46 protein-coding genes and 2 riboswitches (2 of these 48 cut by a window edge) are annotated in these 57,671 nt (G+C 57.7%); of the genes, 28 read left to right on the forward strand and 18 right to left on the reverse strand.

What is annotated here, in order from left to right; all coding sequences use genetic code 11:
* The 12 genes from QRN55_RS14640 to QRN55_RS14695 form a co-directional block, all read left to right on the forward strand.
* A protein-coding gene (locus QRN55_RS14640; RefSeq protein WP_284777259.1) for a GNAT family N-acetyltransferase crosses the window boundary here: on the forward strand, window positions 1–168 show its end. 465 nt of this gene lie to the left of the window's left edge; only the last 168 of its 633 coding nucleotides appear in the window; its start codon lies off the left edge, out of view; the stop codon is at window positions 166–168.
* Window positions 165–743 (forward strand): GNAT family N-acetyltransferase, encoded by a 579-nt coding sequence (locus QRN55_RS14645; protein ID WP_284777260.1) that lies wholly within the window; start codon window positions 165–167, stop codon window positions 741–743. Before QRN55_RS14640 ends, QRN55_RS14645 begins: the two co-directional genes overlap by 4 nt.
* 181 nt (window positions 744–924) lie before the next feature.
* A complete protein-coding gene (obgE, locus tag QRN55_RS14650) occupies window positions 925–1,992 on the forward strand; it encodes a GTPase ObgE (RefSeq protein ID WP_112499044.1) in 1,068 nt (355 codons plus the stop codon).
* Window positions 1,989–3,158, forward strand: coding sequence for a glutamate 5-kinase (gene proB / locus QRN55_RS14655; protein WP_284777261.1), 1,170 nt, complete (start codon window positions 1,989–1,991; stop codon window positions 3,156–3,158). The genes obgE and proB overlap by 4 nt, the downstream gene beginning before the upstream one ends.
* Window positions 3,151–4,437 carry a glutamate-5-semialdehyde dehydrogenase gene (locus tag QRN55_RS14660; RefSeq protein WP_284777262.1) on the forward strand — a complete coding sequence of 429 codons (1,287 nt, stop codon included), beginning with the start codon at window positions 3,151–3,153 and terminating at the stop codon, window positions 4,435–4,437. Before proB ends, QRN55_RS14660 begins: the two co-directional genes overlap by 8 nt.
* 42 nt (window positions 4,438–4,479) lie before the next feature.
* Window positions 4,480–5,064, forward strand: a complete 585-nt coding sequence (locus QRN55_RS14665; RefSeq protein WP_111840533.1) for a nicotinate-nucleotide adenylyltransferase — start codon at window positions 4,480–4,482, stop codon at window positions 5,062–5,064.
* Window positions 5,065–5,156: 92 nt separating this feature from the next.
* Window positions 5,157–5,600: a ribosome silencing factor gene (gene rsfS, locus QRN55_RS14670; RefSeq protein ID WP_162694618.1), complete on the forward strand. Its 444-nt coding sequence runs from the start codon at window positions 5,157–5,159 to the stop codon at window positions 5,598–5,600.
* A gap of 103 nt (window positions 5,601–5,703) precedes the next feature.
* Window positions 5,704–6,186 carry a 23S rRNA (pseudouridine(1915)-N(3))-methyltransferase RlmH gene (gene rlmH / locus QRN55_RS14675; RefSeq protein WP_111840450.1) on the forward strand — a complete coding sequence of 161 codons (483 nt, stop codon included), beginning with the start codon at window positions 5,704–5,706 and terminating at the stop codon, window positions 6,184–6,186.
* A 57-nt stretch (window positions 6,187–6,243) separates the two neighbouring features.
* On the forward strand, window positions 6,244–7,692 hold the full coding sequence (locus QRN55_RS14680; protein WP_284777263.1) for a murein hydrolase activator EnvC family protein: 1,449 nt from the start codon (window positions 6,244–6,246) through the stop codon (window positions 7,690–7,692).
* Window positions 7,682–9,010, forward strand: coding sequence for a S41 family peptidase (locus QRN55_RS14685; RefSeq protein WP_111840451.1), 1,329 nt, complete (start codon window positions 7,682–7,684; stop codon window positions 9,008–9,010). Before QRN55_RS14680 ends, QRN55_RS14685 begins: the two co-directional genes overlap by 11 nt.
* A 66-nt stretch (window positions 9,011–9,076) precedes the next feature.
* Window positions 9,077–10,273: a divergent polysaccharide deacetylase family protein gene (locus tag QRN55_RS14690; RefSeq protein ID WP_284777264.1), complete on the forward strand. Its 1,197-nt coding sequence runs from the start codon at window positions 9,077–9,079 to the stop codon at window positions 10,271–10,273.
* Window positions 10,274–10,310: 37 nt separating this feature from the next.
* Window positions 10,311–10,817: an RNA pyrophosphohydrolase gene (locus QRN55_RS14695; RefSeq protein WP_284777265.1), complete on the forward strand. Its 507-nt coding sequence runs from the start codon at window positions 10,311–10,313 to the stop codon at window positions 10,815–10,817.
* Window positions 10,818–10,871: 54 nt separating this feature from the next.
* On the opposite strand, the gene bfr is transcribed toward QRN55_RS14695, so the two are convergent.
* From bfr to QRN55_RS14715, 4 genes are all read right to left on the reverse strand, one after another.
* A complete protein-coding gene (bfr, locus tag QRN55_RS14700) occupies window positions 10,872–11,363 on the reverse strand; it encodes a bacterioferritin (RefSeq protein WP_162694605.1) in 492 nt (163 codons plus the stop codon).
* Entirely contained in the window at window positions 11,329–11,640 is a 312-nt protein-coding gene (locus QRN55_RS14705) for a (2Fe-2S)-binding protein (RefSeq protein WP_062452950.1), read from the reverse strand. Before QRN55_RS14705 ends, bfr begins: the two co-directional genes overlap by 35 nt.
* A gap of 258 nt (window positions 11,641–11,898) precedes the next feature.
* Window positions 11,899–12,624, reverse strand: a complete 726-nt coding sequence (gene phbB, locus QRN55_RS14710; protein WP_233122127.1) for an acetoacetyl-CoA reductase — start codon at window positions 12,622–12,624, stop codon at window positions 11,899–11,901.
* 126 nt (window positions 12,625–12,750) lie between these two features.
* Window positions 12,751–13,932, reverse strand: coding sequence for an acetyl-CoA C-acetyltransferase (locus tag QRN55_RS14715; RefSeq protein WP_284777266.1), 1,182 nt, complete (start codon window positions 13,930–13,932; stop codon window positions 12,751–12,753).
* Between the two features lie 240 nt (window positions 13,933–14,172).
* Between QRN55_RS14715 and phaR the strand changes: the two genes are divergently transcribed.
* Window positions 14,173–14,748, forward strand: a complete 576-nt coding sequence (phaR, locus tag QRN55_RS14720; protein WP_233122129.1) for a polyhydroxyalkanoate synthesis repressor PhaR — start codon at window positions 14,173–14,175, stop codon at window positions 14,746–14,748.
* Here phaR and QRN55_RS14725 read toward each other — a convergent pair.
* Together QRN55_RS14725 and QRN55_RS14730 are read right to left on the reverse strand one after the other, a co-directional pair.
* On the reverse strand, window positions 14,739–16,124 hold the full coding sequence (locus QRN55_RS14725) for an MFS transporter (RefSeq protein WP_284777267.1): 1,386 nt from the start codon (window positions 16,122–16,124) through the stop codon (window positions 14,739–14,741). The genes phaR and QRN55_RS14725 overlap by 10 nt on opposite strands.
* Before the next feature lie 72 nt (window positions 16,125–16,196).
* A complete protein-coding gene (locus QRN55_RS14730; RefSeq protein WP_284777268.1) occupies window positions 16,197–20,960 on the reverse strand; it encodes an NAD-glutamate dehydrogenase in 4,764 nt (1,587 codons plus the stop codon).
* 544 nt (window positions 20,961–21,504) lie between these two features.
* Here QRN55_RS14730 and QRN55_RS14735 point away from each other — a divergent pair.
* Window positions 21,505–22,077: a CarD family transcriptional regulator gene (locus QRN55_RS14735; protein WP_111840459.1), complete on the forward strand. Its 573-nt coding sequence runs from the start codon at window positions 21,505–21,507 to the stop codon at window positions 22,075–22,077.
* Window positions 22,078–22,162: 85 nt separating this feature from the next.
* Here QRN55_RS14735 and QRN55_RS14740 read toward each other — a convergent pair whose 3' ends face one another.
* The 7 genes from QRN55_RS14740 to QRN55_RS14770 form a co-directional block, all read right to left on the reverse strand.
* Window positions 22,163–23,641, reverse strand: coding sequence for a M48 family metalloprotease (locus QRN55_RS14740; RefSeq protein ID WP_284777326.1), 1,479 nt, complete (start codon window positions 23,639–23,641; stop codon window positions 22,163–22,165).
* 321 nt (window positions 23,642–23,962) lie between these two features.
* Window positions 23,963–24,679, reverse strand: a complete 717-nt coding sequence (locus tag QRN55_RS14745) for a thiamine ABC transporter ATP-binding protein (RefSeq protein WP_284777269.1) — start codon at window positions 24,677–24,679, stop codon at window positions 23,963–23,965.
* Window positions 24,676–26,295 (reverse strand): thiamine/thiamine pyrophosphate ABC transporter permease ThiP, encoded by a 1,620-nt coding sequence (gene thiP / locus QRN55_RS14750; protein WP_284777327.1) that lies wholly within the window; start codon window positions 26,293–26,295, stop codon window positions 24,676–24,678. Before thiP ends, QRN55_RS14745 begins: the two co-directional genes overlap by 4 nt.
* An 18-nt stretch (window positions 26,296–26,313) precedes the next feature.
* Complete coding sequence (thiB, locus tag QRN55_RS14755; protein WP_284777270.1) at window positions 26,314–27,327, reverse strand: thiamine ABC transporter substrate binding subunit; 1,014 nt, start codon at window positions 27,325–27,327, stop codon at window positions 26,314–26,316.
* A 40-nt stretch (window positions 27,328–27,367) separates the two neighbouring features.
* Window positions 27,368–27,476, reverse strand: a riboswitch (TPP riboswitch).
* Window positions 27,477–27,522: 46 nt separating this feature from the next.
* Window positions 27,523–27,915 carry a VOC family protein gene (locus QRN55_RS14760; protein WP_112499033.1) on the reverse strand — a complete coding sequence of 131 codons (393 nt, stop codon included), beginning with the start codon at window positions 27,913–27,915 and terminating at the stop codon, window positions 27,523–27,525.
* A gap of 75 nt (window positions 27,916–27,990) precedes the next feature.
* Complete coding sequence (locus QRN55_RS14765) at window positions 27,991–29,811, reverse strand: ABC-F family ATP-binding cassette domain-containing protein (RefSeq protein WP_284777271.1); 1,821 nt, start codon at window positions 29,809–29,811, stop codon at window positions 27,991–27,993.
* A gap of 4 nt (window positions 29,812–29,815) precedes the next feature.
* Entirely contained in the window at window positions 29,816–30,466 is a 651-nt protein-coding gene (locus tag QRN55_RS14770; RefSeq protein ID WP_284777272.1) for a thiamine diphosphokinase, read from the reverse strand.
* 89 nt (window positions 30,467–30,555) lie between these two features.
* Window positions 30,556–30,632: riboswitch (SAM riboswitch) on the forward strand.
* Window positions 30,633–30,710: 78 nt separating this feature from the next.
* On the opposite strand from QRN55_RS14770, the gene metA reads away from it, so the two are divergent.
* Window positions 30,711–31,637, forward strand: coding sequence for a homoserine O-acetyltransferase MetA (metA, locus tag QRN55_RS14775; RefSeq protein WP_284777273.1), 927 nt, complete (start codon window positions 30,711–30,713; stop codon window positions 31,635–31,637).
* Window positions 31,638–31,707: 70 nt separating this feature from the next.
* Window positions 31,708–32,730: an aldose epimerase family protein gene (locus tag QRN55_RS14780; protein WP_284777274.1), complete on the forward strand. Its 1,023-nt coding sequence runs from the start codon at window positions 31,708–31,710 to the stop codon at window positions 32,728–32,730.
* 3 nt (window positions 32,731–32,733) lie between these two features.
* On the opposite strand, the gene mtgA is transcribed toward QRN55_RS14780, so the two are convergent.
* Window positions 32,734–33,471 carry a monofunctional biosynthetic peptidoglycan transglycosylase gene (gene mtgA / locus QRN55_RS14785; protein ID WP_233123512.1) on the reverse strand — a complete coding sequence of 246 codons (738 nt, stop codon included), beginning with the start codon at window positions 33,469–33,471 and terminating at the stop codon, window positions 32,734–32,736.
* 167 nt (window positions 33,472–33,638) lie between these two features.
* On the opposite strand from mtgA, the gene QRN55_RS14790 reads away from it, so the two are divergent.
* The 5 genes from QRN55_RS14790 (at window position 33,639) to QRN55_RS14810 (ending at window position 38,830) form a co-directional block, all read left to right on the forward strand.
* On the forward strand, window positions 33,639–34,538 hold the full coding sequence (locus tag QRN55_RS14790) for a polyprenyl synthetase family protein (RefSeq protein ID WP_284777275.1): 900 nt from the start codon (window positions 33,639–33,641) through the stop codon (window positions 34,536–34,538).
* Window positions 34,539–34,691: 153 nt separating this feature from the next.
* Window positions 34,692–35,513, forward strand: a complete 822-nt coding sequence (locus QRN55_RS14795; protein WP_284777276.1) for a DeoR/GlpR family DNA-binding transcription regulator — start codon at window positions 34,692–34,694, stop codon at window positions 35,511–35,513.
* On the forward strand, window positions 35,510–36,694 hold the full coding sequence (locus QRN55_RS14800; protein WP_284777277.1) for an MFS transporter: 1,185 nt from the start codon (window positions 35,510–35,512) through the stop codon (window positions 36,692–36,694). Before QRN55_RS14795 ends, QRN55_RS14800 begins: the two co-directional genes overlap by 4 nt.
* A gap of 155 nt (window positions 36,695–36,849) precedes the next feature.
* Entirely contained in the window at window positions 36,850–38,100 is a 1,251-nt protein-coding gene (gene ispG / locus QRN55_RS14805; RefSeq protein ID WP_173998798.1) for a flavodoxin-dependent (E)-4-hydroxy-3-methylbut-2-enyl-diphosphate synthase, read from the forward strand.
* 67 nt (window positions 38,101–38,167) lie between these two features.
* Window positions 38,168–38,830: a YiaD family glycine zipper/OmpA-like lipoprotein gene (locus QRN55_RS14810; RefSeq protein ID WP_284777278.1), complete on the forward strand. Its 663-nt coding sequence runs from the start codon at window positions 38,168–38,170 to the stop codon at window positions 38,828–38,830.
* 79 nt (window positions 38,831–38,909) lie between these two features.
* Here QRN55_RS14810 and pyc read toward each other — a convergent pair whose 3' ends face one another.
* Together pyc and QRN55_RS14820 are read right to left on the reverse strand one after the other, a co-directional pair.
* On the reverse strand, window positions 38,910–42,371 hold the full coding sequence (gene pyc / locus QRN55_RS14815; RefSeq protein ID WP_284777280.1) for a pyruvate carboxylase: 3,462 nt from the start codon (window positions 42,369–42,371) through the stop codon (window positions 38,910–38,912).
* Window positions 42,372–42,492: 121 nt separating this feature from the next.
* Complete coding sequence (locus tag QRN55_RS14820) at window positions 42,493–43,230, reverse strand: helix-turn-helix transcriptional regulator (protein ID WP_284777281.1); 738 nt, start codon at window positions 43,228–43,230, stop codon at window positions 42,493–42,495.
* A gap of 348 nt (window positions 43,231–43,578) precedes the next feature.
* On the opposite strand from QRN55_RS14820, the gene QRN55_RS14825 reads away from it, so the two are divergent.
* A complete protein-coding gene (locus QRN55_RS14825) occupies window positions 43,579–45,354 on the forward strand; it encodes a glucan ABC transporter ATP-binding protein/ permease (protein ID WP_111840475.1) in 1,776 nt (591 codons plus the stop codon).
* Between the two features lie 83 nt (window positions 45,355–45,437).
* Here the strand turns inward: QRN55_RS14825 and QRN55_RS14830 are convergent, their stop codons facing one another.
* Entirely contained in the window at window positions 45,438–46,139 is a 702-nt protein-coding gene (locus QRN55_RS14830) for a DUF1013 domain-containing protein (protein ID WP_162694607.1), read from the reverse strand.
* Between the two features lie 233 nt (window positions 46,140–46,372).
* Between QRN55_RS14830 and acs the strand changes: the two genes are divergently transcribed.
* From acs to QRN55_RS14855, 5 genes are all read left to right on the forward strand, one after another.
* Window positions 46,373–48,325 (forward strand): acetate--CoA ligase, encoded by a 1,953-nt coding sequence (gene acs / locus QRN55_RS14835; protein WP_284777282.1) that lies wholly within the window; start codon window positions 46,373–46,375, stop codon window positions 48,323–48,325.
* A gap of 171 nt (window positions 48,326–48,496) precedes the next feature.
* On the forward strand, window positions 48,497–49,384 hold the full coding sequence (locus QRN55_RS14840; RefSeq protein ID WP_284777283.1) for an NAD(P)-dependent oxidoreductase: 888 nt from the start codon (window positions 48,497–48,499) through the stop codon (window positions 49,382–49,384).
* Window positions 49,385–49,599: 215 nt separating this feature from the next.
* A complete protein-coding gene (locus QRN55_RS14845; protein ID WP_233122144.1) occupies window positions 49,600–51,033 on the forward strand; it encodes an aldehyde dehydrogenase family protein in 1,434 nt (477 codons plus the stop codon).
* 113 nt (window positions 51,034–51,146) lie between these two features.
* Window positions 51,147–52,124, forward strand: a complete 978-nt coding sequence (locus QRN55_RS14850) for a threonine ammonia-lyase (protein ID WP_284777284.1) — start codon at window positions 51,147–51,149, stop codon at window positions 52,122–52,124.
* Window positions 52,125–52,380: 256 nt separating this feature from the next.
* Window positions 52,381–52,524, forward strand: coding sequence for a hypothetical protein (locus tag QRN55_RS14855; RefSeq protein ID WP_233122146.1), 144 nt, complete (start codon window positions 52,381–52,383; stop codon window positions 52,522–52,524).
* 56 nt (window positions 52,525–52,580) lie between these two features.
* Here QRN55_RS14855 and QRN55_RS14860 read toward each other — a convergent pair whose 3' ends face one another.
* Window positions 52,581–53,717 carry a M20 aminoacylase family protein gene (locus QRN55_RS14860; protein WP_502871330.1) on the reverse strand — a complete coding sequence of 379 codons (1,137 nt, stop codon included), beginning with the start codon at window positions 53,715–53,717 and terminating at the stop codon, window positions 52,581–52,583.
* Window positions 53,718–54,321: 604 nt separating this feature from the next.
* On the opposite strand from QRN55_RS14860, the gene QRN55_RS14865 reads away from it, so the two are divergent.
* Window positions 54,322–57,671 carry the beginning of a glycoside hydrolase family 94 protein gene (locus QRN55_RS14865; protein ID WP_284777287.1) on the forward strand. It continues 5,143 nt past the right edge of the window, so only the first 3,350 of its 8,493 coding nucleotides appear in the window; its start codon is at window positions 54,322–54,324; its stop codon lies beyond the right edge, outside the window.

Here is a 57,671-nt window from a genome sequence, read left to right on the forward strand (position 1 = left end):
CGGGTCACAAACCTCGCATCGCGCCGCGTCATACAAAAGTGCGGCTTCCAGCTTCAGGGTTCCGGCATGGTCGGTTCGCTGGCGCTTGGCGGCATGGTTCCGGTCGAATGGTACAGGCTGGATCGCAAGACATGGGTATCGCTCAGAAGCTGGGGAGATATGCGATGAGCACGACTCAGTTGATGCGTTCTCCAGCGGCTGCGCAAAGCCCCTGCCCGACATTGAACACTACCCGTCTGGTGCTGCGTCCGCAGCGCCTTTCGGATGCGGGCAGCATTGCGGAATCGCTGAGCGATTTTCAGGTCACGCGCATGCTGGCGAGGGCTCCGGCGCCCTATTATAAGCAAGATGCGCTAGAGTGGTTGGTCCTTCGCACATCCGGCACCCTGCCGGATTGGGATTTTGCGATAACCTGCGGCGATGACACTCTGATCGGCGCGGTCTCGATCGAGAGGCTTCATGGCGAGTGGCGCCTTGGCTACTGGCTGGGTCGCGCCCATTGGGGCAAGGGCTACATGACCGAAGCTGTGACGGCGGTCGTTGAGCATTTCTTCGAGCGCAAGCCCGGCGAAGTGCTCTATTCCGGGATGTTTGCTGACAACCCGGCCTCGTTGCGCGTGCAAGACAAGATCGGTTTTCACATCATCGGATGCAAGGAAGTCTATGCTGTCGCCCGAGCAAGCATGGTCACGCATCTGGACACCGCACTGACCGCAGAAGCATTTCGCGCGGCCCGACCGTGAAGAAATCGAAACAAGGCCGGTTTCATCGCAAACCGGCCTTGCCCTATCGGCTCTCGCGCCACGATAATCTTTGACCTTGAGAGCCCGCGCCTATATTTGGATCGGCAGATCCTTTTTTTAAAAAAGCAAGACCGCAAGCCATTGCTGGAATTGCCACTAAGCTGACAGAACGGCCAAGACGATGAAATTTCTCGATGAAGCAAAAGTTTACATTCGCTCGGGCGATGGTGGCGCAGGCGCCGTATCCTTCCGGCGTGAAAAATTCATCGAGTTCGGCGGCCCTGATGGCGGTGACGGCGGACGCGGCGGTGACGTGTGGGTAGAAGTCGTCAATGGCCTCAACACGCTGATTGACTTCCGCTTCCAGCAGCACTTCAAGGCCACCATCGGCCAGCACGGCATGGGCAAGACTCGCACCGGCGCAAAGGGCGCTGACGTTGTCCTGCGCGTGCCCGTCGGTACGCAAATCTTCGAAGAAGACAATGAAACGCTGATCATGGACCTGACCAAGGAGGGCCAGCGTTTCCGTCTGGCTGCCGGTGGCAATGGCGGTTTCGGCAACGCCTATTTCAAATCTTCCACCAACCAGGCACCAACCCACGCCAATCCCGGTCTTGCGGGCGAGGAAAAGACAATCTGGCTTCGCCTGAAGCTGATTGCCGATGCCGGTCTGGTCGGTTTGCCCAACGCGGGTAAATCCACATTTCTGGCCACGGTCACGCGGGCGCGCCCGAAGATCGCCAACTATCCCTTCACCACGCTGCACCCCAATCTGGGCGTTGCCACCATCGATGGACGTGAATTCATTCTGGCTGACATTCCCGGCCTGATCGAAGGCGCGCATGAAGGTGTCGGCATCGGCGACCGGTTCCTCGGTCATGTCGAGCGCACCCGCGTTCTGCTGCACCTCGTTTCGGCGCAGGAAGAAAACGTTGGCAAAGCCTACAAGACGGTCAAAAAAGAGCTCGATGCCTATGGCGGCGGGCTGACGGAAAAGCCTGAGATCGTGGCACTTTCGCAGATCGACGTTTTGGACGAGAAAGAGCTGAAGAAAAAAGCGAAGGAACTGGAAAAGGCCTGTGGCCGTCCTCCGCTTCTTCTGTCCGCCGCAGCTCATATAGGTATGCTGGAAGCCCTTCGCGAGCTTCGCGACATCATCGTCTCCGACAGCCGTGGCGGCGACACCGCGATGCCGGATCGCTCCATGCCCGTTGAAGACGAGATCGAGGATGGAGACGACCGCCTATGACAGCGGCGCGAAAACCTCTCGGCAAACATCACCGCATCGTCATCAAGATCGGTTCTGCCCTGCTGGTTGACCGCAAAAGCGGCCTCAAGACCGATTGGCTGGATGCGATCTGCGAGGATATCGCGGAGCTGAAAAAGAATGGTGCGGACGTGCAGGTCGTATCGTCAGGCGCTATTGCGCTGGGGCGCACCGTTCTGGGCCTGCCTTCCGGCGCTTTGAAGCTGGAGGAAAGCCAGGCGGCGGCGGCGGTTGGCCAGATCGCCCTTGCACGCGCATGGTCGGAAAGCCTCTCCAAGCATGATATTGTCGCCGGACAAATTCTGCTGACGTTGTCCGACACGGAAGAGCGTCGCCGGTATCTCAACGCACGCGCGACCATCAACCAGTTGCTGAAGATCGGTGCTATTCCGATCATCAACGAAAACGACACGGTTGCGACGACGGAAATCCGTTATGGCGACAATGACCGTCTGGCAGCACGCGTGGCCACCATGACGGGCGCAGACCTTCTGATACTGCTGTCTGACATCGATGGGCTTTACACCGCTCCGCCGCATCTCGATCCCGACGCACAATTTCTGGAAACCATTGCAGAGATTACACCTGAGATCGAGGCCATGGCCGGTGGTGCAGCGTCGGAATTGTCGCGTGGTGGCATGCGCACCAAGATCGATGCGGGCAAGATTTCGACAGCAGCCGGTTGCGGAATGATCATCGCATCCGGCAAGACGCTCAATCCGCTGAAGGCCATTGAAAATGGCGCGCGCTCCTCGTGGTTTGCACCATCAGGCACGCCCGTCACCGCCCGCAAGACATGGATCGCCGGGCAGCTTCAGCCTGCCGGCGAACTGCATGTGGATGCAGGTGCCGAAAAGGCGCTTTACGCCGGAAAAAGTCTCTTGCCCGCCGGTGTGACGCTGGTGAAAGGCAATTTCGGACGTGGTGATGCGGTTGCCATCATGGGCGCACAGGGGCGCGAAATTGCCCGTGGTCTTGCCGGTTACGATGCCGAAGAGGCACGGCAGATCAACGGACACAAGTCGAACGAGATCGAGGCGATCCTCGGTTATGTCGGTCGCGCCGCGATGATCCATCGCGACGATCTCGTCATGACGGGCGTGTCCGTCAAAGTAAACAATACGAAGAAGGATGAGGTCGATGCCTGAACAGGCCGTGAAGCAGAGCCATGATTTGGAAACGCTGATGATGTCCATCGGCGCTCAGGCAAAGGCTGCTTCGCGACCGTTATCCATCGCCTCTGCCGACCAGAAAAACCGCGCCTTGCTGGCCATGGCCTCCGCCATCGAAGCGTCGCGTGACCGTATCATGGAAGCCAACGCCAAGGACGTGGCGGCAGCGACGGAAGCAGGCGTTGCGGCATCTTTCATCGACCGCCTTAAACTGGACGAGACGCGCATTGCCAGCATTGCAGAAGGCATCCGCTCCATCGCGGCGCTCGCCGATCCCGTGGGCGAAGTCATCGCCGCCTGGGATCGTCCCAATGGCCTGAAGATCGAACGTGTTCGCACCCCGCTTGGCGTCATCGGCGTGATCTATGAAAGCCGCCCGAACGTGACGGCGGATGCAGGTGCGCTGTGCCTGAAGGCGGGCAACGCCGTGATCCTGCGCGGCGGCTCCGATTCGCAATATTCATCGCGCGCTATCCATGCTTGCCTCGTTGAAGGTTTGAAAATTGCCGGACTTCCAGAGCATGCTATCCAGCTCGTGCCAGTCACAGATCGGGCAGCAGTCGGCAGCCTTCTGGGCGGTCTCGGCGGCACCGTCGATGTGATCGTACCGCGAGGGGGAAAGAGCCTTGTCGCTCGCGTGCAGTCCGAAGCCCGCGTTCCCGTCTTCGCGCATCTGGAAGGCATCTGCCACGTTTACGTCGACAAGTCGGCTGATCTTGATATGGCGAAAAACATCGTGCTGAACGCTAAGATGCGCCGCACCGGCATTTGCGGTTCGGCAGAAACACTGCTGGTCGATGCCGCTGCCGTATCGATGCATCTGGAACCATTGGTCAGCATTTTGCTAGATGCCGGATGCGAAGTGCGTGGCTCCGAGATCGTGCAGCAAGCCGTCGAAGGCGTGAAAGCGGCGACGGAAGAAGACTGGCGCACGGAATATCTCGACGCCATTATTTCGGTCAACGTCGTGGATGGTATCTCAGGTGCTATCAAACATATCGGTACATACTCTTCCAACCACACGGAAGCCGTGATTGCCGAAGATCCCGAGGTCGTTGCGCGCTTCTTCAATGAAATTGACTCGGCGATCCTTCTGCACAATGCCTCGACACAGTTTGCCGATGGCGGGGAATTCGGCATGGGCGCGGAAATCGGTATCGCAACCGGCAAGATGCATGCGCGCGGCCCGGTGGGTGTCGAGCAACTGACATCCTTCAAGTACCGAGTGCATGGCACCGGCCAGACGCGGGCCTGATCATTGGAAGACAATGCCGGTTTGGACAAGCGCTATCTGACCATGCCGCACACCGAGCGCGGCATGGTGATCGGCCTGTTCGGCGGGTCCTTCAATCCTCCCCATGCAGGCCACGCACTTGTTGCCGAAATCGCCCTGCGGCGGCTTGGGCTCGACCAGCTCTGGTGGATGGTCACGCCGGGTAATCCTTTGAAGAACAAGGCCGATCTCGCGCCGCTAAAGAACCGTATCGAAGCCTGTGAAACACTGATCAGCGATCCGCGCGTCAAGGTCACGGGGTTCGAGCAATCTCTCGGCGTCAGCTACACCGCCCATACGTTGGCCAAGATCAAGGCACGAAACCCGCATGTCCGTTTCATCTGGATCATGGGGGCAGATAATCTGCGCACATTCCACCGCTGGCAGAAGTGGCGCAAGATCGCTGAAACATTCCCCATCGCCGTAATCGACAGGCCCGGCGCCACCTTGGCCTACCTCTCATCCACCATGGCGCAGGCGTTCAGCCACGCCCGGATCGATGAAGACGACGCGGGCGTTTTATGGACGAAGACCGCACCCGCCTGGGTTTTCATCCACGGCCCTCGCTCCACGTTGAGTTCCACGGCCCTGCGCAACGACAATAGATGAAGTATGCAGCGTACAGTCCGGGGCCACATCTTGAAAAGTTAAGACTTTGATGCCAACTTTAGTTTGTGGCGTAAAGAATCGCTGCGCAGTATCTGGTTTGTCATTTTCGGAAGGGAAAACCACTGACAACAGTACACACCAAGGGAAGAGCTTTCAGCGTTCTCCCAAAAGGCCCGGAGAGTGGCGATTATGCCGCCCGCCGCGCCCTTGACACCGTTCTCGCCAGCGTCGAGGACTCCAAGGCAGAAGACATCGTTTCAATAAACATTGCCGGTAAGTCGGCGCTTGCGGATTACATGGTCGTAGTCTCCGGGCGGTCGAACAGGCATGTTTCCGCGATCTGCGAACACCTGATCTCCGACATGAAAGATGATGGTTTCGGCCATTCCCGTGTCGAAGGCCTTGAGGCCGGAGACTGGGTCGTGATCGACGCCGGCGATGTCATCATTCACGTGTTCCGTCCCGAGGTCAGAGCCTTCTACAACATCGAGAAGATGTGGGCTGCACCTGATATCGAGGAAGAAACGCTTCACTGATGCAGCTTCCAGGGCCGACACCAACTGTCGGCCACATGGAAATCTGTTGCCTGTCCTGATAGAAGCGCGCCTGACAAGGTTTGCGATAGGGATGGATGTGTGAATGCGGATTTCAATCTTTGCTGTGGGACGACTCAAATCCGGCCCTGAGAAAGACCTTGCATCGCGTTATCTCGACCGTTTTGCAAAAACCGGCCCGGCCATCGGGCTGGAATTCTCACGTGTCATCGAAGTGGCCGAAAGCAGGGCCTCGAACGCAGACACCCGCAAGCGCGAAGAAGCGGCGATGCTGGAAAAGCATCTGGCCGACGGTGCTGCTCTTATTCTGCTGGATGAGCGGGGCAAGGCATTGGACAGCCCAGGCTTTGCAGACCTTTTCGGAACGATGCGCGACAGCGGCAAGCGCGACCTCGTGATAGCCATAGGCGGAGCCGACGGGCTCGACCCATCCCTTTACGACAAGGCATCGGCGGTGCTGTGCCTTGGCAAACTCACCTGGCCGCATCAACTCGTGCGCATACTGATTGCCGAACAGATGTACCGTGCTGTCACGATTTTGTCGGGCCATCCGTATCATCGGGTATGACGGCCATCATCTCGACATGCTGAAAGTCCCTATTGGCGCAAATCGGCGAAGCAGCGTATGGTCGCCAATCCCGTCGATTGCGAAGACCCGGTTGCGATGATCCAGACATGCAGAAAATACAAATGGGCAGCTCTTTCGAGCCTGATCCTCACTGCATGCACGGTTGCTTTTCAGCCGTCCGTCACCTTGGCGCGCGACCCGGATGACCTCAGCGCTCCATCGGCCACACAGGAAAACCTGGCGCCAGACGAACTGGACGCGCTTGAAAAGCGCCGCGACCAGAACCGGCAGGATTTGCAGGAACTGGTCGACAGCATCGGCCTTTCCGAGGACAAAACCCGGCAATTGCAGGAAAGCATAGCGGCCCTTAATCAGGACACCGTCCGCATCAAGGATGAATTGATCGCGTCCGCACAGCGTCGAAAAGATCTGGAAGACAAGATCAATGATGGCGAGGACCGTCTGGCCAAGCTGAACATCCGTGAGGATGACGTCAAGGCGTCCCTGCGGGAACGGCGCGGCGTGCTGGCTGAAGTGCTGGCCGCGTTGCAACGCATGGGCCGCAACCCTCCCCCCGCTTTGCTCGTTTCGCCGGAAGATGCATTGGCATTCGTGCGCAGCGCCATTCTTCTCGGTGCCGTCGTTCCGGGCATCCGGTCGGAGACCGAGAAGCTCGTCTCCGCTCTCAAAGAGTTGACCGACGTGAGACAGGCCATAGCCGGTGAGAAGGAACAGTTGACCACCACGATGACCGCGAGCCTCGAAGAAGAAAAACGGCTCGATCTTTTGCGTCTGGAAAATGAAAAGCGCAATACCCAGACCGCAAGCGAACTGGAAGCAGAACGCAAGCGTTCTGAAGAACTTGCGAGCAAGGCGACCAGTCTGGAAGGGCTGGTGTCATCGCTTGAAAACGAGATATCCTCTGTGCGAGAAGCCAAGGAAAAAGAGCGTCTGGAACAGGAAAGACTGGCCGCTTTATCCCAGTCTGAACGCGATAAGGTGCAGGCCCAAACCGACGCCGGAATGCCCGATAAAAACCGCATTGCGCCCGCATATCCGTTTTCGACTCTGAAGGGTAAATTGGCTTTGCCAGTCTCTGGAGATGTGCTTCGACGGTTCGGCGATGCCGATGGTACGGGACATTTCTCAAAGGGAATGGTGGTGGCGACAGGCCCTGAAGCTCTGGTAACGGCGCCCGCGGACGGCTTCGTGGTCTTCGCCGGAGAGTTTCGCAGTTACGGCCGCATGATTATTCTCAATGCCGGTTACGGCTACCATTTGGTTCTGACGGGCATGGACAATGTGAGGACGAGGCAGGGCATGTTTGTGTTCTCTGGCGAACCCATCGCATCCATGGGCGCAAAAAGAGTGGCAAGTGCTGCTGCATTGGCGCTGGAAACTGACAGGCCGACGCTTTACATTGAATTCAGGAAAGACGGCGTACCGGTTGATTCTCAGCCATGGTGGACCGCAAAAAATACCGGAAGGGCGCGTAATGATTCGTAAGGCTTCACTTCTCCTCATCGGTGGACTTATGGGTGCCACAGCGATGAGCGTCATCTATTCGGCAAGCATGCCGGCACAGGCTGCCGGTCCTTCGACTTACAAGGAACTGTCGATTTTCGGTGACGTATTCGAGCGCGTTCGCGCCCAGTATGTGACGCCCCCGGACGATAAGAAGCTGGTCGAAAATGCCATCAATGGCATGTTGAGCTCGCTCGATCCGCATTCCAGCTTTCTGAACGCGCAGGACGCCAACGACATGCGCACCCAGACGAAGGGTGAATTCGGTGGTCTCGGCATCGAAGTCACCATGGAAAACGAGCTGGTCAAGGTCATCTCGCCAATGGATGACACCCCTGCTGCGAAAGCTGGCATTCTCGCCGGTGACTTCATTTCTGAAATCGACGGCCAGCCTGTCCGTGGCCTGAAGCTCGAAGAAGCCGTCGAAAAGATGCGCGGCGCGGTCAAGACACCGATCAAGCTGACGATCATCCGTCAGGGTGCCGACAAGCCGCTCGACATTAGCGTGATGCGCGAAATCATCGCCGTGCGCGCCGTCAAGTCGCGTGTCGAAGGCGGCGACGTCGGTTATCTGCGCGTCATTTCCTTTACGGAAAAGACTTATGACGATCTCGAAAAGGCAATCAAGAAGATCAAGGAAGACGTGCCCGCCGACAAGCTCAAGGGCTATGTCCTCGATCTGCGTCTTAACCCGGGTGGTCTGCTCGACCAGGCGATCAACGTCTCCGACGCCTTCTTGGAACGTGGCGAGGTTGTCTCGACCCGCGGTCGTAACCCGGAAGAAACCCGCCGCTTCAACGCAACGGCTGGTGATCTGACCGATGGCAAGCCGGTGATCGTTCTCGTCAACGGTGGTTCGGCATCCGCATCGGAAATCGTTGCCGGAGCGCTTCAGGATCTTCGTCGTGCGACGGTTCTCGGAACGCGGTCCTTCGGTAAAGGCTCTGTCCAGACGATCATCCCGCTCGGTGATACCGGTGCGCTACGTCTGACGACGGCGCTCTATTACACGCCATCGGGCAAGTCCATTCAGGGCACAGGCATTACACCTGACATCAAGGTCGACCAGCCTCTGCCGGAAGAGCTGCAGGGCCGTGTTCGTGCCGAGGGCGAATCGAGCCTGCGCGGCCATATTCAGGGCCAGAGCGAAACGGACGAAGGTTCAGGTTCTGCCGCCTATGTGCCGCCGGAAGCCAAGGATGATATCCAGCTCAACTACGCGCTGGACCTCTTCCACGGTACGAAGACAGACCCTTCCTTCCCGCCAAACCCAGACAAGGCTGTGGTCAACAAGCAGTAAGGACAGGAGGTATGGAGAACGCTCCATGCCGTTCGCCCCGCGATAACGTCAGCCACGGATAGTTCATTGCCTTCAGACCTGCGCAAACCGCTTATGGGTCGACAGAGAAAGAAAAGCGCCGGATCGTTCTGGCGCTTTTCTGCGCTCAGTGCTTTGGTCGTGATCGCGATTGGTGGAATTGGCGCTTTGTCGGTCTATAGCGCGCTATCTCCCGGCAATCTCCAAAGAGCCTCTACCGCGCCCGATGTTGCGATGGACAACGGTGATCCCAATACATCTGCGCAAACGCCGCCTGACAAGAGCTCTGTCGATCCGCTTGCGCCTCAAAGCGGGCGGTCTGGTGCGAATGTGCAGAGACAGACGATGCCTGACGGCAACGTGGTTTCGACGTTTTCTCCACGGCAGCGCGAGGGCGACGGCCCCGTTCTGATGACTGGCCAGACCTACGGGCAAGACCCCAGACTTGCTGCGCAGCCCAACGAAGATTTGCTGGAAGACACGGCCTTCGGAAGGTTGCCGAAAGTCAGCGCAGGCGGTCTACGACCGATGGAGCAATATGCAAGACCATGGTCCGGTTCCAGAGGAACGCGCATCGCGATCATCGTGGGTGGGTTGGGTCTCAGCCAGACGGGAACCCAGAAGGCGATCCGCGACCTGCCGCCTGAGGTAACCCTCGGCTTTGCTGCGAGCGGAAACAGCCTGCAACGCTGGATGCAGGAAGGTCGCCGCGAAGGCCATGAAATTTTGCTTCAGGTGCCGTTTGAGCCCTTCGGTTATCCCGGCACCAATCCGGGCCCTGATACGCTGCTCGTCGCCGGGCCAGCTAAGCTCAATCTGGAACGTCTGCACCGCGCCATGGGTAAGATCACCAATTACACCGGCATCATGAATTACCTCGGCGGGCGGTTCATGGCAGACGAAAAGGCTCTGGAACCCATTATCAAAGACATCGGCCAACGGGGCCTTCTGTTCATCGACGATGGTTCTTCCGCGCAGTCGAAAAGCGGACCTGTGACCAAGGCACTCTCCACCGCCGCAGGCTTTGCCGACCTGCAACTTGACGACCAGGTCAACGAAAATGCCATCCTGCGCAAGCTCGATGATCTGGAGCGCATCGCCCGACGCAACGGCACTGCCATTGGCGTTGCCTCCGCCTTTGACGAAAGCATTGGTGCCATTTCGAAATGGTCAGTCGAGGCCGCAGCCCGAGGGATCGAAATCGTCGGCGTTTCCGCGCTTGTCTCAGAGAAGACCGAACAGTAAGTCTCTGACACTCTCAATCTCAAAAAAGGCCGATACGATGATCAAAGCAGACGATCTTCCCTACCGTCCCTGTGCCGGTATCATGGTGCTCAACGCGCAAGGTTTGGTTTGGGCTGGACGACGTATTTCCCAAGGCAATTCGGAGTTCGACGGCTCGCCGCAACTGTGGCAGATGCCGCAGGGGGGCATTGATGAGGGCGAGAAGCCTCTGCTCGCTGCCATCAGAGAACTCTACGAGGAAACGGGTATGAAGACCGTTTCCCTCCTCGCAGAAGCCAGTGACTGGATCCATTACGACCTGCCACCGCAGCTGATCGGTGTTGGCCTCAGAGGAAAGTATCGTGGACAGGCGCAGCGGTGGTTTGCGTTCCGTTTCGAGGGCGATGAAAGCGAAATCCAGATCAATCCGCCACCGACAGGTCATGAGCCGGAATTCGATGCCTGGGCCTGGAAACCAATGGAAAGCCTGCCCAACCTGATCGTTCCCTTCAAACGCGGGGTCTATGAGCAGGTGGTCGCCGAATTCCGGCATCTCGCAGACTGATGATACAAAAAAGGCGGCACGAATGCCGCCTTTTTCATTTTAACGATGACAGTCTTATTCGGATTCTGCAGCGTCGGCAGAGTCAGCGTTGAGCTGACCATACTTGCTCTCACCAATCTTGTTCAGGAGGTCAAGCTGTGTTTCGAGGAAGTCGATATGGCCTTCTTCATCGATGAGCAGCGTTTCGAAAAGCTTCATCGAGACATAATCACCCGCATCGTGACAGATATCGCGTGACTTCTTGTAGGCCGTGCGGGCGTCGTATTCGCCAGCAAGATCGGCTTCCAGCACTTCCTTTACGTTCTGACCGATGCGCAGCGGCGCGACGGTCTGAAGGTTGGGATGGCCTTCGAGGAAAATGATACGATCGATGATCTTGTCGGCGTGCTGCATCTCTTCGATGGATTCGGCACGCTCTTTCTTGGCGAGCTTTGTATAGCCCCAATCGTTCAGCAGCCGGTAGTGCAGCCAGTACTGGTTGACCGCGCCGAGCTCGAGGAACAAAGCCTCGTTAAGCTGCTCGATGACTCTTGTGTCGCCTTTCAATGTCCGCTCTCCTGTTGTCTTCATGCAATTGTCTCAGGCGGGACATAAAATCAAAAACATCGGCTTCCGTCGAGTGGCGACGTGCATGATATTCTTCTGTGGTCTTGATAATCAGCTCGACGACAGTGGGAAAGCAGCCGCAGCAACGGCCGCGCTTGGCCATAGCGTGATACACTTTGGCGGGCACGATCAACTGCCAACAGTCCTCATCGAGCATCTCGTTGATGACGTCACGAATATCGTTATCGGTGATGTAATTGCAGCTGCAAACGAGCATGGATCATTGCCTGTGTGACGCAACACTTTGTTTTCACTCTTAAACCAAAACAGGACACTGAGTGTCAAGTAAAACCTCTAATATTAAGAAATACGATATATTAGACTCGTTCTAAACATTACAAAAATCCTCTTATTTTCATTTATTTAGCTATCATTGATCTGCAAAAAATCACGATCAATTTATATGAAGTGAGCGCCTACCAGCCTTGCGTGATCACGGAAAGTTTACTGGATCACGGCTTTCGCCCGAGTGGGCTCACGCGAAATACTGCCCGCCATTGGCGGTGAGCGTCGACCCCGTAATGAAGCCCGCTTCGTCTGAAGCGAGAAACAGCACGCAGCGGGCAATCTCTTCCGGCTCACCCAACCGCCCAACCGGTATCTGCGGCAGAATGCGATCGTTCAGCACGTTCTCAGGGATGGCGCGCACCATTTCTGTTCCGATATAGCCGGGGCAGATCGCGTTGACGGTGATGTTGCGCGCCGCGCCTTCCTGCGCCAGAGCCTTCGTCAGGCCAATGTCTCCAGCCTTTGCCGCAGAGTAATTCGCCTGTCCCGCCTGCCCTTTTTGGCCGTTGATGGAGGATATGTTGACGATACGTCCAAAGCCACGCTCACGCATTCCGGGCCAGACAGGATGCGTCATATTGAATGCGCCGGTCAGGTTCGTGTCGATCACATCCCGCCACTGCTGCGGCGTGATCTTATGGAACATGGCATCGCGGGTTATCCCGGCATTGTTCACCAGAACCTCCACAGGGCCAATATCGCTCTCGACCTTGGCAATGCCCGCCACGCAGGCATCGTAATCTCTAATATCCCAGCAATAGGCCGGAATGCCGGTATCGCGACGAAACTGCTCGGCGCGATCTTCAGTGAAAGCGTAGTTGACGGCAACCCTGTAGCCAGCGGCATGAAGTGCCTTCGCTATGGCTGCGCCAATGCCGCTGGTTCCGCCCGTTATCAATGCAACCCGGCTCATATCAAGGCCTCCTGTCATTCACTGTGTCAGCCTTTAGCGCATGTCGCCTCAAAACCTGTTGCTGTCTTGCGATAACGGCGTGCGTCACATTGGAGGCCATCATGGCATTTCGATGATCGGGGGCGCTCACATGCCCTCAAGACACATCGCAACACCCATGCCGCCGCCAATGCAAAGGGTAACCAGCCCCTTCTTGGCACTGCGTCGCTTCATCTCGAACAGCAAGGTGTTGAGAACGCGCGCGCCGGATGCACCGATGGGGTGACCGATGGCAATGGCGCCGCCATTGACGTTGACGATTTCGGGGTCGAGACCCAGATCACGCACGACGGCGCACGACTGCGCCGCAAAGGCCTCGTTTGCCTCTATCAGATCAAGATCGGAAACAGCCCAGCCAGCCTTGGCAAGCGCCTTACGAGACGCAGGTATTGGACCCGTCCCCATGATTTGTGGGTCAACCCCAGCGGTGGCCCAAGACGCGATGCGACCCAAAGGCTGAAGACCGCGCTTTTGCGCTTCGGCTTCGCTCATCAGAAGAACGGCGGCGGCGCCATCGTTGAGGCCTGATGCATTGCCAGCCGTAACCGTGCCTTCCTTGTCGAAAGCAGGCCGCAGCTTCGTCAGCGTATCGAGTGATGCACCCGCACGAATATATTCATCTGCATCAATGGTAACGTCGCTTTTCCGACCCTTGATGATAAAGGGTACGATCTCGTCTGCAAACCGCCCGGCGGTCTGCGCCGCCTCCGCACGGTTCTGGGAGGTGACGGCGAACTGGTCCTGATCGTCTCTCGAAAGTTGCCACTGCCGGGCGATGTTTTCAGCGGTAATGCCCATATGATAGCCGTAGAAGGCATCGGTCAGGCCATCTTTCAGCATGGTGTCGACCATTTTGAAATCACCCATTTTGACGCCGCCGCGCAAATGCGCGCAGTGCGGCGCCATCGACATGGATTCCTGACCACCTGCTACGATGATCGACGCATCGCCGGTGGCGATTTGCTGCATGCCAAGAGCAACCGCACGCAGGCCGGAACCGCAGAGCTGGTTGATGCCGAATGCCGTCGCCTCCTGTGGCACACCTGCCTTCATCGCCGCCTGGCGTGCCGGGTTCTGGCCTTCGCCTGCCGCCAGCACCTGACCCAGAATGACCTCATCGACCTCGTTGGGTCCAACGCCTGCTCTTTCCAGCACGGACTTGATGACCGCGGCACCAAGCTCATGCGCGGGCGTGTTGGCAAAGCTGCCGTTGAAAGAGCCAACTGCCGTGCGTGCTGCACTGACAATGACGATTGAAGTCGAGGTCATAACTGTATCTCCCATTTTGCGCCGCGAGATTGGCAAAGCTTTGCACGCAAGTCAAACCGCCATGAATGTACCTGTCGACCATACTTTCAGGGATAGACGAACACGAATGCTGCGCAAAAAAAGTGACTGCTGCATCGCACAAACCGTTTGTCAGAACGGTTGATTTCAGCATAGTCTTAAAGATGGGAAGAGCAAAAATACCTGATAAAAAGAATGTACCGGCATCGCGAGGAGGCGAGCATGGCAAAACACACTGGCGAGACCATCATCAAGAAATATGCCAACCGGCGGCTCTATAACACCGGCACGAGCACCTATGTGACGCTGGAAGACCTGGCGAAGATGGTCAAACGCGGGGAAGAGTTCAAGGTCCAGGACGCTAAGACATCTGAAGACATCACCCATGCGGTGCTGACGCAGATCATCGTCGAACAGGAAGGCAAGACCGGAAACACCCTGCTACCGACGGCTTTCCTGCGACAACTCATCTCCTATTACGGAGACCAGATGCAGATGGTCGTGCCGACCTTTCTCGAACATTCGATGAAGACATTTTCCGAGCAGCAAAGCCAGATGCAGGACCAGATGGCGAAAGCTTTCGGTGACACATCGGCGTCTAAAAACTTTGCGACGCCCTTTGGCTTCATGGAAGAACAGGTCAAGCGCAACACGGAACTCTTCCGCCAGGCCATGCAGGTCTTCACGCCATTCCCGGTGCCGCCTGTACCCAAGGAAACCAAGAAGCCTGATGCGTCCGAAATCGATGAACTGAAGTCCCAGTTGCGCACGCTCCAGACCAAGCTTGATCAACTCTGACGCGCTTCAGCCCTCTCTGGCACTCGCAGCAGAAGAAGGAAGCCGGCACCCAGGAAAATGGTGAGCATAGCCATGCCCAGATGGGCCGAGCCGGTGGCGTAGGTCACGATGGAAAAGGATAGCGTTGCCATGAAACTGGTTGCCCGACCGGAAAGCGCGTAGATTCCGAAGTAACGGCCCGCTTCCGCTATCGTCACGTTGCGGGCGAGATAAGAGCGCGACGATGCCTGCACGGGCCCGAAGGCAATGCCGATCAGCATGCCGTAGACCAGATAGGCTTTCTCCGCTCCGCTGGAAAACAGTCCTTCATGAGCGCCGACGGGAAGCGCCAGCAGCCCGAACAATGTGGAATCGGTCTGGGTGGAGACGATGCCGAGGGTCGCTGCCAGGAGCAGCGTCAGAGCGATCAGCACCGTGTTTCGCGAGCCGAGCCGCTGGTCCACACGGCCAGCAGCAAGGCAACTGCCGATAGCGACGATGTTGAGGATGATGCCATATATGCCGATTTCCATCGTGCCCCATCCAAACAGGCCAGCGGCAAAAGCACCACCAAGGATCAAAACGCCGTTGACGCCGTCCTGATACAGCATTCGGGCGATGAGAAACCGCATGATGGTTGGCCGTCCCTTGAGCTCCCTAACGGTCGCCTTCAGTTCCGTGAGGCCGGAATGAACGGCTTTTGCCAGAGGCAAACCCTTCTTCACATCGGGCGTGAAGAAAAACATGGGCAGGATAAAAACCAGATACCAGAGCGCAGAGATCGGGCCGGTGATGCGCGCATCTTCTCCTGCTGCGGGATCAAGCCCAAAGAGAGGCGGAATTCCAAGAATGGTCACACCCGTGGCCGGAGACGCCGCCAGAAACAGCACCACGAAAATCAGCACCACCATACCGCCGAGATAGCCAAGCCCCCAGGCCGTGTTGGAGATGCGCCCGACATTTTGCGGTGTCGTCAGCCTCGGCATCATGGAATCGTTGAAAACGATCGAAAACTCCGCCGCAATCGACGCCAGTATCATGAACGTAACAGGCCAGATGATCGCAGAGCCGGGTGCGGCAAACCACAGCATCGACAGGCTGGCGATCTTGAAGGTCGCGAAGAATGCGATCCACGGCTTTCTCGAGCCGGACTGGTCGGCAATGGAACCGAGTATGGGAGAGAAAATGGCTATGACCACAGACGATATGGTCGCCATATTGCTCCAGGTCGTCTGCGCAGAAATCGGATCAGCCGTCAGTCGGGCGACGAAATAGGGCCCAAAAATGAAGGTGGTCACGACAGTGAAAAAGGGTTGGGCCGCCCAGTCGAAGAGCATCCAGCCCCAGATACCGCGTTTCGTCACGGTCTCTTCGGTCGCAGGGGAAGATGAGGCCATGCGTCACCCTTTCGGCCGCTTTGGTATTCGTAAAACTGCCCGGCATTTTCGCCGGGCAGCCAACGTCTGATATCAGACGTTTCGCGCCTGGACTATATCCGAAAGCAGACCGGCGGCAACAGTCAGACGCGCAAGGTTCGTGTCGCCACTGTCGCTCAAGGCCGCAAGCTCGGAGACGATGCGATTGACCCTAACGCGGTCGGCTGCATACCAGGCCTGAACCGGGTTTTTCTCCTTGGCATGTTCCGTCAGCGCAGAGATGACGATGCGGCGACGTGATGCGGAAATCTGGTCCTGACTGCGCAGCAGAGCAAGACTTTCATAGTGGTCGGCAGGCGTAACACGCTGACCGGCATCAAGAAGCCGTGCAACACGGAAGGTAACCGAAACAGCGCCATAGCTATCCGCCGCACGGGCAAGAGTCGTACTGGCCTGTTCGGCAATCAGCATGATTTCCGGCACGTAGACGAGAAGGGAAAGCGTTTCCAATTCCCGCACCAATTCCGGCGCAACGCCATCGATCTGCGTAAAGCCAACCTCTTCCTTGTACTTGGCGGCACCGGGCGAGAGCGACTTTATCGCCGTCTTCAACTTGCCGATCTCATCTGTCATGGAGCCCGAAACGGTATTTGCCGTCTGCAAATAAAGCCGCGTCGCGTCCGTGTAGATGCGCGCAACCATGGCATAGAGCCCGTTCTGCACATCGCCGGAAATCTGGCCGTCGAGCTGGTCGATCTCGCTCCAAAGCCGTTTGAGGCCAAACCCATCCTCGACGATCATTGCCGCCTTGACGACAGCCGGGGCCAGCATGCCGCTGGCATCCACAAGCTTCTGTACGAAGCCCGGACCACCCCTGTTGACGACCTGGTTGGCCAGCGATGTCGCGACGATTTCCCGGTGCAGGCGATGGCTGGTGATATCAGCCGCATAGGTCTTCTGCATTTTGCTTGGGAAGTAATCCGTCAGCAGATGCTGCAGATAGGGCTCGTCCGGCAGCGAGCTCGCCACCAGCGTATCGAACAGCGTCAGCTTGGCATAGGACAAGAGAACGCCGATCTCGGGCCGCGTCAGAGGCTTTGCCGCCGCGTAGCGTTCGGCAAACTCTGCATCATTTGGCAGCGTTTCCACCTTGCGGTTCAACTGACCGACCGCCTCTAAGGCGCTCATCAAGCGACCAAGCTCCTCGCGGTTTTCCGTTCCCCGGCGCTCCGTCAGCGATATCGCCAGCGACTGAAGGTAGTTGTTGCGCAGCACGAGCTGAGCCACCTCCGTCGTCATGGAAGACAGCAACTGGTTGCGCTTGGCCAGGGTCAGACGACCATCATTGACGGGCGACGCAAGCGCAATCTTGATATTGACCTCGACGTCGGAGGAATTCACGCCCGCCGAGTTGTCGATAGCGTCCGAATTGCATCGGCCACCGGCAAGCGCATAGGCAATGCGTGCCTTTTGCGTAATGCCCAGATTGGCCCCTTCACCAATGACCTTGGCACGCACCTCGGTCGCATTGACACGGATCGGGTCGTTGGCGCGATCACCCACCTCGGCATTGGTTTCCACCGCAGCCTTGACGTAGGTGCCGATGCCGCCAAACCAGAGCAGGTCGACTGGCGCCTTGAGGATTGCCGTCATGATCTCGAATGGCGTTGCCACTAGCTTGTCGAGACCGATGGCACCAGCCGCTTCCTGCGTGAGCGTCACAGATTTTTCCGACCGGGAAATAATCATTGCGCCTTGAGAGAGGGTCGAACGATCGTAATCCTGCCAGCTGGACCGCAGCAGATCGAACAGGCGCTTGCGCTCCGCAAAGGATTTGGCGGTGTCGGGTGTCGGATCGATGACGATATCGCGGTGGTCGAACGCGGCGATCAGCTCGATCTTTTCAGACAGCAACATGCCATTGCCGAAGACGTCGCCGGACATGTCACCGACACCGACGACCTTGAACGGTGTCGTCTGGATATCGGTGTCCATCTCGCGGAAATGCCGCTTCACGGTTTCCCAGGCACCACGCGCGGTAATACCCATTTTCTTGTGGTCATAGCCGGCAGATCCGCCGGATGCGAAAGCATCATCCAGCCAGAATCCTGCCTCCCGCGCCAGACCGTTGGCTGTATCCGAAAACGTCGCCGTTCCTTTATCCGCTGCGACGACGAAATAGGGATCGTCCCCATCCAGTCTCAGCGTGTCGGCAGGCGGTACGATATCATCGCCGATGATATTGTCAGTGATCGACAGCAGCGTGCGGATATAGGTCTGGTAGGCGTCCTTACCGGCAGTGAATATTTCATCACGGCTACCGCCGACCGGCAGAGTCTTCGGGAAAAAGCCGCCCTTTGCACCAACCGGCACGATCACGGCATTCTTCACCTGCTGCGCCTTGACCAGTCCCAGAACTTCCGTGCGGTAGTCCTGACCGCGATCCGACCAGCGAAGGCCGCCACGGGCAACCTTGCCGAAGCGCAGATGAACGCCTTCGACCTCTGTGCCGTAAACGAAGATTTCCCGGAACGGGCGCGGGTCCGGCAGTCCGTCCAGCAGCTTCGGATCGAATTTGAACGCCAGCATCGCCTTTGGCGAACCGTCCTCGTTGCGCTGGAAATAATTGGTGCGCAACGTGGAGTCGACAGCGTTGACATAGCGGCGAAGCGTGCGGTCCTCATCCAGATTGGGCACGCCAGACAGCGCCGCTTCGATTACCTTGTGAAGATCGGACAGTTTGCGCAAACGTGGCTTTTCGCCCAGCTTGGGGTCGAAGCCATGGGAAAAGAGTTCGAATATCTGCGCGGCGATGGCGGGATACTTGAACAGGGTTTCGGAAATATGCTCCTGTGAATACACGATCCCTGTCTGGCGCAGATAGCGGGCGTAGGCACGCAAGACGGAAATTTCTCGCACGTCGAGACCGGCTGCGAGGATCAGGCGATTGAAGTTGTCATTATCGACGCGGCCATCGAACGCGGCAAGAAACGCCTCTTCCAGCCGCGGCCCATAGATCGCCAGATCGAGCTTGACGCCCTGCTGGGCCTTCAACTCCATATCGTGCAGCACGATGGTGCGCGTCTCATCGCCAGAGACGACGCCCACGTCGAAGGTGCGCTCGCTAATGACGCTGAAACCAAGATTTTCGAGCAGAGGCACACGCCGCGAAAGCGGCAGATGACCGTCCCGGTGGAAAATCTTCAGGGACAGCACGCCATCTGCCTGTTCCTGACGACGATAGAATTCGATGCGAACGGGCTCGCCGCCAGCGGTGGCCAGGATATCGGCCATGTCACCGATGGCTTCATCGGGGGTGAAGGCTTCCTGATAGGCCTGATCGACATCGAGCACTGGCGCACCAGATGGCGAGAGTGCCACGAAGTGATCGATCCAGCGCGCCGCGATATCACCGACAGCATCCTCGAGCTTGTCCTGAGCGATCCGGGGCGTCTTGTCATTGGTGCGCCCGACGATGAAATGCACGCGCGCGACAGCCCCTTCCGGGAAGGCCGGATAGTAGGCCGAGATGTGGCCATCATAGACATCGGCCAGATACTCGCCGATCTTCTCGCGGACGTAGGAATTATATTCCTCACGCGGCACGAAGATAATGACCGAGACAAAGCGGTCGAAACGGTCGATACGCGGTAGGACGCGCACGCGTGGACGGTCGCTCAGCTCCATGATCTGCTCGATGAAACGGATCAGGAGATCAGTGTCGATCTGGAAGAGGTCGTCACGCGGATAGGATTGCAGCGTATTGTGCAGAATACGGCCGGAGTGGCTGTTGGGGTCGAAGCCGAAATGGTGCTCCACCTCTGCGACCTTGGCACGTAGAAGCGGGATTTGGCGAACAGAGTGGGTGTAGGCCGTCGCCGTGAAAAGACCCACGATGCGCAACTCACCAACGACATTGCCATCCTCATCGAACCGCTTGATGCCGATGTAATCCATATAGGCACGACGGTGGACGATGGATTTGACATTGGCCTTGGTGACGATCAGGAAATCGGGGCCATCGAGGAAAGCGAGGATTTCGGGCGTCGTGGTCACAGCATCCTTGCCAAGCCGCAACACGCGCACATTCGGGTCGGTCAGTGTGCCCAGGCCACTGCCTTCGCCGCGCTCGACACGGGCGTTCTTGCCGGCGCCGGAATAGTTGTAGTCGCGCATTCCGAGGAATGTGAAGTTATCGTTGCGCAACCACTCCAGAAAGGCGACAGCTTCATTCCGCTCCGGCTTGCGGCGACTGGAGCCACGGGCTTTCAGTTCTTCAAGCGCTTCATCGAGTTTTGCCAGCATCGGCTTCCAGTCGCTGTAGGCCGACTGAACCTGCGACAAAACGAAGCGTATTTTTTCTTCGAGAATGTCGGCTGCCTGCGCGGTCGCAGGTGCAATGTGAAGCTGGATGACACTGATATTATCTTCTGACGCATCCGTCTCTGGGTCAGCCAGACGATATCCCCCCAGCGCCGAGGCATCGGAAACCATGATCGGATGGACTGCCAGATACAGATTACGATAGCTGCTGGTGACTTCGCCCATGACGGAATCGTACAGGAAGGGCATGTTGCGACCGATGACGGTCAGAACAGAAACCTGAACATCACGTGGATTGACGCCTTCTACTTGCGAAATTCCAATATAAGGCTCGTTCTTTTTCCAGTGCGCCAGTTGCGCTGCTGTATGCGCCGCTGTTGCTGCCAGCATTTCCGGGGAATAATATTGAATATCATCTCCACTTGCCCGACCGAAGACGACGGTCGGGTCGATGAAGGGCTTGCCGGATGCTTCCGCCAGTTTTCTGGATTTTTGGAGTTGTTTGTCGCGTTTTGGATTGTTCCGGTAGCCCATTTTACCTTTTTCCTCCCGAAGAGTGAGGGTTTATGAAAGAAAATCAAAAAATCTTGTCATTTCCATCAAATTCGAATCGGATATTGGCGCGGAATTATGAATAGTTTAAGTGGGCAGCAATGCTTTAAACGACATCTGCAAATTTTATTCGATTGAAAGAGTGGCTCATGGGCCGCGACTGCATTTCAAAAGTATCAATTGAGCGTTTTCTGTTAATGTCCGGGCGACCCTATTGTGACGCCATAGTCACGGTTGAAGCAAATTATTGATTTCCACGTATTTTTGTGGTAGACCTATGAAACTGATCCACAGCGTGGCATTTGCGTGCCCAAAAACACCACGAAAGCAACTCATCACTTGCACGCGGTTTCCGTGACATATCGAACGTTTGTGTTGTCAACCTGCCGGTTGCAAGGTGATTTATTTTTGAGCGCACGTCTGTACCAGTACGAAGTCACCTGACGGTTTCCCCCGTCTCATCCGGGCCTGACCGACCCGACCCCCGGAAACACCGGGTGTATGTAACAGGGAGTTTTTAGAACGAATGACAATCCAGCAGAAAAAATCTCCAGCGCGTCACGGTTTCAAGACCGGCGAAGCGATCGTTTATCCCGCTCATGGTGTCGGTACTATCTCGACGATTGAAGAACAAGAAGTCGCGGGCATGAAGCTCGAACTTTTCGTCATCGATTTCGAAAAAGACAAGATGCGCCTGAAAGTTCCGGTGGCAAAGGCTGTCAGCATTGGCATGCGCAAGCTTTCCGAAGGGGATTTCGTCGAGCGCGCACTGAAGGTTGTTCAGGGCAAGGCTCGCGTCAAGCGTACCATGTGGTCGCGCCGCGCGCAGGAATATGATGCGAAAATCAATTCCGGCGATCTGATTGCCATCGCTGAAGTCGTTCGCGATCTCTATCGCGCCGAAAATCAGCCTGAGCAGTCTTACTCCGAGCGTCAGCTTTATGAAGCTGCTCTTGATCGTATGGCCCGTGAAATCGCGGCTGTGAACAAGATGTCTGAAACCGAGGCCGTTCGCCTCGTTGAAGTAAACCTCAACAAGGGTCCTAAGCGCGGCAAGACCGTGGAAGAAGACGACGCACAGGAAGAAGAAGCCGCGTAAGCGATTTCTATCCGCTCCATCAAACCCGGCCTTTGAATTATCTCTCGTGGCGACCTCGCGAGACATAATTCAAAGGCCGGGTTTTTTATTCCGAAATGATTTTGACCCGCTCACCCGGCTGAATGACCGATGTAGCACTCATCGCGTTCAACACACGGAAAAGCTCGACCTTGCGGTCCGTGCCCATCATACGCGCCGCCAGTGAAGCAACGGTGTCGCCCGGCTTGGTGGTGACAACACGCACCCGTAGCGGTTTGAGGGCGGTTATCTCAGCCGGTGTCATCTTACGGAAGCTCGTGCGCAGGACATTGGCGACGCTGTCGAGCTGCGCGCTGCCTTTCGGAACCGCTGTCAGGAACCGGAATATCTGCTGGCCGACGCGAATGACGGTGACATCGAAATCCCATTTGTCCGCAGTCGCACGGGCGGTCGCAGCAGGAAGTCCGTTGATCTCCGTCTCACGCACCGTTTCCGGCACCAATCCGGCAACCCAGCCACTCGTCAGATAATTGGCAAGGCTCGTCTGCTTGGGATCGGCGACACCATCGAAACGGATGGCCATTTCGCCTGGTCCTGTCGCGAGAACGGCCTCGACCTTGTTGTCGATCTGAAATCCTTCAGGCACATCGAACCGGATACCCAGAGTGCCGTGCAGGAACGTGTTGCCGCGCACATAGCCTTCCTGCGGGCTATCCCCGTATAGAAGACCATCGATACCATTGAGGAACCAGTCGCGGCCCTTGTCACCCACCTGCCCCTCCTGACCGAAGGCGCGCGCATGGCGTTTTGCAAGCTCGATGCGCTGCGGTGTGTTCGGGTGGCTGGACAGGAAGTCGAGGCTTTGATCGCTGTCGGGGTCAGCGGACGTAAAGCGCGCATAGGCTGCCATGGAATCGAGGAAGCGCGGTGACGCATAAGGGTCGTAGCCCGCTTCGCCGAGCATGCGCACGCCGATGACATCGGCTTGCAGCTCCTGCTGACGCGAGAAGGCGGCGAGACGCAGCTTGCCACGGGCCAAGGCCTGCTTTCCAGCCAGATCGCTCGAAAGCACCTCGGCAACGACGCGGCTGGCAATTACTTCGGCCTCTTCGCGACGCTGACGCTCGATGCCGTGATTGGCCGTGACGTGGCCCATTTCGTGGGACAGCACCGCCGCCACTTCCGACGCATCATTGGCAAGCGCCAGAAGACCGCGCGTGACGTAGAGATAACCGCCGGGCAAGGCAAAGGCGTTGATGGCAGGGGAGTTCAAAATCGTGATTCGATAGGACTGCTGCGGATTTTCCGATACTGCCGTCAGCGCGCCAGCAATGCGAGCGACCAGACGTTCAGTTTTGTCGTCGTGATATTCACCGCCGTAGCTGGCCACGATGCGTGGATGCTCTCGGGCACCCATTTGCGCGCGCGGATCATTCTTCTGCACCTGTTCCACCGTCTGCGGATTATCCGACGGCTTGAGTGTGGATTGATAGGAAGGGCTGAAGAGAGACTGGCACGACGACAGGACAAGGCCAGCGGTTGCCAGCGCCAGAATGCGCTTCGCCGTCTTGCCTTTATGCCACACATTCTGACCGGAGGTGTGGCTCTGCAGAGCCTTCACACACGTCATCATCCTGCTCGTCTGCTCCTAACGTTCCTGATCATCCGTTATCTGCAGACCAGTTTACCATATAACCCCTAGGGGCATGTGAATGCGCAAACAACGAAAACGATCCTTCACGTGGAAATATTTCGTATGGATCGGTTGTTTGCATCGTTTTTCAAGCAGTTGTTAATAATGCGCAAGTGCAAAAATGACGGGTCGCCTGTGTGATTTCGCAGACTTGACAGCAGGCCGCGTCCAAATTGTGACGCGTAGTGTCCCGCGGCCCTCGTCGTGAACCCGTTACGCCGCCAGAAACGCCCTGATGTCATCCAGATGCGTTGCTGCGAAGAATGCCTCGGTGCTTCCTTCAAACAGGACACGGCCCTGCGCGAGAAACACCACGGCATCGGCCAGACGACGGATATCGTCGGGGTGGTGCGTCACGAGAAGAACGGTATTTCCGAGTTCTGCATGGAGGTCTTCCAGCAGCTTCGCCATGCCCACGCGCAAACCCGGATCGAGCGCCGCAAACGGCTCGTCCAGCAACATCACTGCGCGGCGGCGCACCAGCGCCCTTGCCAAAGCCGCTCTCTGTCGCTCACCGCCGGACATCGTGGATGGCAACCGCTTTTCAAAACCGCCCAGCCCCACGCGCTCAAGGGCATGGGGGATGGCGACTTTGTCTTCTGCCGACAGCCTCAGGGAAGGGCTGATGCCGAGCCCGACATTGGTGATGATATCCAGATGAGCGAAGAGATTATTATCCTGAAAGACAACCGAGACGGGCCGTTGCGATGGATCGAGCCCTCGCATATCACGTCCTTCGATCATTACTCGGCCAGCATCCGGCGCTTCGAAACCTGCGACCAGATTGAGAAGCGTGGACTTTCCAGATCCGGAGGGACCGACGACCGCCGTTACCTTGCCGCGCTGGAAGCTGCAATCCAGTGCAAAATCCTGCTGACCGAGTTTCAAAGTCACGTTCTCAAGGCTCACGCCCTTGTCCTGCGCGTTCATGTCATGGCTTTCGATGGCTGACGCGAAACGCCGCCTGCTGCAAGGAGAAGGCAGATAACGCCGAGAATGAAGGCGTAACCCGCTGCATCATTGGTTCTGTAACTGCCCATATTGCTATAGACCAACCACGGCAACGTCACGAAGCTTTCCGAGCCGAACAAGGCGACGGCGCCTAGGTCTCCCAAAGACAGCGCCATGGCGAAGGACAATGCCATAGCCACGGGCCGCCACAAAACCGGCCAGTCAACGAGACGAAGTCTGGAAAAGCCGGATATTCCGAGACTGGTTGAGAGGCGTCCACTGCGGGCCTGATGGGTGATGAAGGCAGGTTCAAGCACGCGCATTACGAAGGGGAGCGCCATAAGCGTGTTGATGGCGGAGACAAGCGCCGGTGCAAATATCGACACGTCGCCGAAGGGTCGTAGCAGCAAAAACCAGCCGCTGCCCAGCACCACAGGCGGCACCAGCAAGACGAGTGACGAGCCTGCTCCCATGGCGGTAAACAGCACCCGCAATGTCAGCGATGCGTTTCTGTTCGCCGCGATGGCCTGACGGGCGCGGATGAGCGCAACCGACACCAGAATGGAGAGTGAGGCCGAGACGACGGCGATCAACAAGCTCGTCATCGCCGCTTTTTGAAACGTGGCTGCGGTCAGCAGGCGCGATAAATCCGCTGTCAGCCCCGATGATGCAACGGCAATCAGCGGAAGACCCACGAGCAACAGCATCAGCAAAATGACAGCCCCGTCCCATAGACGCGCGACACTGCCTTCACCGTCAAAACGGCGCACTTGCCTGCCCTCCGTCGATGCCTCTGCATTCGCAGATGGAAGGCTGGCCAGCAGTGCCAGAAGAATGCCGGTCATGGTGATCTGCATCAGCGACAGCGCTATGGCGCGCGGAGGATCGAAATCGAAGCGAAGCGCCTGATAGATCGCCACCTCGATCGTCGTTGCCGCAGGTCCTCCGCCCAAAAGCAGAACCAGTGTGAAGCTCGTGGCACAGAGCATGAAGATAAGCCCGGAGACACCGGGAATGAGCCTGGCCACCGCAGGCCATTCGATAAAACGGAAGGTCGAGACGGGATCGAAATTGAGACTTGCGCCCATGCGCCAATATTCGCCCGGCACCCGTTCCAGACCTGCCAGAAAAAACCTGACAGCGAGAGGGAGGTTGAAAAACACGTGGGCGATGAGAATGCCTGAAAGGCCGTAAATACTGAAAGGCTGCTCGGCGCCTGCCGCCAGAACGATCGTGTTGACGATGCCCTGGCGTCCCCAGATGGCGATGATTCCCAGTGCTCCCACGATGACCGGAAGTCCCATCGGGACCGCCATCAAACGGATGATCCATATGCGACCGGGGAATTCCCTCTGGCGCGCGAGAGCAAGCGCCACTGGCAATCCAAGGCTCACGGAAAGGGCGGTAGAAAGGGTTGCCTGCCACAGCGTGAACCGCAAGATACGCAGGGTATAGGCGTCGAAGAGTGACCCGGAAGTTACGCCCGCGTCAAAGGACAGAAGTGCGGTGACAGCAAGCCCCATGAAGAGCAGAATGGCTGCACTTGCCATTACTCCGCCAACTATGAACCTGCTGATGTCGCGACGATCCATCACCAAGGGTAACGCCCGCCGTTACTTCACGCTCATGGCCGACAGCCATTCATCGATCCAGGCCTTGCGATTCTTTGCCACCTCTTCCGGCGACATCAGGAATGTTTTTGTGGGCTGAACGAGCTTGGAAAACGCCTCCGGCAACGGTGTCGATGTCTGGGAAACAGGCATCATCCAGTTGTTTTCGGGGATGGCATCCTGAAAACCAGACGTCAGGGAAAATGCCAGAAATTGCTTTGCCAGTTCCTTCTCCGGTGCATTCTTCAGCACACCGGCAACCTCGATCTGGATATAATGTCCCTCTTCGAAGGCTGCCGCCTGATACCGTTCACTGTGTTCCGCAACCATGTGATAAGCGGGCGATGTCGTATAGGACAGCACCATCGGAACCTCACCCTTGGTAAAGAGCCCGTAGGATTCCGACCAGCCGGGCGTTACCGTCAGAACGCGGTTCTTCAACTTCGCCCATGCTTCCGGGGCCTTGTCACCGTAAACGGATTTCACCCACAAAAGCAGACCGAGACCCGGCGTTGATGTGCGAGGATCCTGAATGGCGATCTTCTGCGACGGATCACCCTCGACCAATTCCTTCAGGCTTTTCGGCGGGTTCTTGATTGTCTGGGTGTCATAGATGACGGCGAAATGACCGTAGTCATAGGGCACGAAGACATCGTCCTTGAAGCCACCCGGCACCTTCACCGCTGCGGTATCGATACCCGATGCTTCGAAAAGACCTGTCTGTTTGGCTTCTGCAATCAGGTTGGTATCGAGACCGACGACGACATCGGCCTTCGAACTTGGTCCTTCCAGCTTCAACCGGTTGAGCAAGGCCACGCCATCTGCCACGCCCACGAAATTGACGACGCAGTTACAGGTCTGCTCGAAGGCGGCCTTGACCTTGGGACCCGGCCCCCACTCGGAAACGAAGCTTTCATAGGTATAGACCGTCAGCGTCTTCTTGTCCTGCGCATAGGCAAGGCCCGGCAGAAGAAGCGACGCGGCAATCAGAGCGCGGGTTAGGAAATGACGATGCATCAGACAACCTCCTCGAATGGACAAGCGGGAATAGGCGTCTGGATGGAAGCCGTCTAATCCCTCCGCCGGTGTTAACCGGATCAGGTTCTTCGGGTTGGCAAATGCCTCTCAGCCTTGTCAATCAAGACAAAGCACCCCGTTAGAGCTGCCTAATGCTATAATCTGTCGCTGCCTGCTTGGCAAGGTGTCAGGCCGTCAGGCTTGCTCGGTCATATGAACCAGTTCCCAGACGTGACCATCCGGGTCCTGAAAGCTGCCGCCATACATGAAACCATGATCCTGCACCGGCTTCCATTCCCGACCGCCGGATGCGAGTGCCGTTGCCAGCATCTTGTCGATTTCTTCGCGGCTCCCGGCAGACAGGCAATTCAACACTTCCTTGGTGCTGGTCGCATCGGCGATATCGCCATTGATGAATTCGCGGAAGCGATCTTCCTGAAGCAACATCACGAAGATGTTCTTCTCAACGATCATGCACAAGGTGCGCTCGTCGGAATATTCCGGGTTGAAGCTGAAGCCCAGACCCGTGAAAAAGACCTTGGATGTCTCGATATTCTTGACCGGCAGGTTGATGAAAATCATGCGCATATCTGAACTCCTCCATGGGCGGACAGGAGAACGCACTTTTGCTTCGCTGTCAAAGCGGCAGTCAAACGCGACTGCTCAGCTCTCCATTTCTTCGCGCAGCATTTCCAGCTCTAGCCATTCCTCTTCCATCGCTTCCAGCTTTTCGCGCAGCTTCGACATTTCATCTGCCAGCGTGTTGAAGGCCGTCGGATTCTTGGCAAAAAGTTGCGGATCGGCCATGCGCTCTTCACGCTTGGCGATTTCGGCTTGAGCCTTTTCCATCTCCTTGGGCAGATTTTCCAGCGCAAACTTCTGCTTGAATGACAGCTTAGCCTTACCCTTCGCGGGCTCCCCCCCGGATGACGTCGAGGTCTTCGCCTTGTCCTGCTTTTCCGCTCTCTTCTTTTCGTCGGACGCACCTTTGCGCTGCGCCATCATGTCGGAATAACCACCGGCATACTCGACCCAACGACCGTCAGGCGCATCCGGGTTTGCGGGCGCAATCGTCGATGTCACAGTGCGGTCGAGGAAGTCGCGGTCGTGGCTGACCAGAATGACGGTGCCAGAGAAGCCAGCGACGATCTCCTGCAACAGATCGAGCGTTTCGATGTCGAGATCGTTGGTCGGTTCGTCGAGGATCAGAAGATTGGTCGGCTTTGCCAGAATACGCGCCAGCATCAAGCGCGCACGCTCGCCACCGGACAATTTGCGAATGGGCGTGCGGGCCTGCTCCGGCTGGAACAGGAAATCCTTCATGTAACCCGTGACATGCTTCACTTCGCCGTTGACGAGAAGGTTTTCGCCACGCCCGTCGGTCAGGTAATGGGCGAGCGTATCTTCCAGGTTCAGGTCTTCGCGCTTCTGGTCGAGCGTCGCGATTTCCAGTTTGGTGCCGAGCTTCACCGTGCCGCTATCGGGCGCCAACTCGCCCGTCAGCATTTTCAGCAATGTCGTCTTGCCCGCACCGTTGGGGCCTACGAAGCCGATGCAGTCGCCCCTGTGTACTCGCAGCGAAAACGGCGCAACGATGGTCCGCTCGCCATAGGATTTGGTGATGGCCTCGGCCTCGATGACCAGCTTGCCGGATTCGCGCCCCTCGGCTGCCGTCGCCTGAACGGTGCCTTGCGGGCCGTTGTGACCACGGTAGGCAGCCCGCATATCGCGCAACTCACCCACACGGCGCATGTTGCGCTTGCGGCGGGCGGTGACACCATACCGCATCCAGTGTTCTTCGCGCTCGATGGCCTTGCCGAGCTTGTGCTGCTCCAGCTCTTCCTCTTCCAGCACCTTGTCGCGCCATTCCTCGAAATGGGCAAAGCCACGGCTGAGACGGCGCGACGTACCGCGATCGAGCCAGACGGTAGCGGTCGAGACTTTTTCGAGAAAACGACGGTCGTGCGAAATCAGAACCAGCGCGCTGCGTGTCTGCTGCAATTCTCCTTCCAGCCACTCAATGGTCGGCAGGTCGAGATGGTTGGTGGGCTCGTCGAGCATCAAAATATCGGGTTCGGGCGCCATGACGCGCACAAGCGCTGCCCGGCGCGCCTCTCCGCCCGAAAGGCTGGATGGATGCTCCTGCCCCGTCAGCCCCAGATGCTCAAGCAGATAGGTGACGCGATAAGCATCGTCGCCCGGTCCCAGACCCGCTTCCGCATAGGCTTGAACCGTCTCGAAACCGGCAAAATCCGGCGCCTGCTCTAGATACCGGATCGTCGCAGACGGATGGCGGAAAACCTCGCCCGATTGCGCTTCCACCAGACCGGCAGCAATTTTCATCAGCGTCGATTTGCCGGAACCATTGCGTCCGACAAGGCAGATGCGGTCGCCCGGTTCCACTTGCAGGTTTGCACCGTCGAGCAGCGGGGTCACGCCAAATGTCAGCTTGATGTCGTCGAGTTTCAGAATCGGGGGTGCCAAGGCATCAGGCTCCGGTCAAATCATAGGGACGGGCAAGGACAATGGCCTTGCCGCTTTTGAGGCGAAGACGCAAAGGCCCTTCCGCCACGTTGGAAATAGTGCGCGATGAGCCAAAGGCAAGCGCAAAATCGGCGAGAGGGTAGCGCGCATTTTCAATGTCGAGCCCATCAAGAGCCGTGAAACCCGCAACCGAAAACAGCGACCCGACAGGCAGATCGAGCGCAAGCTCGTTAGCCAGAAGCGGATAGGCTTCTTCCGTGCCGGAGGTCAACACAACATCGAAACCGCGTTCCGCCAGCGAGACGGCGTAAAGCAGATGGAACAGGGCGTGATCGGATCTTTCGCCAGCCAAAGCGCCGACCAATGTCAGCCGCTTTGCATCGCGCGACAGGGCTTCCGAGACCGCAATCTCACCATCCGTCACACCTTTTGCAGCAGGAAAGGGCTGCTGTGGTGTATCGGGCCATTGCGACATCAGGTCGGCATCGGAGGAGTCGAAGTCACCCACCCAAAGCTCGGGCGTCAGCCCCAGCACGGAGGCATGGCGCATGCCGCTATCGGCAGCGATCACACGCGTTCCGGCCACCGCCTTTTGCAGGCGATCCGTGACGGTAATGGTTCCGCCGAGCAGAATGGTGAAGTGCGCCGAGGTCATGTCCTGCCATAGCCCGGAAAGGTACGACAAGGAAAGGCCGAAACGCAGCCAATGCGGCGATATTGATTTTCGCCGCAGACAGGATTATGACACCTGCCAGTGGTGATTTGCCGACCGGCTTGCAGCCACTTTAAAGAAGTTGCTAAATGGTCGAGGAAACAGGCAATTTCCGAGGACCGGCTGCGATTTCGCTGCCGGTTTTTTGTTTTCTGGGCCGGCGCTGCCAGGAAAGTGAGAGTTCGAGATGCCTATTAAGATACCCGATACGCTGCCCGCATTCGAGACCCTCGTGCATGAGGGTGTGCGGGTCATGACGGAAACAGCGGCGATCCGGCAGGATATTCGCCCGCTGCAGATCGGGCTTCTCAATCTCATGCCCAACAAGATCAAGACCGAGATACAGATGGCCCGGCTGGTCGGCGCGTCTCCGCTTCAGGTAGAGCTGTCGCTGGTGCGCATCGGTGGTCACCGCGCCAAGAATACGCCGGAAGAACACCTTCTGTCCTTTTACGAAACCTGGGAAGAGGTGCGCCACCGCAAGTTCGACGGCTTCATCATAACCGGCGCCCCGGTCGAAAAACTAACCTATGAAGACGTGACCTACTGGGACGAGATGCAGAAGATTTTCGATTGGACGCAGACCAACGTCCACTCGACGCTCAACGTCTGCTGGGGCGCGATGGCCGCGATCTACCATTTCCATGGCGTTCCCAAGCACGAATTGAAAGAGAAAGCGTTCGGCGTCTATCGCCACCGCAATCTTTCCCCGGCATCCATTTATCTCAACGGTTTCTCGGATGATTTTCAGGTGCCCGTTTCCCGCTGGACGGAGGTGCGCCGCGCCGACATCGAGAAGAACCCCGACCTCGAAATCCTGATGGAGTCAGAGGAGATGGGGGTTTGTCTTGTGCATGAACGCATCGGCAAGCGGCTCTACATGTTCAACCATGTCGAATATGATTCCACATCGCTTTCCGAAGAATATTTCCGCGATGTGAAATCAGGCGTGCCGATCAAGGTGCCGCATGACTACTTCCCCCATAACGACCCGGACCTGACACCGTTGAACCGCTGGCGCAGCCACGCCCATCTCTTCTTCGGCAACTGGATCAACGAAATCTACCAGACAACGCCGTATGACCCGCAGGACATCGGCAAGATCAAAGCCTAATTCAGCAATTGCGCGGGCGCGGAAAATGAAGCAACGTCCGGCCCTGTTTATTGATCGGGAGAGTGACACGATGAGCGAAGCTGGCGCACGGGAAAATTTCGGCATGACGTCGAAGGGCGAAAAGGTGGAGCGCGTGACGATTTCCGCCGGTGGACTGACGGCGCACGTCATCACCTGGGGTGCGGTCATACAGAATCTCCGGCTCGAAGGACACCAGCCGCCGCTGGTTCTCGGCTTCGATCACTTCGATGATTACCCGAAATATTCGTCGTATTTCGGCGCGACACCCGGTCGTAATGCCAACCGCATCGGTGACGGCAAATTCAGCATCGATGGCAAAGCCTATCAGCTGGAACTGAACGAGAAGGGCGTCACGCATCTCCACGGCGGCAGCGACAATATCGGCAAACGCAACTGGATGATCATGGAACATGGCCCCAGCCACGTCGTGTTGCAGATCGTCGACCCGGATGGCCGCGCCGGTTATCCAGGAAATTGCACCGTACGGGCGACCTATACGATCCGCGAAGGCGGCGTGCTTTCCGTAGCCTATGAAACCACCACGGACGCGCAGACGATCGCCAACATCTGCCAGCACTCCTATTTCAATCTGGATGGCGCAGAAACGGCACTCGGTCATGAGATCGAAATTGCAGCCGACCATTATTTGCCAACAACCGAGCAGCAAATTCCGACCGGCGAAATTCGCCCCGTAGACGGCACCGTCTTCGACCTGCGCACATCCACCCCGATGCGGCGTGAAGAAAACGGCCAGCAGGTTTCCTACGACCACAATTTCTGCCTGTCGCCACAGCGCGTGGCAAAGCGCAAAGTGGCGCGCGTCTATGCCCCCGCCTCAAACGTTACGCTGGATGTCCATACCACCGAGCCGGGCGTGCAGTTCTACTCGGCCTTCAAGCTTAACGTAGCCGTACCGGGCCTTGATGGCCGCCATTATGGACCGTTCGCAGGCTTTTGCCTGGAAACGCAGATTTGGCCGGATGCTGTCAATCACAAAGGCTTTCCGGACGCCGTTCTGCGGCCCGGAGAAACGCTGCGGCAGGAAACGGATTATATCTTCAAGAAGGGCTGATTTTCAGTCCAGCACGCAACCTACATAGGCGCCGGACCCACGGGCTCGTCTCTCGATGAGCCCAGCCAGCCGCTGCATGCCGCGTCCGGGCTTGCTGGCGACACGGTCGATGGGGTTTGGAAGTGCCACGGCCAGAAGTGCCGCCTGTCTGGAACTCAGCTTCGAAGCCGGAATTTTGAAATGGTGCTGAGCAGCAGCCTCGATGCCGTAGATGCCCGGACCCCATTCGGCAACGTTGAGATAGATTTCCATCATCCGTCTTTTCGACCAGATGAAATCGGAAACGACTGCAAGCGGCAATTCCAGACCCTTTCGCAGGAAAGAGCGTCCGTTCCATAAGAACAGGTTCTTTGCCGTCTGCATCGGAATGGTGCTGGCGCCGCGCGTCGATTCCCCTTCCAGAGCGCTGTTGACCACCGTCTGCATCTGGTTCCAGTCCACACCGCCGTGCGAACAGAATTGCCCGTCTTCAGACATCATAACCGATTGCACGAGGCGTGGTGAGATGTTCTCCAGCGGCACCCAGCGGCGATCATAACCCTGAAACGTCACCAGATCGGCCAGCATCAGCGTGGAAACGGGGCGCATGAAAGGCAGCGCATAGACCGGTATCAGCAGATAGGGCAGGACAAGCAGCGCAATGACGATCACTAAAGCGCGTTTCAGAAGACTTCTAACATCCACTTTGGGTCTGCTTTCCCCGCGAGCAAGCGCTTCGTCGTCCGTCTCGCTGTCCGGCATACTGCTCAAAAACCCTGTCCCCACTTGGCCACCGCTCAGAACCTTTCATATTCCGCGTGTGTCATCAAGGCGAGTCCTGATCATCAAGTCCCCCAACCCCTTCACAAAAACGATTGCCAGCCATTTTTCCCCATGCCAAACAGCCACCATATCGAGGAACTGGCGCTATGACATTCGAGACACGGCTGCGAGACAATGCAGTGCAAACCGAGGCCTTGCTGGCTGAATTGCTGTCAGGCGAAAGCCGCGCCGATGAGATCACCCGCCCCCGCAATCTGCTGGACGCCATGCGACACGGCGTTTTGAATGGCGGAAAGCGGCTGCGACCCTTTCTGGTCATCGAGTCAGCAGCGATTTTGGGCGGAGACTCAACGGCAGCCCTGAGAGTGGGTGCGGCGCTTGAATGTCTGCACTGCTATTCGCTAGTGCATGACGACCTTCCCGCCATGGACGACGACGACCTGCGCAGGGGCCAACCCACCGTTCATAAAAAGTTCGATGAAGCCACCGCCATCCTCGCTGGCGACAGCCTGCTGACCCTGGCATTCGACATCATCGCCGCCCCGGAAACAGAACTGCCCGATGACCGCAAGGCCGCGCTCGTTCTGGCATTGGCAAGGGCTGCGGGCATAGGAGGCATGGCTGGCGGGCAGGCCCTTGATCTGGCAGCCGAAAAGCATGCCCCGGATGAACCAGGCATCGTAACACTACAGTCAATGAAAACAGGCGCGCTCATCCGCTTCGCCTGCGAAGCCGGAGCGATTATCGCCGGAAGCACGCCACCGGAAAGGCAGCGCCTGCGTCATTTCGGGGAAAAAATCGGCCTCGCCTTCCAGCTCGCAGACGACCTTCTGGATCTCACATCCAACGCCGTTGCCATGGGCAAGGCAACCGGCAAAGACGCCGCACGCGGCAAGGGTACGCTGGTGGCTCTGCGCGGACCCGAATGGGCGGCCACCCGCCTGCGCGAACTGGTGAAGGAGGCCACCGATTTGCTGGCACCTTATGGCGAGCGTGCGGATATTCTGATCGAAACGGCAAAGTTCGTCGCAGACCGGCAGAACTAAAGCGAGCATCAGGCATCGCGGTCTTTCTTCGTGCAGTAACTCGTCCCGATCGCTAATGCCCTTATCGCTTTCTGAAATCTATCAATATCCGCTTGAGAAACCCTCTCCGCCGGGTTATGCGTGTTTATGCACGATTAATCCGATTGATACCCGATGTCCAAAACCGATCATTTTGTCAGCGAGCGCCAGGCTCTGATTTACGCGCAATTGCAACGGCATGGCCGTGTGCTGGCGCAGGAGCTTGCGCAGACGTTCGACGTATCGGAAGACACGGTGCGGCGCGATCTGCGGGAAATGGCGGCGCGCGGGGAATGCGAGCGCGTCTATGGCGGGGCGCTAATGGCCTCCGGCACCACCGTTCCGCTGAAAACCCGCATGGGCGAAATGCCGGATCGCAAGGCGATACTCGGCCAAGCCGCCGCTTCGCTCGTGCAAAACGGCATGATCGTCTTTCTCGATGCTGGCTCTACCAATCTGGCCATCGCAAAACATCTCGCCGTTGGCTTGAAACTCACCGTCGTCACCAACACGCCAGCCATAGCCGCAGAACTTGCCGGTAACGCAGACATCGAACTCATTCTCATCGGCGGCAGGGTCGATCCTTCCGTGGGTGCCGCCATCGATACGACCGCCATTCGCCAACTTGAGCATATCCGGCCCGATCTCTGCATTGTCGGCGTCTGCGGCCTGACGCTGAACGGGTTGTGCGCCGATATCTATGAAGACGCCACGTTCAAGCGTCTCGCCTGTGAGGCCAGCGCAAAGACGCTTGCGGCCGTCACATCGGAGAAGCTGGGCACGCCTGCGGCTTTCCATGTCGCATCGCTGTCCTCCACGCTCACCCTCGTGCTGGAAGAGGATGCCGACAACGATATGATCGGCAGTCTAGCGGACACCGGCGTTAACATTCATCAGGCCGGATTGTCGTCCGGCATCTCATCTCCCATGCATTTATCGAAGGACCAGTCCCGATGACCGGCACTGCCACGCCAACGACCGCCCGCCTACCCTATATGACGAGAACACGCCTCGGCGTTTCCCTGCTGTTCCTGATGAACGGCTTCATGATGGGCTCATGGGCACCGATGATCCCGGAATTCGCCAGACGCTTTGCGCTCAGCGAAAGCACACTGGGTCTCGTCATCCTTGTCTATGGCTTGGGCTCGCTGTCCTTCATGCCTGTTGCAGGCTCACAGATCGGCCGTCTCGGTTCGCGAACCGTGACGCTAACAGTCGCTCTCATCATGGTGCCGACGCTGTTGTTGATCACGCTTGCAAATTCGCTCTGGGCTGGCGTCATCGCTGTCTTCCTCTTCGGCGGGCTGACGGGTGCCATGGATGTCGCCATGAATGCCAACGCCGTTGTTGTGGAACGCAGCATGCGCCGCGCCATCATGTCGTCCTGCCACGCATTCTGGAGCCTGGGCGGCCTGCTCGGCGCGGGTCTTGGCGGTCTGTTGATTACCAAAACCGGCATCTACGGCCACGCCATCACGCTCACCATCCTCGCAGCCGCCATGCTTGCTGTGGCATGGCCACGGATGCAGGTGGATCGCCCACACCCGGAAGAGGAACGCCCCAAGGGCGGACTTCCCATGACACCACTGCCGTGGATCATCGGCATCATGGCGCTGTTTTCAATGATCCCGGAAGGTGCCATTCTCGACTGGGGCGCGCTTTATCTGCGCAACGAACTCAGCGCATCCGTCACACTGTCAGGCTTCGGCTTTGCCGCCTTCTCCCTCACCATGGCCATCATGCGCTTTGCGGGGGATTTGGTGCGTGACCGGTTCGGTGCTGTCCGCACGCTGCAATTTTGCTCGTCCATATCCATTGTCGGCCTGCTGATTGCCGGCTTCGCGCCCAATGCCTTCATTGCCATTGCAGGCTTTGCGATCGCGGGCATCGGCATTTCCAACATGGTGCCGATTGCCTTTTCGGCGGCAGGCAACATGCCGGGAATGGCGCCTGGCATCGCTCTGTCGGTGGTCACGACCATGGGTTATTCCGGCATTCTGGTCGCGCCGTCCGCCATCGGCTTCATTGCCGAACATACGGGACTGGCCGCCGTGTTCATCGGCCTGCCGCTTCTGCATGTGGTGGTTCTCATGCTGTCGAAACTCGCACGCCATGCAGATGGCGCAAGCGGGCATTGATTTCCCAATTTCGCAAAAGTGAGATGCCTGCCACCCACAAGTCTCGAATTTCGCCATGATTGCGGTAAAAGTGGAGTTGATCGCTTCGATGTTGACAAGGCGCGCGCCTTGTTCCACCTGAATGATCAGATTTACCGCAATTGTTCGAGCACACCATGACATCACACGCCGATTATGATCCCAAGCCGCGCCGGTCCTCGGTTGCCGTCGATGTTGGTGGTGTTATCGTCGGCGGCGGGGCACCAGTCGTCGTGCAGTCGATGACCAACACGGATACCGCCGATATCGACGCGACCGTCCAGCAGGTCGCGGCTCTGTTCCGCGCAGGCTCCGAAATCGTGCGCATCACCGTCGATCGCGATGAAAGTGCTGCTGCCGTCCCGAAGATTCGTGATCGCCTTTTGCGCCTTGGCCTCGATGTGCCGCTGGTCGGTGACTTCCATTATATCGGCCACAAACTTCTGGCGGATCATCCAGCCTGCGCCGAAGCGCTGGCCAAATACCGCATCAATCCCGGCAATGTCGGCTTCAAGGACAAGAAGGACAAGCAGTTTGGCGATATCGTCGAAATGGCGATCCGTTACGACAAGCCGGTGCGCATCGGCGTCAACTGGGGCTCGCTCGATCAGGAATTGCTGACGACCCTGATGGACAAGAACAAGGATCAGGGCTTCCCGCTGTCGGCCCGTCAGGTCACTCGCGAAGCCATCGTCCAGTCGGCGCTGATTTCGGCTGAACTTGCAGAAGAGATCGGCCTGCCGCGCAACCGCATCATCCTGTCGGCAAAAGTCAGTCAGGTGCAGGACCTGATTGCCGTCTACTCGATGCTGTCGGAGCGCTCCAACCATGCGCTGCATCTCGGCCTCACCGAAGCAGGCATGGGCTCCAAGGGCATCGTCGCCTCTTCCGCCGCCATGGGTTACGTCCTGCAACACGGCATTGGCGATACGATCCGCGTGTCGCTGACCCCTGAGCCGAATGGTGACCGCACCCGCGAAGTGCAGGTGGCGCAGGAAATCCTCCAGGTCATGGGCTTTCGCCAGTTCATTCCCGTGGTTGCCGCCTGTCCCGGCTGCGGGCGCACCACCTCCACGGTGTTTCAGGAACTGGCGCAAAACATTCAGAACGACCTTCGCAAGAACATGCCGGTCTGGCGCGACAAATATCCGGGCGTGGAAGCGCTCAACGTCGCGGTCATGGGCTGCATCGTCAACGGTCCCGGCGAAAGCAAGCACGCAGATATTGGTATCTCGCTGCCCGGCACCGGCGAAAATCCTGCCGCCCCCGTCTTCATCGATGGCGAAAAGGCGCTGACCCTGCGCGGTCCCGAGATCGCCAAGGATTTCGAGGCGCTGGTCATCGACTACATCGAAAAGCGTTTCGGCCGAAAGGACGCGGCGGAGTAAATCACGACCGTGAAAATGCCGGAATTTATGTGTCTTACCGTCCGAAACTCACGGAGCTCTGGAATTCATGATCAAGAAGTTTGTCGTTCTTGCGCTTGCCGCAACCTATCTCTCCGCCTGCACCACCACCGACCCTTATACGGGTGAGCAGAAGGTATCCAACATGGCTGGCGGCGCCGGTATCGGTGCTCTCGCGGGTGCTGTCGGTGGTCTCGCCATCGGTGGCGGCAACAAGGGCCGCAACGCCTTGATCGGTGCTGGTATCGGCGCGCTGGCCGGTGGCGCCATCGGCGGCTACATGGACAATCAGGAATCCGAGCTTCGCCAGCAGCTTCAGGGCACCGGCGTGTCCGTGACCCGTCGCGGTGACAGCATCGTGCTCAACATGCCATCCAACGTCACCTTCGCGACGGATCAGGATCAGGTCATTCCGCCATTCTACCCGACACTGAATTCGGTTGCGATCGTGCTGAACAAGTTCAACAAGACCTATATCGACATCAACGGCCACACAGACTCCACCGGCAGCCTTGCCCATAACCAGGGACTGTCCGAACGCCGCGCCGCATCCGTCGCCAACTATCTCGGTGATCGTGGCGGCGTCGATCAGCGCCGTATCTCCACCATGGGCTTTGGCCCATCGCAACCGATTTCCTCCAACGCAACGGCAGACGGCCGCGCCCAGAACCGCCGCGTCGAAGTGCTGATTTCGCCGCTGACACAGAATTGATCTGCGGCTTCCAAACGAACCTTCATCCAGCAAAAAGCCCACCTCGCGGTGGGCTTTTTCGTCTCTGCATCGAAGCTGCTTATGTGCCGTAAGCGATCAACAAATCCTTGGCATCGATCTGATCGCCGGGTTTTACCAGCACCTCGGCCACCTTACCGTCGCGTTCCGCGTGAAGTGCTGTTTCCATCTTCATCGCTTCGATGGAGACCAGCACGTCGCCTGCCTTCACATCCTGCCCCTGATTGACGAAGACACGGGAAATGACGCCCGGCATCGGCGCGCCGACATGGGCGGCATTGCCGGGTTCGGACTTGCGGCGCACCGCAGAACCCGTCGCGCCATGGGCGCGGTCCGGCACCTTGATGCGGCGTGGCTGGCCATTGATCTCGAAGAACACCGTGACCATGCCCTTGTCATCGATGCCTGATGAGGCCTGATTGACGATGACAAGCGTCTTGCCGCGCTCGATATCGGCAAACAATTCTTCGCCATCCTGCATGCCGTAGAAATAGGCGGGCGTCGGCAGAACCGAGACCGGGCCATAGGTCTCAGACGCCAGCGCGAAATCGGTGAAGACCTTCGGATACATCAGGTAGGAGGCGAACTCGAAGTCATCGACCGGGCGCTCCAGCTTTGTTTCGATCTCCTTGCGCTCGGCATCCAGATCGGCATCTTCCAGAAGCGAACCGGGACGAACCGTGTAGGGCTCATCGCCCTTCAGCGCCTTTTTCTGGATAGCCTGCGGCCAACCGCCCGGCGACTGACCGAGATCACCCTTGAGCATGGAAACGACCGAGTCAGGGAATGAAACTTCCTTGTCCGGGTTTTCGACGTCCGCAACCGTCAGGTCTTGGCTGACCATCATCAGCGCCATATCGCCCACCACCTTGGAGGACGGTGTCACCTTGACGATATCGCCGAACATCTGGTTGACGTCGGCATAGGTTTGCGCGACCTCGTGCCAACGGCTTTCGAGACCCAGCGAGCGGGCCTGTTCTTTGAGGTTGGTGAACTGGCCACCCGGCATTTCGTGGAGATAGACTTCCGAGGCCGGACCCTTGAGATCGCTCTCGAAGGCCGCATATTGGCCGCGCACCGCTTCCCAATAGAAGGAAATGCGGCGGATCCATTCCGTATCGAGGCCGGTATCGCGATCGGTACCCTTTAGCGCTTCGACGATCGAGCCGAGGCAAGGCTGCGATGTGTTGCCCGAGAGCGCATCCATCGCCGCATCCACGGCATCTACACCCGCCTCAACTGCGGCCAGAACCGTGGCTGCGGAAATACCGGACGTATCATGGGTATGGAAGTGGATCGGCAGGCTGGTCGCTTCACGCAGCGCCTTGAACAGGATACGTGCGGCGGCTGGCTTCAACAGACCGGCCATGTCCTTGACGGCGATGATATGCGCGCCCGCCTTTTCGAGTTCGGCAGCGAGACTGGTATAATATTTGAGGTCGTATTTCGGGCGAGCAGAGTTCAGGAGATCGCCGGTGTAGCAGATGGTCGCCTCGCAGAGCTTGTTTTCTTCTGCGATGGCATCCATCGACACGCGCATATTCTCCACCCAGTTCAGGCAGTCGAACACGCGGAACAGATCGACGCCGCCCTTGGCCGCCTGACGGACGAAATATTTGACGACATTGTCTGGGTAGTTCTTGTAGCCGACGCCATTGGCGCCGCGCAGCAGCATTTGTAGCAGCAGGTTCGGCGCGCCTTCACGCACCAGCGCCAGACGCTCCCACGGGTCTTCCGTCAGGAAGCGCATGGACACATCGAAGGTCGCGCCGCCCCAGCATTCCAGCGACAGAAGCTGCGGCAAGGCCTTGGCGTAGACGCTGGAGATGCGAGCGATATCATGCGTGCGCACGCGGGTTGCGAGCAGCGACTGGTGCCCGTCGCGCATGGTCGTATCCGTCACCAGCACACGCTTTTCGTTGCGCATCCACTCGGCAAAGCCTCTGGGGCCGAGCTTGTCGAGAAGCTGCTTGGTACCGTCGGGTGTCGGCTGGTCAATATAGGGCACGATGGGTGCCGGTGCATTGGCGGCAGGCTTGACGCGGCCCTTTGTTTCGGGATGGCCGTTAACGGTGACATCGGCCAGATAAGTCAGAAGCTTGGTCGCACGGTCCTGGCGTTTGACCTGCTCGAACAGCTCGGGTGTCGAATCGATGAAGCGCGTCGTGTAGGTATTTCCGACAAAGCTGGGATGGCTGATGATGGCTTCCAAGAAGGTGAGGTTCGTCGCCACGCCGCGAATACGGAATTCGCGCAACGCACGGTGCATGCGGGCAATGGCCTCGTCCGGCTGCGGTGCCCAGGCCGTGACCTTGACCAGCAACGGATCGTAATAGCGGGTGATGATCGCGCCCGAATAGGACGTGCCGCCATCCAGACGAATGCCGAAACCGGACGCCGAGCGGTAGGCGGTGATGCGACCGTAATCGGGAATGAAATTGTGTTCCGGGTCTTCCGTCGTAATGCGGCACTGAAGTGCGTGGCCGTTGAGGCGAATGTCCTTCTGCGCCGGGACACCCGATTCCGGCGTACCGATTGTTTCGCCTTCGAGAATATGGATCTGCGCCTTAACGATATCGATGCCGGTGACGACTTCGGTGACCGTATGCTCCACCTGAATACGCGGATTGACCTCGATGAAGTAGAATTTGCCGGTATCGGCATCCATTAGATACTCGACCGTGCCTGCACCGACATAATTGGTGGCACCCGCGATCTTCAGCGAGTAATTGGCCAGTTCCTGCCTGCGTTCTTCTGAGAGGTAAGGAGCAGGTGCGCGCTCGACCACCTTCTGGTTACGGCGCTGGATGGAGCAGTCACGCTCGAACAGATGCACGACATTGCCATGGGTATCGCCGAGAATCTGGCTTTCCACGTGGCGGGCGCGCTCCACCAGCTTTTCCAGATAGACTTCGTCCTTGCCGAAGGCGGCCTTGGCCTCACGCTTGGCTTCGGTCACCTCGCGGGCAAGGTCTTCCTTCTTGCGGATAGCGCGCATGCCGCGGCCACCACCGCCCCAGGATGCCTTGAGCATAACGGGATAGCCGATCTCCTCGGCCATGCGCTCGACTTCGGCCATGTCGTCGGGAAGAGGCTCGGTTGCCGGAACGACGGGAACGCCAACGGAAATGGCGAGATTGCGTGCGGCCACCTTGTTGCCGAGCCGGCGCATCGTATCGGCGGTCGGCCCGATGAAGATGATACCCGCCTCGTTACACGCCTCCACGAATTCAGGGCTTTCCGACAGAAGGCCGTAACCGGGATGGATGGCGTCGGCGCCTGACAGTTTGGCAACACGAATGACTTCCTCGATCGACAAATAGCTTTCGATCGGTCCCATGTCTTTTGCCAGATGCGGGCCGCGGCCAACCTGATAACTTTCATCCGCCTTGAAGCGATGCAGCGAAAGTTTGTCCTCTTCAGCCCAGATCGCGACCGTTTTTATGCCAAGCTCGTTGGCGGCACGGAATACACGGATCGCAATCTCCGAACGATTGGCGACAAGGATTTTCGATATTTTCAAGACGGCCTCCCAAACCTCGCGAGCACACATATATGCTGCACCGCGAAATTAAGCAGTAAATCTCACCGTTGGAAAGGGCGTTTTTGGCAATGGCCGTCCTGTGTCACCCGCCGGAAACGTTTCAGGCGATAAAGCCGTGACGAAGTGCGATGGCCACCACGTGCTGGCGATTTCTGGCCCCGAGCTTGCGCTGAATTCCGTTGATGTACCAATCCACCGTATGGCTGGAAATCGAAAGACTCTTGCCTATCTCAGGTGACGTGAAGCCCTGCGTCAGCAGGGTCAGCACGTCCAGCTCCCGTTTGGTGAACTGCGTACCGGCCAGATCGGGCATTGAGAGGACCTCTTCGGACTGGCCCGAAAAGTCTAGAAGACGCCAGAATGCCACGCGCATGGCCGTGTCAATGATCAAGAGTTCCGATGTCGATAACAGCCTGCCATCACCGAAAATGAAAACGCCGCCCAGCAGTCCGCTGCGACCATGGATCGGGAATGCATAGCCTTCCCGCAGGCCGAACCGTGCCGCATCCTGAAACAGCTTGGCGGCGCGCTTGCGCTGCGTCGCCTGCGGCAGCATCGCCACCACGTCGCGACAGCGAAATGGCTGATGCAGCAAACCCAGCGTCCGCTTGACGGGATCGATGGCACCGTATTTCTTGGCGTGGTAAACTTCTTTCCAGCCGCTGGGCAGATGCTCCGCCAGAACGGTACCGGTAAACGTCAAATCTTCTACATCACGCTGCATGATGCGATAAAAATTGAAACCAAGACGACGTATCAGCTCATGAAATGAGGAAAGAAAATCGTCCTCGGTTTTTGCCTCGTAACACTGAGTCAAAAACTGAAAAACATTGTGCATAGAAGCGATTACCCTGCAAAAAATGAAACATGTGCCGACTTTTGCTGAAAGACGCTCCTCAAACCGGGAACGCGAACTGCTTGGATGAATCGCCTGCGTTAAATTCTACCTTATAAGGTAATCAATCCTTAAAACCATACCGCGAAATCTTGCATGGTCGTCATGGGTCGAATTTACAACCAACTGGTCTTTTTTTGCATCAGCACCGACGGAGCACCCTGCCGTTAAGCGCGCATTCATGTAGAAAGAGCGATAAAACAACAGCTTGCATAGTCGCTTACGCTTATATGCACCCACCTGACGCCTTGACCGGCGCTGCTTGACGGACATGAAGACGGGATTTGGGAATTGACACTGTTTCAGGTTTATACTCGCGCCCTGCGCTACCTCGCCAACAACAAGTGGCGTGTCACCATCGTCGTTGTCGCAAACATCATACTTGCCGCGATCACCATTGCGGAACCGGTGCTGTTCGGCCGTATCATTGATGGGCTTTCATCGGGCTCCATCCCGGTCAACATCCTCATCATCTGGGGAGCTTTTGCGCTGTTCAACACGGTCGCCTATGTTGCCGTCGCGCGTGAGGCGGACCGGTTGGCCCATGGTCGCCGTGCGTCCCTGTTGACGGAAGCCTTCGGGCGGATCATCTCCATGCCGCTCTCATGGCACCACCAGCGTGGCACATCCAACGCGCTGCATACGCTTTTGCGCGCCAGTGAAACGCTGTTCGGCCTGTGGCTGGAATTCATGCGGACCCACCTTGCGACATTCGTTGCGCTGATTCTCCTCATCCCGACAGCCATATCCATGGACCTGCGCCTTAGCCTGGTTCTTATGGCGCTGGGCATCGTCTATTGGTTTATCGGCAAGTGGGTGATGGAGCGCACCAAGGAAGGTCAGGCATCCGTAGAAGAGCATTACCACACGGTCTTCGCCCACGTCAGCGATTCGATCAGCAACGTTTCGGTCCTGCACAGCTACAACCGCATCGAAGCGGAAACAAAAGCTCTGAAGTCGTTTACCGAGCGGCTCCTCAGCGCGCAGTATCCGGTGCTGGACTGGTGGGCCTTTGCAAGTGCGTTGAACCGCACCGCCTCTTCGGTTTCGATGATGATCATTCTCATCGTCGGCGCCATCCTGGTGAAGAACGGCGAATTGCGGGTTGGTGACATCATCGCCTTCATCGGCTTTGCGAACCTGCTGATCGGGCGCCTAGACCAGGTGCGCGCTTTTGCCACTCAGATTTTCGAGGCACGCGCCAAGCTCGTCGACTTCTTCAAGCTCGAAGATTCCGTGCAGGAGCGTGAAGAGCCCACAGGCGCCATCGAACTCGGTCAGGTCTCTGGCAAGGTCGAATTCCGCAACGTCAATTTCGGCTTTGCCAACACCAAACAGGGCGTTCACGACGTGTCGTTCACGGCCAATGCGGGTGAGACGATCGCTATCGTCGGCCCGACAGGTGCCGGTAAAACGACGCTGATCAACCTCCTGCAACGGGTCTATGATCCAAATGGCGGTCAGATTCTGGTCGATGGCACCGATATCTCGACGGTCACACGCCAGTCTCTGCGTCATTCCATCGCCACCGTTTTCCAGGACGCCGGTCTTCTCAACCGTTCGATCCGCGATAACATCCGCCTTGGTCGAGATACGGCGACGGACGATGAAGTTGCACAGGCAGCGGCGGCGGCAGCGGCGACCGACTTCATCGACAGCAGGCTGAACGGCTATATGACGCAGGTCGGTGAGCGCGGAAACCGTCTCTCCGGTGGTGAACGTCAGCGTATCGCCATTGCCCGCGCCGTTCTGAAAAACGCGCCGATCCTTGTTCTCGACGAAGCGACCAGCGCGCTCGATGTCGAAACAGAAGCGCGTGTGAAGGATGCCGTCGATGCGCTGCGCAAGGACAGAACCACCTTCATCATCGCCCACCGCCTGTCCACCGTGCGCGATGCCGATCTGGTGCTGTTCATGGACAATGGACGTATCGTAGAAAAGGGCACATTCGATGAGCTCAGCATGCGCGGCGGTCGCTTCTCGTCACTGCTGCGCGCCAGCGGCCTGCTGAACGACGATGAGAAGACCGGTGCGCCGGTGCTGTCCCTGCCTGCAAAGTCGGCCTGATCGCTGATCTCGTTTGCGGCATCAGCTCAAACAAAAGCCCCGGTCGATGCCGGGGCTTTTTCGTATCTCGATGGAGATGAAGATCAGTAGTTGTCTTCTTCCTCGTCGTCCTTGCGGGTCGACTTGAGCGAGCTGAGCTTGGCGAAAACGGCGTTGGCGTCGATTTCTTTTTCTTCTTCGCGCTCGTAGTTAAAGCCGAGGCCTTCGGTCGCAGCGGCTGGCTGCAGCGTTGCGTCCAATTCTTCCTGCGTTGGCAGCGGACGGCCGCGCGATGCGCGCTCGACTTCAAGGTCGAGATCGATCTGGCTGCAAAGGCCGAGTGTAACAGGGTCCATCGGTGTCAGGTTGGCAGAGTTCCAGTGTGTGCGGTCGCGAATCTGTTCGATGGTGGACTTGGTCGTGCCGACGAGGCGCGAAATCTGCGCGTCCTTCAGTTCGGCATGGTTACGCACCAGCCACAAAATGGCGTTCGGGCGATCCTGACGCTTGGAAACCGGCGTATAACGCGGGCCGCGACGCTTGGATTCAGGCACGCGAACCTTTGGCTCGGACAGCTTGATCTTGTGGGCAGGATTGGCTTCAGCCTTGGCGATCTCGTCGCGGGAAAGCTGACCGGTGGAGATAGGGTCCAGACCCTTGATGCCCTGTGCAGCTTCGCCATCGGCGATTGCCTTGACTTCTAGCGGATGCAGCTTGCAAAACGTCGCGATCTGTTCGAACGACAGCGCAGTGTTGTCCACCAGCCAGACGGCCGTTGCTTTCGGCATAAGCAGTGTTTGAGCCATAGATACAGTCCTTCTGTCCGTCCGCTCCGGGGGCGCGGGCCGTGGAGGTTAACCACTAATTTCCGGGATATGAGCGGTCTATAGCCGCATTGCATCAGAATTGCAATTCTTTGCGAAACAAATGACCTTTGTCTAATTGCCTGAGGTCACTGAACTGCTATGAATCTGGCACATGACTGGAGATGAGGAGTCTCTGGTTCTTATAAGACGCAAGCGGCCTTGAGGAGGAATTCATGTCTGCCAAAATCTATCCGGTTCTGAAATCTGCAAAAACACGCACGCTGATCGACAATGACCGCTATCAGAAATGGTACGAGCAGAGCGTGGAAGACCCCGATGCTTTCTGGGGCAAGCACGGCAAACGGATAGACTGGTTCAAGCCTTACACCAAGGTCAAGAACACCTCGTTCAAGGGCAAGGTACCGATCAAGTGGTTCGAGGACGGCCTGACGAACGTCTCCTACAACTGTATTGACCGCCATCTTAAAACCCATGGAGAGCGCACCGCGATCATCTGGGAAGGCGACAATCCCTATATCGACAAGAAGATCACCTATAACCAGCTCTATGACGCCGTTTGCCGCCTTGCCAATGTGATGAAGAAGCACGGCGTCAAGAAAGGCGACCGCGTCACCATCTATATGCCGATGATACCCGAGGCGACCTATGCCATGCTGGCCTGCGCCCGCATCGGCGCGGTTCATTCGGTCGTGTTCGGTGGCTTCTCCCCGGATGCGCTGGCAGGCCGTATCGTCGATTGCGAATCGACCTTCGTCATTACCTGCGATGAAGGCGTGCGCGGCGGAAAGCCTATTCCGCTGAAGGAAAACACCGACAAGGCAATCCACATTGCTGCCAAACAGCATATCATCGTCAACAAGGTTTTGGTGGTACGTCGCACCGGCGGCAAGACCAACTGGGCGCCCGGTCGCGACCTCTGGTACCATCAGGAAGTCGCCAGCGTAAAACCCCATTGCGAGCCTGCGAAGATGAAGGCGGAAGACCCGCTCTTCATTCTCTACACCTCGGGCTCAACTGGCAAACCGAAGGGCGTGCTGCACACCACTGGCGGCTATCTGGTCTACGTCTCGATGACGCATGAATATGTGTTCGACTATCAGGATGGCGAGATCTACTGGTGCACTGCCGATGTCGGCTGGGTCACGGGCCACTCCTATATCGTCTACGGACCGCTCGCCAATGGCGCGACAACATTGATGTTCGAAGGCGTGCCGAATTTCCCGGATCAGGGTCGATTCTGGGAGGTCATCGACAAGCATCAGGTGAATATCTTCTACACGGCACCGACCGCACTGCGATCGCTGATGGGTGCAGGCGACGAATTCGTCAAGCGCTCGTCTCGCTCCAGCCTGCGTCTGCTGGGCACGGTGGGTGAACCGATCAACCCCGAAGCATGGGAGTGGTATTACCATGTCGTCGGCGAGGACAAGAGCCCTATCGTCGACACATGGTGGCAGACGGAAACCGGCGGCATTCTGATTACGCCGCTGCCGGGCGCGACCGACCTGAAGCCCGGTTCGGCAACCCGCCCCTTCTTCGGGGTCCAGCCACAGCTGGTCGATGCGGAAGGCAATGTTCTCGACGGTGCCGCAGATGGCAATCTGTGCATCATCGATAGCTGGCCCGGCCAGTCTCGCACTGTCTATGGCGATCATCAGCGCTTCATCGAAACTTACTTCTCCACCTACAAAGGGAAATATTTCACCGGCGATGGCTGCCGTCGCGATGAGGATGGCTATTACTGGATCACAGGTCGCGTCGACGATGTGCTGAACGTCTCGGGCCACCGGCTTGGAACGGCGGAAGTGGAATCGGCGCTCGTATCTCACAATCTGGTCTCGGAGGCCGCCGTGGTGGGATATCCCCATTCCATCAAGGGTCAGGGCATCTATTGCTATGTAACACTGATGGCGGGGCATGACGGGGACGATGCCCTTCGCAACGAGCTGATCAAGCATGTGCGCAACGAAATCGGCCCCGTGGCGACGCCGGACAAGATCCAGTTCTCTCCCGGCCTGCCGAAAACCCGCTCCGGCAAGATCATGCGTCGCATACTGCGCAAGATCGCCGAAGACGATTTCGGCGCGCTCGGCGACACATCGACACTTGCCGATCCAGCCGTTGTCGATGACCTCATCGAAAACAGACAGAACAAAGCTGCGTAAATCGCACTTTGATGTCTAGATTGTCACCCGGTCGTCTCGCGATGACCGGGTTTTTCTATCCATGCACGTCGCTTCGATTGCGGTTCGCAACACGACAGACCGGTTATGCCCTTATGCGCTCTTTCAGCGGCACCTGAAATGTGCACAGTGCGGCAACGGGAGGAAACCGACATGAATACAAAAGATCACACCATTGCTTTCATCGGCACCGGCCTGATGGGTGGTCCCATGGCACGCAATCTGTTGAAGGCAGGCTTTGGGGTCAGCGTCTGGAACCGCAGCGTCGAAAAAGCGCAAGCCCTCGTCGCCGATGGCGCTGTCCTGGCAGCATCACCGGCAGAAGCGGCAACGGGTGCGGATATCGTCATCACCATGCTCAGCGATGGCGCAGCCGTTGCGGATGTTCTGTTCGACCAAGGCGTTGCCCATGCGCTTGGAAAAGGCGCCGTGGTGATCGACAGCAGCTCCATCGCACCGCCCATTGCCCGTCAGCACGCTGCGAAGCTTGACGCACTTGGTATACACCACATCGATGCCCCGGTTTCGGGCGGAGTCGTCGGGGCAAAGGCTGGAACTCTCGCCATCATGGCCGGCGGCGATGAAACATTGATATCAAGCCTCTCCGAAGTCTTCGCAGCCATGGGCAGGCTGACTTATGTCGGCCCTTCCGGTGCCGGACAACTCTGCAAGCTCGCCAACCAGCAGATCGTCGCCATTACTATCGGCGCAGTGGCCGAAGCGATGATGCTGGTGGAAGCAGGTGGCGCCTCGCGTGAAGGCTTCCGCAACGCCATTCGCGGCGGCTTTGCCGAAAGCCGCATTCTGGAATTGCACGGAGAGCGCATGGTCAAGCGGGACTTCGAGCCCGGCGGCCCATCCAAATTCCAGCTAAAGGACCTGAACGGCGTTCTGGCGACCGCAAAGGACCTTTCCCTGACCCTGCCGCTCACGCAAAACATCACGCAGGCCTTCGATGATTTCGTCAACGATGGCGGTGCCGATGTCGACCACAGCGGAATTCTTCTATATCTGGAAAAACTGAACAACCGCGAGAGATAGGCCGTCCACGCGGCAATCTCATCACCTGCATATTCGCGGTCTTATTTATTTGCCAATCTTGTCATATGGTGACTTTTATCAAGTTGTATTATGACATAAGGTCGCCGCCAGCTTCGAGGCACCGACCCGTGCCGCATCATCAATGACCTCTCGGTCGTCTCATAAACAGTGGGGTGACGTGTTTAACCGCCCGTCCCAGCATCAAGGAGCAAACAATGACCATCCATCAGAACCTTATCAACGGCGAATGGATCGGCGCCGATACGTCGAAAAACATCAATCCATCCGATACCAACGAGGTCGTGGGCCTTTATGCCCAAGCGGGTGCCGAAGAGGCCAAGCAGGCCATTGACGCCGCCAAGGCAGCATTTCCGGCATGGTCGCGCTCCGGCATTCTCGAGCGTCACGCGATCCTGAAGAAGACTGCAGACGAAATTCTGGCCCGCAAGGAAGAGCTTGGCGCGTTGCTGGCGCGTGAAGAAGGCAAGGTTCTGGCAGAAGGCATCGGCGAAACCATCCGCGCCGCCCAGATTTTCGACTTCTTCGCTGGCGAAGCCTTGCGTTTGGCCGGTGAAGTCATTCCTTCGGCACGCCCGAACATCGGCGTAGAAGTAACACGCGAGCCGCTCGGCGTTATCGGCATCATCACGCCGTGGAACTTCCCGATTGCCATTCCGGCCTGGAAGATCGCACCGGCGCTCTGCTACGGCAACACCATCGTCTTCAAGCCCGCCGATCTCGTTCCCGGCTGCGCATGGGCCATCGTCGATATTCTTCACCGCGCCGGTCTGCCGAAGGGCGTTCTCAACCTCGTCATGGGTCGCGGTTCCGTCGTTGGTCAGGCCATGCTCGACAGCCCGCATCTGTCCGGCATTACATTCACGGGATCGACAGGCACGGGCCAGCGCGTCGCTGCATCCTCGCTGCCGTTCAACCGCAAATTCCAGCTGGAAATGGGCGGCAAGAACCCGTTCGTCGTGCTGGATGATGCCGATCTCGACGTGGCAGTAGAGGCAGCCGCCAATTCCGGCTTCTACTCCACCGGACAGCGCTGCACCGCATCGTCGCGCATCATCGTCACCGAAGGCATTCACGACAGGTTCGTGGCCGCCATGACCGAGCGTCTGGCCAAGATCAATGTCGGCAACGCCATGGACAAGAGCACCCATGTCGGTCCTGTGGTCGATGAAAAGCAGCTGAAGCAGGACACCGATTACATCGAAATCGGCAAGCAGGAAGGCGCGAAAGTCGCTTTCGGTGGCGAGATCGTCAAGCGCGACACGCCCGGCTTCTTCCTTCAGCCAACGCTTTTCACCGAAGCCACCAACAGCATGCGAATTTCGCAGGAGGAAATCTTCGGGCCTGTGGCCGCTGTCATCCGCGTGAAGAACTACGACGAAGCGCTGGCCACAGCAAACGATACGCCCTTTGGCCTCTCCTCCGGCATCGCCACCACCAGCCTCAAGCATGCAACGCACTTCAAGCGCAATGCAGAAGCGGGCATGGTCATGGTCAATCTGCCGACGGCAGGCGTGGATTTCCACGTGCCCTTCGGCGGTCGCAAGGCATCCTCCTTCGGCCCGCGTGAGCAGGGCAGATATGCCAGCGAGTTCTTCACCACAGTGAAGACGGCCTACACGCTGGCCTGATCTAAGCTGTGCTTCCACGAAATCCCCGGCATCGTCCGGGGATTTTTTTGCCCCTTTCCCAGCCGCGATTTTTGCCTATGGTGACGCCGACGAAACATCACCACGAGAAGAGCATGACAGACATCACGATGATTGAAGCGGCACGCCAGCGCATCGGCTCGCAGGCAATCCGCACACCACTCTTGTCATCGCATTTTCTGGATGAAATCGCAGGACGCAGGATTTTCGTGAAGGCGGAATGCCTGCAACGTACAGGCTCCTTCAAGTTCCGTGGCGGCTGGTCGGCGGTATCGGGGCTGGAACCTGCGGTGCGTCGACGCGGCGTGATTGCCTTTTCATCCGGCAATCATGCGCAGGGCGTCGCACTCGCTGCGGCATTGCATGGCGTTCCCTCCCTCATCATCATGCCCCACGACGCGCCGAAAATTAAAATCGAGAACACCAAAGCCTATGGCGCGGAGGTCGTGCTGTTCGACCGCGCAAAGGATGATCGTGACGCGATCGGTGCCAGACTGTCACAGGAACGGGGTCTGACGCTGATCAAGCCTTTCGATGAACCCCTCGTCATCGCCGGTCAGGGAACGGTCGGTCTGGAAATTGCCGAGCAAGGACAGGAACTGGGAATAGAGGCAGCCGATGTTCTTGTGCCCTGCGGTGGCGGCGGCCTGACATCGGGTATAGCGCTGGCGCTGGAAGCTAGAGCAGCGCAATATAAGGTGAGAACGTGCGAGCCAGAAAAGTTCGATGACGTCGCACGCTCTCTGGCATCCGGCAAAATCGAGCGGAACGACGCGTTGTCCGGCTCTATCTGCGACGCCATCATCACCCCTCAACCCGGTAACATTACCTTTCCGCTGATGGCGGGGCGTTGTGGCAAAGGCATTGCGGTGACGGAAGACCAAGCGCTCCGCGCCATGGTGCTGGCCTTCCTGCGGCTGAAAGTGGTGGTCGAACCCGGTGGCGCTGTCGCGCTCGCAGCGGCGCTTTTTCATGGCAGCGAATTTGACACCGACACCGTGATAGCCGTGGCGTCAGGCGGCAATGTCGACCCCGATGTCATGGCGGTGGCACTGGAACGCTTCGCTGCCTGAGCAATGATCACGGCATCGCTATTTAAACGTTACTCTGGTGTTAACATTTGTGTTGAACCAGAGGCGGTGCTGCGCGTTAGTTCCTCGAAATCGGGTAGATCGATGCGGGTTGGGAGGCTTTCAACGATCCATATTTTTCCCGATTGGCCCAACATATAGAAAATTATCTCTACAGAAATAGTCGGAAATAGCGGTATTCTAGCATCCATAAGTCGCAACGCCGTTCAATCGGCTGAGGTCAACGAGGGAGGGTTCGATGTCTTATTCCAAAGCCGGAAAAATCAGAGATTTCACGCCATCGTCTGCACCAACAAAGGGCTGGCAGGCGATCGTCCATACCGCCCTCATCGGCGTGTGCTTCGCCTTCGTCGGCGCCGTCATACTCGGCTTGGTGCCCTGAGCGTTCAATAATTTGAGACAAAACGGCTGGCTTTATGACCAGCCTTTTTTTGCGTTTCACGCCTTCAAATAATCTTCAGCAAGCTCGACCCAGAACGCCGTGCCGATAGGCAGAATATCGTCGTTGAAATCGAATTTGGGATGGTGCAGCGGTGGATCGTTCTCCGTTCTCTGGGTGCCGAGGAAGAAGTACGCGCCAGGACGTTGCTCAAGCATATAGGCGAAATCTTCCGCGCCCATGGTAGGACGCGGCATTTCCAAGACCTTGTCGGCTCCGGCAAAGCGGGTTGCCAGATCGACGATGTAATCCGTCTCCGCCTTATGGTTGATGGTCGGGTTGTAACCGCGTTCGTAATCGAGCGTCACACTCATGCCATAGCTTGCCGCCTGTCCTTCGGCGATCTGGCGAATGCGCTTTTCAAGTTCATCTCGAGCAGCAGCATCGAAAGAGCGGATCGTCAGCAACATTTCCGCCGTTTCGGGAATGACATTGCTTGCGACCCCTGCATGAAAGGCACCCACTGTCACGACCGTCGGCGTCAACGGATGGATATTGCGCGACACGATGGTTTGCAGCGCCATGATGATGCTGGCGCCAGCAACGATGGGATCGAGCGTGCTTTGCGGTTCAGCGCCATGCCCGCCGTAACCGTTGACCGTGATTTTGCATTCGTCCACTGCCGCCATGATAGGACCATCGCGCAACACGAAATGACCAAAGGGCAGACCGGGCTCATTGTGGAGCGCAAACACCGCATCACACGGAAAGCGCTCGAATAGCCCGTCCTCAATCATGATGCGCGCACCGCCGAAATTTTCTTCCGCAGGCTGGAAGATCAGATGCAACGTGCCATCGAAATTTCGGCGTTCGGCGATGATCTTGGCGGCACCCAGCAGCATGGCCGTATGTCCGTCATGCCCGCAGGCATGCATGACGCCTGGAGTCTGACTGGCATAGTCTGCACCTGTGTCCTCATGGATGGGGAGTGCATCCATATCGGCGCGAATGCCGACCGACCGATGGCTGCTGCCGTTGCGCAAAGTCGCGACCACACCGGTGCCAGCCAACCCACGCGTCACGGAATAGCCCATGGCCTCCAGCTTCGATGCTACGAAATCCGAGGTCTTGAATTCGGAAAGACCGATTTCCGGGTTGCGATGTAGGTGCTGGCGGATTTCAACGACATCAGGCATGTGGTTGGCAATAGCTGCGGTGTGTTCTGGCTGTGTCGTCATTTCTGCATCCGGCATGTTTCGGCAAGGGTAAATTTTAACGATCTCTGCCTAGCAGTATTACCACCTCCTGATAAGACCGAAGGAGGGCTTGCAGCCACCAAACCGATTTTGACGATGTCAGCACTTGTGAAAGCGGCAGCGGTTGCATGGAACCGAAATTGCCTGAAGTCATTCCTTGCGTAGGCCAGCCAATTGCCGTTCAGAAAGGCTGGACATCCGGGGGATTTCATGACGAGATGGGACAAAGCCAGCATGGGGTGTTTTCGCGTTTGGGGAGTGTGCGAAAATGGTTCATGAAGCGGCGGTGCGAGTGCGCGCCACACCACATCCAACTTCCCAAATGATTGATTTTCTTGGAGACGAAGTTGCCTCATGCAGAAAAATGCCATGATAGTTGGTAACAGACGTCATGCAATCATCGCTCGCTGGTTCGCGATGGTTCAGCAAAGGTTCAGGATCAGCACGAAATAAAGCGTCCAAAGTTGTTTCAATTTCCAAAAGCAATCTGAAACAAGTTCCGGTTACATAAACCAGACCCTCACAGAGTGCAGAATACGAGCCGATGTCATTTCATATTACGCCGACCGCCGCCGCCCGTGATTCAGAAGCAAAGCAGATCGATCACAATGATTCGATACGCTCCGTCTACTTCACCATCGAGGAGTTGAGGGATTGCGGAGCCGAACTGTCCAAATCCGGGGCCGATGGCCTGCCGGGTTTCATGGAGTTCGATTTCTTCGCGCGCCATCGTGAAAACGAAAAGGAAATCCTGCGCGTTTACCGCACCACAGCGGTCGATGCCGAAAATGGCGCTACGATCACGCCCGCTGCGGAATGGCTGCTCGACAATCACTATGTGATCGAAGAAGCCATTCAGGAGGTCCGCCGCGACTTCCCCCGAAAGTTCTATAGCCAGCTGCCGACCGTGAAGATCGGCAATGTCGAGATACCGCGCGTGATGGCACTGGCGTGGCTTTATGTGGCCCACACACACAGCACGATTTCACGCGAAAGCATGACGGCGCTGGTCGAGGGTTACCAGACATCGCAGACGCTCCAGATCGGTGAACTCTGGGCCCTGCCCTCGATCCTTCGCTTCGTTCTCATCGAAAATCTGCGCCGGATTTCTATTCGCGTCGAGCGCTCGCGCCGCATGCGCCAGCGGGCAAACGAGGTCGTCGATGAGATCATCCGCCTCAACGATGCCGAGGCGTCTGCGACCGTCTTGAAGCAGATCGACCAGTTGGTGGATGACCCCACCTTCTCGACCCAGTTCCTCTATCGCCTCAGAAACGGTTCGCAGACCTCCGGTTTTGCCCTGAACTGGTTGGAAGAGCGCCTTCGCAGCGCTGGCACGGATGCCGAAAACATCATGATGGCGGAGCATAACCGCCTCGCCTCCGGCAATGTGACGATGGGCAATATCGTCAGAAGCCTGCGCGAAATCGACGATACCGAATGGTCCGTCTGGTTCGAGGAAGTCAGCCATATCGACAAGGTTCTGCGCGAGCAGACCGATTACGATACGCTCGACTTCGGATCGCGCAATACCTATCGCAACACCATCGAGCTGCTGGCCCGCCGTTCCCCGAAGACGGAAATCGAAGTGGCGCAGACCGCGATCGATATGGTCGCAGAAACCTCCAGTTCCGATCAAAAATATCCGCACGCACCCAATGTTGGCAGCTTCCTCATCGGTCAGCGCCGCAAGGAGCTGGAAGAGCGGATCGGCTATAATCCATTGTTTGCCCAGCGCGTCGTGCGCTTCATGCGCCGCTTCAACTGGATGTCCGTCGCTGTGCCCGTCATTGCGCTCACAGCGCTGGCCATGGCCATTGTCGGCTGGTTCCTCGCAGATGCGGGTATGCCATGGTATGTGGTCACCGCGTTTCTGCTGATGTTCGCGCTTCCCGCCTCGGAAGGCGCAACCGGCCTTTTCAACACGGTCGTGACGTTCTTCGTCAAGCCGTTCCGTCTGGTCGGATACGAGTTCAAGGAAGGCATTCCGCAGGATGCGCGCACCCTTCTTGCCGTTCCCTGCATGATCACCAGCCGCGACAGCGTGGACGAAATGGTCCGCAATATCGAGGTTCACTACCTCGCCAATCCGCATGGAGAAATCTCCTTCGCGCTGATCAGCGACTGGCGCGATGCGCCGTATGAGCAATCGGCTGAGGACGTCGAAATCCTTGAATACGCCAAGCGTGAAGTCGCGGCCCTCAGTGCACGCTATGCGTTCGATGGCAAGACGCGGTTCTTCCTGCTTCACCGCCGTCGCCTCTACAACCCCGCAGAAGATTGCTGGATGGGTTGGGAGCGCAAGCGCGGCAAGCTGCATGAACTCAACATGCTGCTGCGTGGCGACAAGGACACGACATTCCTCAACGGTGCCAACATGGTGCCCGAGAACGTCAAATACGTCATGACGCTGGATGCCGATACGCGCCTGATGCGCGATGCCGTCACCAAGCTCGTCGGCAAGATGCACCACCCGATCAACCGCCCGGTCCACGATCCCGAGACAGGCCGCGTGATCCATGGTTACGGCCTGCTTCAGCCACGCGTGACGCCATCACTCACCACGGGCAAGGACGCGTCCGTCTTCCAGCGTGTCTTCTCCATCAACCGTGGTATCGACCCCTACGTCTTTACTGTTTCTGACGTTTATCAGGATCTGACCTCCGAAGGCACCTTCACCGGCAAGGGCCTCTATGACGTCGATGCCTTTGAAACCGCCCTGAAGGGCCGGATCGATGAGAACGCGGTTCTGTCCCACGACCTTCTTGAAGGCTCGTTTGCGCGTTGCGCGCTGGTGACGGACGTCGAGCTCGTCGAGGACTTCCCGACCCGCTACGAAGTCGAAGTCTCGCGTCAGCACCGCTGGGCGCGTGGCGACTGGCAACTTCTGCCTTACATCATGGATATGAAGCGCGGCGTGACCGCCATTGGCCGCTGGAAGATGATCGACAATCTGCGTCGTTCGCTGACACCGCTTGCCTGGTTCGTCGCCTCCGTTCTCGGCTGGTACTTCATGGGCCCGCTCGGCGCGCTGATCTGGCAGATCCTGCTGATCTTCTCGCTGTTCGTCGCACCGACCCTGTCGCTCCTGTCTGGTCTCGTTCCACGCTCCACCGATATCGTGCCGCAGGCGCATTTTCACACGCTGTGGTCGGAAGTCCGCGCCACCAACGCGCAGGTCGCACTCCGCATCGTCTTTATTGCCGACAGCGCCTGCATGATGGCGGATGCCATTGGCCGCTCTCTCTACCGCCTGTTCGTCAGCGGCAAGCTGATGCTGGAATGGCGCACCGCCGCCTCCATTCAATCGAGCGCGCAGGGCACTATCTTCGATTATTACCGTCAGATGTGGCATGCCCCCGTGGTTGCACTTCTGGGCCTGATGTTTGCCTCGCTGCCCGGCGACAACGCCTTTCTGGTCGGCCTTCCTTTCGCATTGCTGTGGGTCTTCTCCCCTGCCGTCGCATGGTATGTCAGCCAGTCCGCCGAAACCGAAGATCGCCTGTTTGTGTCCGAACACGTCTCCGGCGAGTTGCGCAAGATCGCGCGGCGCACATGGCGCTACTATGAAGCCTTCGTGACATCGGGTGAAAACTACCTGCCACCTGACAACTACCAGGAAACACCTGAACCCGTCGTTGCCAGCCGCACCTCCCCAACCAATATCGGCGTCTACCTGCTGTCGGTCATCTCCGCGCGCCAGTTCGGCTGGATCAGCTTCTCGGAAACCGTCGAGCGGATGGAAAAGACCATCGAGACGGTCGAGAAGATGGAGAAGCATCGCGGCCACCTCTATAACTGGTACCACACGGATACGCTCCAGACACTTGGACCTCGCTACGTCTCTGCGGTCGACAGCGGCAACCTTGCCGGTCACCTGATCGCGATTTCGTC

The sequence above is a fragment of the Agrobacterium sp. lyk4-40-TYG-31 genome (assembly GCF_030209855.1).
Classification (GTDB): Bacteria; Pseudomonadota; Alphaproteobacteria; order Rhizobiales; family Rhizobiaceae; genus Agrobacterium; species Agrobacterium vaccinii.

Coding starts and splice junctions, on each gene's coding strand:
- QRN55_RS14645 (WP_284777260.1), top strand. CDS start 165: ATGAGCACGACTCAGTTGATGCGTTCTCCAGCGGCTGCGCAAAGCCCC.
- obgE (WP_112499044.1), top strand. CDS start 925: ATGAAATTTCTCGATGAAGCAAAAGTTTACATTCGCTCGGGCGATGGT.
- proB (WP_284777261.1), top strand. CDS start 1,989: ATGACAGCGGCGCGAAAACCTCTCGGCAAACATCACCGCATCGTCATC.
- QRN55_RS14660 (WP_284777262.1), top strand. CDS start 3,151: ATGCCTGAACAGGCCGTGAAGCAGAGCCATGATTTGGAAACGCTGATG.
- QRN55_RS14665 (WP_111840533.1), top strand. CDS start 4,480: ATGCCGCACACCGAGCGCGGCATGGTGATCGGCCTGTTCGGCGGGTCC.
- rlmH (WP_111840450.1), top strand. CDS start 5,704: ATGCGGATTTCAATCTTTGCTGTGGGACGACTCAAATCCGGCCCTGAG.
- QRN55_RS14680 (WP_284777263.1), top strand. CDS start 6,244: ATGGTCGCCAATCCCGTCGATTGCGAAGACCCGGTTGCGATGATCCAG.
- QRN55_RS14685 (WP_111840451.1), top strand. CDS start 7,682: ATGATTCGTAAGGCTTCACTTCTCCTCATCGGTGGACTTATGGGTGCC.
- QRN55_RS14695 (WP_284777265.1), top strand. CDS start 10,311: ATGATCAAAGCAGACGATCTTCCCTACCGTCCCTGTGCCGGTATCATG.
- QRN55_RS14705 (WP_062452950.1), bottom strand. CDS start 11,640: ATGCTCGTTTGCAGCTGCAATTACATCACCGATAACGATATTCGTGAC.
- phbB (WP_233122127.1), bottom strand. CDS start 12,624: ATGAGCCGGGTTGCATTGATAACGGGCGGAACCAGCGGCATTGGCGCA.
- QRN55_RS14715 (WP_284777266.1), bottom strand. CDS start 13,932: ATGACCTCGACTTCAATCGTCATTGTCAGTGCAGCACGCACGGCAGTT.
- phaR (WP_233122129.1), top strand. CDS start 14,173: ATGGCAAAACACACTGGCGAGACCATCATCAAGAAATATGCCAACCGG.
- QRN55_RS14725 (WP_284777267.1), bottom strand. CDS start 16,124: ATGGCCTCATCTTCCCCTGCGACCGAAGAGACCGTGACGAAACGCGGT.
- QRN55_RS14730 (WP_284777268.1), bottom strand. CDS start 20,960: ATGGGCTACCGGAACAATCCAAAACGCGACAAACAACTCCAAAAATCC.
- QRN55_RS14735 (WP_111840459.1), top strand. CDS start 21,505: ATGACAATCCAGCAGAAAAAATCTCCAGCGCGTCACGGTTTCAAGACC.
- QRN55_RS14745 (WP_284777269.1), bottom strand. CDS start 24,679: ATGAACGCGCAGGACAAGGGCGTGAGCCTTGAGAACGTGACTTTGAAA.
- thiB (WP_284777270.1), bottom strand. CDS start 27,327: ATGCATCGTCATTTCCTAACCCGCGCTCTGATTGCCGCGTCGCTTCTT.
- QRN55_RS14760 (WP_112499033.1), bottom strand. CDS start 27,915: ATGCGCATGATTTTCATCAACCTGCCGGTCAAGAATATCGAGACATCC.
- QRN55_RS14770 (WP_284777272.1), bottom strand. CDS start 30,466: ATGACCTCGGCGCACTTCACCATTCTGCTCGGCGGAACCATTACCGTC.
- metA (WP_284777273.1), top strand. CDS start 30,711: ATGCCTATTAAGATACCCGATACGCTGCCCGCATTCGAGACCCTCGTG.
- QRN55_RS14780 (WP_284777274.1), top strand. CDS start 31,708: ATGAGCGAAGCTGGCGCACGGGAAAATTTCGGCATGACGTCGAAGGGC.
- mtgA (WP_233123512.1), bottom strand. CDS start 33,471: ATGCCGGACAGCGAGACGGACGACGAAGCGCTTGCTCGCGGGGAAAGC.
- QRN55_RS14790 (WP_284777275.1), top strand. CDS start 33,639: ATGACATTCGAGACACGGCTGCGAGACAATGCAGTGCAAACCGAGGCC.
- QRN55_RS14795 (WP_284777276.1), top strand. CDS start 34,692: ATGTCCAAAACCGATCATTTTGTCAGCGAGCGCCAGGCTCTGATTTAC.
- QRN55_RS14800 (WP_284777277.1), top strand. CDS start 35,510: ATGACCGGCACTGCCACGCCAACGACCGCCCGCCTACCCTATATGACG.
- ispG (WP_173998798.1), top strand. CDS start 36,850: ATGACATCACACGCCGATTATGATCCCAAGCCGCGCCGGTCCTCGGTT.
- QRN55_RS14810 (WP_284777278.1), top strand. CDS start 38,168: ATGATCAAGAAGTTTGTCGTTCTTGCGCTTGCCGCAACCTATCTCTCC.
- QRN55_RS14820 (WP_284777281.1), bottom strand. CDS start 43,230: ATGCACAATGTTTTTCAGTTTTTGACTCAGTGTTACGAGGCAAAAACC.
- QRN55_RS14830 (WP_162694607.1), bottom strand. CDS start 46,139: ATGGCTCAAACACTGCTTATGCCGAAAGCAACGGCCGTCTGGCTGGTG.
- acs (WP_284777282.1), top strand. CDS start 46,373: ATGTCTGCCAAAATCTATCCGGTTCTGAAATCTGCAAAAACACGCACG.
- QRN55_RS14840 (WP_284777283.1), top strand. CDS start 48,497: ATGAATACAAAAGATCACACCATTGCTTTCATCGGCACCGGCCTGATG.
- QRN55_RS14845 (WP_233122144.1), top strand. CDS start 49,600: ATGACCATCCATCAGAACCTTATCAACGGCGAATGGATCGGCGCCGAT.
- QRN55_RS14850 (WP_284777284.1), top strand. CDS start 51,147: ATGACAGACATCACGATGATTGAAGCGGCACGCCAGCGCATCGGCTCG.
- QRN55_RS14855 (WP_233122146.1), top strand. CDS start 52,381: ATGTCTTATTCCAAAGCCGGAAAAATCAGAGATTTCACGCCATCGTCT.
- QRN55_RS14860 (WP_502871330.1), bottom strand. CDS start 53,717: ATGCCTGATGTCGTTGAAATCCGCCAGCACCTACATCGCAACCCGGAA.